This is a genomic window from Enterobacter quasimori (assembly GCF_018597345.1).
In the GTDB taxonomy this organism is placed as follows: domain Bacteria; phylum Pseudomonadota; class Gammaproteobacteria; order Enterobacterales; family Enterobacteriaceae; genus Enterobacter; species Enterobacter mori.
This window is the reverse complement of record NZ_JAHEVU010000004.1, coordinates 286,477-342,815: the sequence shown is the minus strand read 5'-3', so window position 1 is coordinate 342,815 and position 56,339 is coordinate 286,477. Positions and strand designations below refer to the sequence as shown.

The following is a 56,339-nucleotide window of genomic DNA, read 5'->3' as shown; positions in this document are numbered from 1 at the left end:
AAGAGATTAAGCAGGGCGATATCATGGTGGTGATCGGCGGCGGTCCGTCCGGCACCGGCATGGAAGAGACCTATCAGCTTACCTCCGCGCTGAAGCATATCTCGTGGGGCAAGACGGTGTCGTTAATCACCGATGCGCGCTTCTCGGGCGTGTCGACGGGTGCCTGCTTCGGCCACGTGTCGCCAGAGGCGCTGGCGGGCGGGCCGATTGGCAAGCTGCGCGATAACGACATCATCGAGATAGCCGTGGACCGACTGACGTTAACGGGCAGCGTGAACTTTATCGGCACGGTGGACAACCCGCTGACGCCGGAGGAGGGCGCGCGCGAGCTGGCTCGGCGGCAGACGCACCCGGACCTGCACGCCCACGACTTCTTGCCGGACGACACCCGCCTGTGGGCAGCACTGCAGTCGGTCAGCGGCGGCACCTGGAAAGGCTGTATTTATGACACCGATAAAATTATCGAGGTAATTAACGCCGGTAAAAAAGCGCTCGGTATTTAATTATTTTCTGCGTTAAAAAACGTCTGCGGGAAATATTCCGCGGACGGTTTTCGTGTGTCTGCAATTTATTAATTTAAACAATAAGTTGCGATATATCGTTGGCGTCACAAAAGCAAAATAACGTAATTCAGAAATAAGATATGACCATTGCTGGTTAATTGAACAGCTCATTACACTCCATTAACACGATGTTGTAATTCAGCACACTACATAAGGGTGTAATTCTGATGACGCAATTAACCATGAAAGACAAAATTGGCTACGGGCTGGGTGACACCGCCTGCGGCTTCGTCTGGCAGGCCACGATGTTCCTGCTGGCCTACTTCTACACCGACGTCTTCGGCCTGTCGGCGGGCATTATGGGGACGCTGTTTTTAATCTCCCGCGTGCTCGACGCCGTTACCGACCCCCTGATGGGACTGCTGGTCGACCGCACCCGCACGCGGCACGGCCAGTTCCGCCCGTTCCTGCTGTGGGGCGCCATCCCCTTTGGCATTGTCTGCGTGCTGACCTTCTACACGCCGGACTTTTCCGCGCAGGGCAAAATCATCTACGCCTGCGTGACCTACATTCTCCTTACCCTGGTCTACACCTTCGTTAACGTGCCGTACTGCGCCATGCCCGGCGTCATCACCGCCGACCCGAAAGAGCGTCACGCCCTGCAGTCCTGGCGCTTCTTCCTGGCGGCGGCGGGATCGCTCGCCATCAGCGGCATTGCCCTGCCGCTGGTCAGCATCATCGGCAAGGGGGACGAGCAGGTGGGCTATTTCGGCGCCATGTGCGTGCTGGGCCTGACCGGCGTGGTGCTGCTCTACGTCTGCTTCTTCACCACCAAAGAGCGCTACACCTTTGAGGTGCAGCCGGGCTCGTCGGTGGCGAAAGATCTCAAGCTGCTGCTCGGCAACGGCCAGTGGCGGATCATGTGCGCGTTCAAGATGATGGCGACCTGTTCCAACGTGGTGCGCGGCGGGGCGACGCTCTACTTCGTCAAATACGTGATGGATCACCCGGAGATGGCGACCCAGTTTTTACTCTACGGCAGCCTTGCCACCATGTTTGGCTCGCTCTGCTCCTCCCGACTGCTGGGGCGCTTCGACCGCGTCACCGCCTTCAAGTGGATCATCGTCGCCTACTCGCTCATCAGCCTGCTGATTTTCGTCACCCCGGCCGAGCATATCGCCCTGATCTTCGCCCTCAACATCCTGTTCCTGTTCGTCTTTAACACCACCACGCCGCTGCAGTGGCTGATGGCCTCTGACGTGGTGGATTACGAGGAGAGCCGCAGCGGGCGCCGCCTCGACGGGCTGGTGTTCTCCACCTACCTGTTCAGCCTAAAGATTGGCCTGGCGATTGGCGGGGCGGTGGTGGGCTGGATCCTGGCGTACGTGAACTACTCCGCCAGCAGCAGCGTGCAGCCGGTGGAAGTGCTGACCACCATCAAAATTCTGTTCTGCGTAGTGCCGGTGGTGCTCTACGCGGGCATGTTCATCATGCTGTCGTTCTACAAGCTTACTGACGCCCGCGTGGAGGCCATCAGCCAGCAGCTGATCAAGCACCGCGCGGCGCAGGGCGAGGCCGTTCCTGACGCTGCGACAGCCGCATCCCATTAACCGGAGGCACTATGCAAATCACTAACCCTATTCTGACCGGCTTCAACCCGGATCCGTCCTTGTGCCGTCAGGGCGAGGACTACTACATCGCCACCTCGACCTTCGAGTGGTTCCCCGGCGTACGCATCTACCACTCCCGCGACCTGAAAAACTGGTCGCTGGTCAGTACCCCACTGGACCGCGTGTCGATGCTGGACATGAAGGGCAACCCGGACTCCGGCGGCATCTGGGCGCCGTGCCTGAGCTACGCCGACGGCAGGTTCTGGCTGCTTTACACCGACGTGAAAATTGTCGACTCGCCGTGGAAAAACGGCCGCAACTTCCTCGTCACCGCGCCGTCCATTGAGGGGCCGTGGAGCGAGCCGATCCCGATGGGCAACGGCGGGTTCGATCCGTCCCTGTTCCACGACGACGATGGCCGCAAATATTACCTCTACCGCCCGTGGGGGCCGCGCCACCACAGCAACCCGCACAACACCATCGTGATGCAGGCGTTTGACCCGCAGACGGGGACGCTCTCGCCCGAGCGCAAAACCCTTTTTACCGGCACGCCGCTCTGCTACACCGAGGGGGCGCACCTGTATCGCCACGCGGGATGGTACTACCTGATGGTGGCCGAAGGCGGCACCAGCTACGAGCACGCCGTCGTGGTGCTGCGTTCAAAAAACATCGACGGGCCGTACGAGCTGCACCCGGACGTGACGATGATGACCAGCTGGCACCTGCCGGAGAACCCACTGCAGAAGAGCGGCCACGGTTCGCTGCTGCAGACCCACACGGGGGAGTGGTACATGGCCTACCTCATCAGCCGCCCGCTGCGCCTGCCCGGCGTGCCGCTGCTGGCCTCCGGCGGACGCGGCTACTGCCCGCTGGGGCGCGAGACCGGCATCGCCCGCATTGAATGGCGCGACGGCTGGCCGTACGTGGAAGGCGGCAAGCACGCGCAGCTGACCGTGAAAGGCCCACAGGTGGCCGAGCAGCCTGCAGCCGTTCAGAACGGCTGGCGGGACGATTTCGACGCCAGTTCGCTCGACCCGGAACTGCAGACCCTGCGCATTCCGTTCGACGATACCCTCGGCTCGCTCACCGCGCGCCCGGGCTACTTACGTCTCTACGGCAACGACTCGCTCAACTCGACCTTTACCCAGTCGACCGTGGCGCGCCGCTGGCAGCACTTCGCTTTCCGGGCCGAGACGCGGATGCAGTTCTCGCCGGTCCACTTCCAGCAGAGCGCGGGGCTGACCTGCTACTACAACAGCAAAAACTGGAGCTACTGCTTTGTGGACTTCGAGGAGGGGCAGGGCAGAACGATTAAGGTGATCCAGCTCGACCACAACGTGCCGTCGTGGCCGCTGCACGAGCAGCCGATTCCGGTGCCGGAACATGCGGAGAGCGTCTGGCTGCGCGTGGACGTGGATACGCTGGTCTACCGCTACAGCTACTCGTTCGACGGCGAGACGTGGCACGACGTGCCGGTGACGTATGAGGCGTGGAAGCTGTCGGACGACTACATCGGCGGGCGCGGCTTCTTTACCGGCGCGTTTGTGGGTCTGCACTGCGAGGACATCAGCGGCGACGGCTGCCACGCGGACTTCGATTACTTCACCTACGAGCCGGTTTAACGGCTCAGGCCGGGTAGCCCAGCGCGCGTGAAAGCTGGAGCCCGGCCTGCTGAAGCTGCTCACGGAAATTAGCCAGCTCTGCGTCGTCCACGCGGGAGGTCAGCGTCGACAGGCTCAGGGCGGCGATGACGCGGGATTCGTGGTTCCACACCGGCACCGCCACGCAGCGCACGCCCTGCTCGTTCTCTTCGCTATCCAGGGCATAGCCCTGCTCGCGGGTCTGCGTCAGGGCGGTCATTAACGCTTCGCGGGAGGCGAGGGTAGCGGGCGTAAAGGTGGTGTACTGATAGCCCTCAAGCAGGGCGTTCAGCTCGGCCTCGCCCAGCCAGGCAATCAACACCTTGCCGATGGCGGTGGCGTGAACCGGCAGGCGGCGGCCAATGCGCGAATAGGCGATGGCGGCCAGCTTGCCTTCAATCTTCTCGATATAGACCCCTTCACGCCCGTCCAGGATCCCCAGATGGGTGGTCTGCCCGGTCCGCTGTGACAGCTCCGTCAGCCAGCCTTTCGCCTTCTGACGAATATCGATGGAGCCCACGACAAAATGGCCGCGCTCGACCAGCTTCATGCCGAGGCGATATTTGCCGTTCTCCGGGTTCTGATCGATATAGCCGTGAAGCTGCAGGGTTTTCAGCAGCGAGTGGAGGGTACTCTTGCTCAGCCCCATCAGTTTGCTGATGTCGGTGATCTTAAGCTCGGTGGCCTGCTCGTTGAACAGGTCGAGGATCTGCAACGCACGTTCAACAGACTGAATAATCGGCATAATGCTGGTATGTCCACGCTGGAATTAAGGCGAAAACGTACCTTTTTCGGGGTGAAAAATCAATTGAGTAGAGCGGGTTGTGGGAGAAAGGACATCAGGCCGTATCGTCGCCTGATTCGCCCGGCGGCGCTTCGCTTGCACGGGCCTACGGGCTGGGTGTTCTCCCTCTCCCTGTGGGAGAGGGCCGGGGTGAGGGCACCAGCGCGCAGAGGAGTCAATTACTCCCCAAGCGTCGCCACCATCACCGCCTTAATCGTATGCATCCGGTTTTCCGCCTGGTCAAACACGATGCTCGCCGCCGACTCAAACACCTCGTCCGTCACTTCCATCCCACCGTGCAGGTCGAACTCCTTCGCCATCTGCTTGCCGAGCGTGGTCTGGTCGTCATGGAACGCCGGCAGACAGTGCAGGAACTTCACGTCCGGATTTCCGGTCAGCGCCATCATCTGCGCGTTCACCTGATACCCGCGCAGCAGCGCAATCCGCTCCGCCCACTTCTCTTTGGCTTCGCCCATCGACACCCACACGTCGGTATAGATAAAGTCCGCGCCCTTCACGCCCGCCGCCACGTCTTCCGTCAGCGTGATTTTCCCGCCGTGCTTCTCCGCCAGCGCGCTGCACTCCGCCACCAGGCTCTCTTCCGGCCAGCAGGCCTTCGGGGCCACCAGGCGCAGATCCAGCCCGGTCAGTGCCGCCGCTTCCAGCATCGAGTTGCCCATGTTGTTGCGCGCGTCGCCCGCGTAAACCAGCGTCATCTCGTTAAACGCCTTGCCCGGCAGGTGCTCCTGCATGGTCAGCAGGTCCGCCAGCAGCTGCGTCGGGTGGAACTCGTTGGTCAGCCCGTTCCACACCGGTACGCCCGCGTACTGCGCCAGCGTTTCGACGACTTCCTGGCCGTGGCCGCGATACTGAATGCCGTCGTACATCCGCCCGAGCACGCGCGCGGTGTCCTTAATTGACTCTTTATGCCCAATCTGGCTGCCGCTCGGCCCTAAATAGGTAACGCGCGCGCCCTGGTCAAATGCGGCAACTTCGAAAGAGCAACGGGTACGGGTCGAGTCTTTTTCGAAGATGAGCGCGATGTTTTTACCGGTAAGCTTCTGTACTTCCTTGCCCTTTTTTTTATCGGCTTTGAGCTGTGCGGCAAGGGTCAGCAGAGAGGTGAACTGTGCAGGGGTAAAGTCGAGCAATTTCAGAAAGTGTTTCTTGTACAGATCAGACATTTTATCCTCACATGGCGAACGCCACTTATTGAATTAAAATTCACTTTATATGTGTAATTATTCATTTGCAACCCCGTTTCACAAATCTTTCCAACAAAGGTGGAGGCAAACCCGTCCGTGTGTGAAAATAGAAGTATCTGCCGCACTTTAAAGAGGATTGAGCCATGGCAAACCCGGAATTACTGGAAGAGCAACGCGAAGAGACGCGTCTGATTATTGAAGAGCTGCTGGAAGACGGTAGCGATCCGGACGCGCTGTACACCATCGAGCACCATTTCTCTGCGGATGATTTCGACGCGCTGGAAAAAATGGCCGTGGAAGCCTTCAAGCTGGGTTACGAAGTGACCGAGCCGGAAGAGCTGGAAGTGGAAGAGGGCGACACCGTCATCTGCTGCGACATCCTGAGCGAAGGCGCGCTGAAGGCGGAGCTGATCGACGCGCAGGTCGAACAGCTGATGAACCTGGCCGAGAAGTTTGACGTGGAATACGACGGCTGGGGAACCTACTTCGAAGATCCGAACGGTGAAGACGGCGAAGAAGGCGACGACGAAGATTACGTCGACGAAGACGACGACGGCGTGCGTCACTAAGTGATTCAGGCGGTGGCGCGCGCCACCGCTTTTTTCAAGGCAGAACCATGGATTACCCGCAGATACTCGCCCCCGTACTCAACTTCCTCCAGTGCCCGACCCCGCAAGCATGGATTGATAAAGCCCGCGACCCGGCGAACTTGCCGTTGCTGCTCACCGACCATATGGTGTGCGAGCTCAAGGCCGCCCAGACCGCGCTGCTGCTGGTGCGTAAATACGTCGCCGACGAAAGCGGTGCCGATGCGCTGCTCGACTGGCTCAAACCCTACGAACAGTTCACCTTCCGCGACGGCCCGGAGCCGGACTTCATCGCCCTGCACAGGCAGATTGGCAAAAGCGTGATGCCCAAAACCGACGACCCGTGGGGCCAGGCGCTCATCGACAGCATGGTACTGCTGATTAAAGAGGAGCTGCACCACTTCTGGCAGGTGCGCGAGGCGATGCTGGCCCGCGACATCCCGTACGTCAAAATCACCGCCAGCCGCTACGCCAAAGGGATGCTGAAGGAAGTTCGCACCCACGAGCCGCTGACGCTGATCGACAAGCTCATCTGCGGCGCCTACATCGAAGCCCGCTCCTGCGAACGCTTCGCCGCGCTGGCCCCGTTCCTCGACGACGACCTGCAGAAGTTCTATCTCTCGCTGCTGCGCTCGGAAGCGCGCCACTATCAGGACTACCTGACGCTGGCCCAACAGGTGAGCGACGACGATATCTCACCGCGTATAAAGCTTTTTGGCGAAATTGAAGCCACACTTATCTCGACACCGGACAACGAGTTTCGCTTCCACAGCGGCGTGCCGGTGTAAACCGGCATAGCGAAAGGATAAGGATGCGAGATGAATAAAACGTGGACCCGTATTGTGATTGTCGTCTTTGCGGCTGCCGCCGTGGCGTTCTGGGTGTTTTTCGACAGGCAGCGCGCCCCGGAACGGCAGATGGATAACGCCCTCAACGCGATGCCCGCCTGGCAGGTGATTAAGGAGCAGGAGCCCGCGCTGCATCAGCGCATCCTCGACCAGATGGCCGCCCTGCAAAAAGCGGGCGAGCCGGAGCAGCAGATTATCGACACCATCCAGCCGCAGATCCTGCATCTGCAGATGTCGCGCCTGCAAAACGCCCCGGACGCCAACGTGGTGAACTACATGACCATCAACATGGAGCAGACCGCCGCCATCCAGAAGGTGAGCGACGACGCCTGCTTCCGCTTCCTCTACCCGATGGTGAAGGGCGGCATCAACCCGATGCGCATGCTGGATAAAGACCTGATGGCGCGGCGAATGCAGGCCGATGCCGACATGATGCGCGCGGCCTACGGCAAAAACCGCCACACCGTGACCCCCGCCGAACGCGAGGCGGCCGTCGAGGATGTGCGACCGATTATGAAGGCACTTGCCGATAAGTACGGCGAGGACATCCAGCTGCTGCAGATGCCGGATAAGGCGGCGGGCAAAGAGAAGCTCTCCTGCGATATGGTGCAGGAGATGTGGGCGAAGGTGCTGGCGCTGCCGGAGCAGAAGGCGGCAGGGGTGATTCGGCTGGCGGTGTCTGAGCTGGACTGACGAAGGGCGCTGGTTTTTTGGGCACTTAGCGCGGGTTTAGCGCGTCGTCGCTTGCATGGCGGCGCGCGACAGGTATAATCCACAACGTTTCCGCATCCCCTTCAGTGCCGAAGTGGCGAAATCGGTAGACGCAGTTGATTCAAAATCAACCGTAGAAATACGTGCCGGTTCGAGTCCGGCCTTCGGCACCATAAAAAAGCTTTTTCAAGTCAACTATCGACTTTAACCCTGTAAGAGCTTTGGTTCACTGCAGTTTACATATTGCTGACTTTAACTAGTGTTTATCTTATCCAAAATATTACTGCTAACCATATTGATTCGTTTTATAATATATTTTACCTATATTAGGTAAAAAATTTGCGCGAGAGTTAAATCTAGAATTTTAACGTGCCTATTTTATTGCTTTTTCTCACCCTGAAGTAACAATATTTCGTTATTTATAAACTGCCTTCTTTGTTCTTGCGACTTAATTTCTTCTGCTAATGAGTCAAGCTTCGCTTTTGAACTTGATGAATGCTCACATATATTGCTGTGAAAACTTTCTCCACGTTTCTCACATTCTTTAGCCAAATAACCATATTCTGAACTTAATTGAGAATGAGTTAGGTAAAGATTATTTATATTTTTTTGTACTGAAATCAACTCTTGCTTGAGTTGAATGATATTTTCTTTATTAATTTTATATAATTCCAATTTTTCGCTACTATTACATTTGGCAAGTTGGAAATTTAATTTATCGCGTTCGTCACTTAACTCTTTGAGCTTTATATTGTTTTCAGAGATAATTCCATCATACATCGCTTTAATACTGGCGGATCGTTTCTCAATTCTTGAGTCTTCATTATCAATCTGTTTCTCTAATCGTGTTTGAACTATTTCTAATTGATTTGTAAGGTAATTTTTGTCGTAAGTTAATTCATCTATTCGGGAGGTTTTTGCTTTAATTATAATATTATCTATAATTAAATAAGTACATAAAGAAGTTAAGGGTAGTATTGTTAATAAGCTAATTAATATTGGCTTTATATTCTTGCTGTCTTTAAGATAAATAATAAAGGATTCAAATAGGTTCATTTATATTCCCATTAAAATAGAAAATCAGTATAAAATTACTATGTATTCTATAATATTAATGAGGGGGCAGTAAAGGATTTTATCATTATCGTCTGCAAAGCAAGTAAAAAAGGCAACTTGAGGTGCTGTACTTCATTGAGTTAACCTTTTCTTGTGCGACTTAATATTGAATGTGTACTAAATAACTAAATAACTAAATAACTAAATAACTAAATAACTAAATAACTAAATAACTAAATAACTAAATAATTATTATTAGAATTAGGATGCAGAGATTGTTATGTTTATAATATTTTTTATTAACTTTCTGAAAATAGGTATTTTTTATAGACTTGCCTGACATCATTAGTGCTGATCTGAACCATCTTTATTCGATTACGATGGTACAGGATTTATTCTCCTTGCGTTTACTCAAGGAAAACACCTCATACCATGTGCCACTAACAACTCTTTTGAGCCCCTATAGCATGTAAACTTCTTAGGTGCTCACCGGTACAGGCTGCTTAGTGTAATTTGGAAAAGTTATTGTTTTACATATGGATAAGCAACATTACTTTGAGAATCCCCCTCAAATACTAGCACTCTGTCATATATCAATTAAATGGTGTATCCTCTTTTCCATAGGAAGAATCTGGATAAAATTGTTGCTTGTTGTGATTATTACTTTTGGAAGGTAATGGCAATGTGCGAAAGGATGTATAGAAAAGAAATTTATTCTGAATGGGTTATACGCAGTAGCCTGTATTGGATGACTTCTCTTACTCAATGGAAGCTTTGTGAAGATATATCCTCCTGGAAAATCTCTTTTGAAAACGATAGTCCCGAATGCCTCTATGAATTCGAGAGGCTGCTGAATGATTACACTTTGCGAGAAAAACTACAGCATAAAACAGGGGCGTTGAGAGATTCTATTGTCCATAAAGTGCTTCGCAGTGTCGATGAAAGGCTTTCGTAATGGAATTGATGCCATTCAATTTTGACAGATTGCCTAATGGACAGGTGTTTATAAGCAATCTCGCTGGTTTTCATCACTTCATTCATGAGCAAGAGCTGCTTGATCTTTCTGATGAGCAAATCAATGCGGAACAATCAAACGCACTCGAAAGCAAGCTATTTATAACTAACGAAAGCTCATCGGCTATAACTCCCTATGCTTTAAGTTCTGCTTTTGCAAAACGATTGATGAATGAACTGGCGGTCAGGCCAATTTTCATGATTGTGCCCACATTACGTTGCGACCATACCTGCAAGTATTGTCAGGTCAGTAGAGCTTCCGTGAACGCCTCTGGTTATGATCTAGATCCCGCTCTCATCCCTGATATCATTTCAACTATCAAAAAACTATCGACACCACCTTACAAGATAGAGATACAGGGTGGAGAGCCACTCTTGCGGTTCGATTTAATTCAATCTATCTATGAGCAATGTGCTGAAACGCTGGGAAGCACCGATTTTGAGATGGTTGTAGCATCAAGCCTGTCTGTCTTGAATGAGGATATGCTTGAATGGTCGAGAGATAGGAACTTAACGTTCTCTGTTTCGCTTGATGGTGAGGAAGTTGTTCACAACAGTAATCGAATTCTTGGTCATGGGCTTGCTTACAGTAGAACAGTGTCAGGGGTAGAGGCTATCAAACGGTCTTTAGGCGCTGGTCGCGTTGCAACGGTTACTACAGTTACTAAAGATCTCATTAGGCATCCTGAATCAATTGTCCAGGCTCACTTGTCTCTTGGCCTCAAGGACATGTTTATCCGACCTGTTAGTCCCTATGGGTTTGCACAAAAAGCATCGTTCACATTTTCTATGGAGGAATACTTCAGTTTCTATGCCTCGTTGATAGATGAAATCCTTAAGATGAATAATGAAGGGATAAGGTTTGTGGAACATTCGGCCTCCATTCATCTGAAAAGGATCTTCAATCCCGGCTTTAGTGGTTATGCGGATTTAAAGTCGCCAAGCGGGGTCGTGCTTAACAGTATTCTTTTCAATTATGACGGTCGAGTATATGGTAGCGATGAGAGCCGTATGTTGCAGAAGGTGAACCCTGAAACGGAGTTCAGTGCGGGTGAGGTTAAAACGCTATCATTTTCTAAGAGTCCTTACTATAACGCAGTGTTAAGTTCATCGTTCAATTTTGCTCTGCCAGGTTGTGATACATGTGCATATCAACCATTTTGCGGTGCAGATCCATGCCAGAACATAAGTGTACAGGGTGAGCCTGTTGGTGATAGGAGTCGTTCAACGTTTTGTCAGTATCACAAGGGGATGTTCAGGTATCTGATGAACTGCATCTCAGAAGGTGGTCCGAAGGCTGAGATGCTAAAAGGATGGGCATATGTCTGAGGTTATTAGGAACGATATCTTTCATTTTGCTTCAAAAAATAATGTGCCCACGGGGTTCTATCGGTTATGCAAACAAAAACCAATGAACCCTTTATTCTTTTTGCCCAATTTACTGGTAGTTGCTGAAGGCAATAATGATGCCATTCAACCATGCTTTGATTTCTCTGTTATTAGCACTGAATTATATGAGTCAATTGAAGATGGAGATATTGGGATAATCAACAATGGCAATATGATACGCGTAATTCTGTCCCGCAGAGCCAATCATAATACTGTCTTAGTAACGGAACGCTGCAATAACTTGTGTCTGTTTTGTTCGCAGCCACCAAAGAAATCAAATGATGACTGGCTACTTACCCAATCAGCTCTTGCTATAGCTTCATTTGGTTTGGATGGAGTTGTTGGGGTCAGCGGTGGAGAACCTTTGCTGTATGGAGATGATTTCCTTCACTTCATTGATTTTATCATCGAGAATTCACCAGATACTGCTTTGCATGTTTTAACAAACGGACGCAAATTTGCTGATATCAACTTTACTCAGGAAATGGCAAAGCGAAGCAAAAAGATCAAAATCACCTTTGGTATCCCGCTCTACTCATCAAGACCACTTGTGCATGATCATCTGGTAGGGAGTGATGGCGCATTTAATGAAACGGTTAAGGGGTTAATCAATGCAGGAAACTCAGGGATTAATATCGAACTTAGAGTTATTCCGACACTGGCTAACTATACAGAATTGGATGATATTGTAGAGTTCGTTGGCCGAGTGTTCTCCAACATTAATCAGATTTCCCTTATGGGGCTGGAATCTATCGGTTGGGCACGAAAGAACTGGTCAACAATCTTCATTGAGCACAGCAGTTATAGTGAGAAAATAACCTCCGCCATAGACGCTGCACACAGGTCAGGCATACCTCTAACAATTTTTAATTATCCTTTGTGTCATCTTCCTGAAAGAGCTTGGGAGCTTGCTGCTCAGTCGATCTCTGATTGGAAAAATTACTATCCGAAAGAATGTGATGAATGTACTCAGAAGTCTTCCTGTGCTGGTTATTTCAGTTCCTCAACAGGCCGTTTTCATCAACCACCGAGACCAATTTTATGAAAAAATTTAATTTTGCTGCACTACTTCCGGGATTTTTGGCACTTAATAATTCTGTATGGGCAAGTGATTCATCTACCGGAGCAAGTGATTTGCCTGGTATGACTCTTAATGAACATGATTTAGTGATAGCACCACTTAACACCGAAGTTCCATTCTACATTGCAGGGCATCGCAGTCATAGCTCCCATCGGAGCCATAGTTCTCACCGATCATCATCAGGCGGCGGGTACTATGGTGGCAGCACTCCTTATTATCCAAAAACATACAGCTCACCAAGCTCATCTGGTTCTTCAAGTTCAGGAACAAGTTCCTCATCGTCCTCTTCTGTGCGTTCGCTTCGTTCTAACGACAATAATTCTACTACTACGAATTCAGTTGGAACTACAGAAGCTAACCGTGCAAGTAATGGGCTGACTTCTGGTACAGAGAAGCGTAAGCGCTTAATCATGCGGGTTCAATTCGCTTTGCTGGACAACGGTTATTACAACGGGAATATTGACGGCATAATGGGGCCCTCCACAAGGCAGTCTATAAAAAATTACCGAATTGCAAAGGGACTACCAACGCCTGTAACTGAAACACTCGATCCTCAATTATTGAACTCATTAAATATTCTGGCTCGGTGATAAGTGCATTTTAAGTTTAAAAAGGAATGGGTATGTGGTCTGATGTTGAATCAAGTGTAGACTATTTGAACTTTGGAGAAGTCTCAAGTTTGGCTGTGGATATTTTAAAGTCAAATAATATGCTTCCGGTGTCTATTGGGATCTTTGGAAACTGGGGGGCAGGCAAGTCATCATTATTAAAAATAATAGAAAAACAGATCAGTGAAGAAGATGGTGAAGATATTTTAGTAGTAAACTTTGATGCTTGGCTTTATCAGGGTTATGATGATGCTAGAGCTGCTTTATTAGAAGTGATTGCAATAAAATTGAATGAAGCAGCTCAAGGTGATGAAAATATTGTTAAAAGGACATTCAATCTCTTTAATCGCGTAGATAAGGTCAGAGCTTTAGGGCTAACAATTGAAGGCATTGCACTGGCACATGGGATTCCAACTGGTGGGATAGTTTCACGGGGATTAAACGCAATTAAAGATGTCTTTAATAATGGCATCAATGAAGGTAATTATAAAGAGTCTATTGATTCAGGTAAGGAAATAGCAAAGATTGGATTAATTAGAGAAAAGGAGATAGCTACTCCTCCCCAGCAAATAAATTTATTTAGAGAAGAATATAGTAGTATACTTAAAGACTTAAATAAAAATCTGATTGTATTTATAGACAATTTAGACCGCTGTTTACCTCAAAATGCCATTCAAACTCTTGAAGCTATAAGGCTATTTTTATTCCTTCCAAAAACGGCTTTCGTGATTGCTGCTGATGAAGATATGATACGAACTTCGGTTTCTGAATACTTTAAAGGTACATCTGCAAGACACCATATTGATTATTTGGATAAACTTATTCAGGTACCTATAAGAGTGCCGAGAACAGGTCTTCTGGAGATTAGATCATATCTTTTTTTACTCCATGCAGTAAATGCAGGAATAGAGGAAGATTTAATTGAAGATCTACGACTGGCTTTAGAGAAATCTTTACAAGAGTCATGGCATGAAGATCCGATGAAGAAAGAAGATGCTCTTAAGGTTCTAAAATGTGAAGGAAACATAGAGTTAGCTATTGCTTTTGACCAAGTAGATCGCATCGCACCTATTTTCGCAACATCTCCTATAATCCATGGAAATCCACGTATTGTAAAAAGATTACTCAACATAGTTAAGATGAGATCAAATATTGCTAAGAGAAGAAAGATTTCGCTTGATGAAAATGTTATAACAAAACTTGTTATATTTGAACGTTGTGCTGGCGAGGAAGCCGCAAATGCACTCTATTCCATGATCGATACAAATAAAAATTTCAAAAAGATAATTAGTGAATTAGAAAGTAAAAAATTAGATGAACTTCCTGATTCAGTGCCTTCGGTATGGAGGAAAGATGATACAACAAGTGATTTTATTCTTAAATGGCTTGAGCTTGAACCAAAGTTAAGTGATAAGGATTTACGTGCGGCCGTATATCTTTCTCGTGAGACTATGCCTGCGGGACATTATGTTCTTGGTCTTTCGCCAAAAGCAAGGGAGGCATTGAATATTTTGGTAGCAACCAAAAGAAAAAGTTCACAAGCGGCTTCGAGAGCTTTGAAAGATATTTCTAATGAAGAATTCATTCCGGTAATGGAAGGGATAATTGAACATCTTAGAAATATAACAGAATGGAGCAGCCAGCCAGATGGTTTTGCTGGAGCCATATTAATCGCTGACAATAATATAGATGCAGCTAAAATACTTAAAAGATTCATCGCTGGTATCAATGAACAACCTCATTGGATGAATATGCTTATAAAAGACAAAACATGGAATAAATAAAGGGGGCAGAAATGGGTACATCTCAGTCAAGTAAAGGTCCTAAAAATGGAAACGAACTTGTACCACCTTGGGCTGATCAAACAAAAAATGGGACAAACCAAAACCTAAGTGGATTTAGAACTTTATTTGGTAGATTTGCTCGTAATAGAGATTCCGTCGCATTGAAAGGGGCTTTGTCTCGTTATGCAAGACAAGTAACGGGCGGTTCTGAATCAGCTAATGCTCGTTTAGGAAATATTATAGGCGCTGGTGGGGGGTTATTTGAATTATTGAATGAAGGTATTACCAATGATTCTGGTATGAAGCCACTGGTAGATCTTGACAGTCTTAAAGGACTACCCTGCGAAGATGTGATTGCTAAAATATCACATTCATTGTCTGATGGTAGTGAAGATGCAGACAAAATACAAACCGCCATGAATGATGCGTTAGTTGAAGCATTGAACGGTAAATCCACCTTTGATCCATCCGATATAACAGACGATGTGATTATTGAGACAATGATTTGTTATTTGACTGACAGTATTTTTTTGCAGATTACTATGGATGCCGGTAAAGCATGGAATAATGCTCAAAATGCAAAAGAATTACAGGTGGCTGAAAATTCTTTGCATGAGTTGATTAGTGCGACTGTAGACAATATCATGGAACCAAAATTAAGTAAAAATATAAGATCTTTTTCAAAAGCTGATTTTATAATTATCCAAAAGGATGTTATCACAGAAGTTTGGAATGAATGGAAAGGATATGAATAATGAATATTTATGTTGAATATGATCATGCAAAATTACCATTGGCAGATGAAAAAACTGTTTCTGTGCAGATTTATTCGCGTGATGGTGTAGTTATTAAAAATGGCATTAAGCCTAGAGGTGATATTGCAACTATAGGTAAGCCAATATTTGATGCTATAAAAAGACTGGGAGTAAGTATATCAGATGAAGTTATGGACTTTTTAACTATCTCTCTTGCAGTAACTGCTGCCGATACATTTATTATAAGAGATAATTGTTTTGATGGCTGGACAAGAAAGATAAATCTATTTGTTTCATTAAATAACCCAGTAATTTGGGAAAAAAACAAACCACTTTTAGAAAAAGCTTTACAATTTTTGAGTGGTGATGTATGGAATTTCAATTTTAAAGGTGATGGTCCTAAGCCACCGCAACCATTCAAAGCTGTTAATGGGCGAAAATTGATTAATTTAGAGGGGTTAGATTGTGTGTCATTATTTTCTGGAGGTCTTGACAGTGCTATAGGTGTTATAGATTTTTTATCTTCGGGAAGAAAACCTTTACTAATCAGCCATTCGTATAAAGGGGATAAAACTAAACAAGATCAAATAGCCCATAAAATTCGTGAGAAGGGCACCTTTTCAAGACTTCGTTCAAGTGCTAACCCTATTGGCAGGGGGATGACAAGAGACATTACTATGAGAACGCGAAGTTTAAACTTCTTAGCGTTTGCACTTGTAGGTGCATATGCGGTAAAACAGATTAATAATCATAAGGATCTATCAATATTTGTTCCTGAAAATGGTTTTATCTCTTTGAATGCACCATTAACGCATCGGAGAGTTGGCTCGCTTAGTACCCGGACAACACATCCGTATTTCATTGAAATGATCCAAGAACTTTTTAATAATCTTGGCTTCGGTGTAAGATTGATTAACCCTTATCAATTCATGACTAAGGGACAAATGGTGAGTAATTGTAAAGATTCTAAGATGCTTTCTGAAATTGTGGATCTAACCGTTTCATGTAGTCATTGGAAAAGAAAAAATCAACAGTGTGGATATTGTGTTCCATGTATGATTAGAAGAGCAGCTTTAATGACAGGTAATATAAAAGAATCTATAAGTTATCATCATGCCTCATATTCAACCCTACGTGATTTTGTTAAAAACAAACAAGATGGTCGTGATGATGTTATCGCGGTATCAGTAGCCTTAGATAAATCTAAAAAAATAAATTTGAAATCATGGGTATTAAAGTCGGGAAAGCTTAAATATGAGGATCTTGATAAATATGAACAAGTGTTTTCAGATGGCTTACTTGAAGTTGAAGATTTCTTGAAAAAGGAAAAGGTGATTTGAAGCTTGATATGCACTGTCATTTGGATCTTTATAAAGATCCAAGTGATATTATCCGAAAGTGTACAGAGAAAGGACTTTATGTCCTTTCTATTACAACTACACCTAATGCCTATATTGGCACTCATCGACTGTCTGCTAATAATAGTAGAATCAGAACGGCATTAGGTCTTCATCCTGAACTAGCCCATTTAAGATACCATGAGTTAGATATTTTCGATATTTTACTCCCCCAAGCTAAATATGTTGGAGAAATCGGACTTGATGGTGGGAAAGATTATAAAGAGCATTCGGAAGTACAGCTTAAAGTATTTAAACATATACTAAAAAAAGTACATAATCAAGGTGGTAGGATTATGTCAATACATTCAAGGGGTTGTGCTGAAGAGGTTGTTGAGCAACTTAAAGGAATTGATGGGATTCCTGTTTTTCATTGGTTTACGGGTTCAGAATCTGAATTGAGGAGCGCTATTGATATTGGTGCATGGTTCTCTGTTGGCCCGGCGATGTTAAACTCCATTAAAGGACGACGGATATTACAATTGATACCTAAAGATAGATTATTAACTGAAACTGATGGGCCATTCTCAAAATACGCTGGCAAACAGCTATTTCCTTGGGATGTAGATATAGCTATTGAGGGGATTTCGAAAATATGGGGATGCAACTCAGAGTATGTAGAATATAAAATCGAAGAAAACTTCAGGAAAATTCTTCAGTTATGATGTTTTACATAAAATGTTTTTCATATATCTAAGCATCTATATTTAAATAACCATAAATAGCAATGTGGTTATTTAAATGCAACACATTTTCGAAAATTATTGTTGAGACATCAAAAGGATGTAAGTTTATATTTGAAATAAAATTTAAACCTAATGTAAAAAATAATTGCCGTGTATAAATATATAATCTTTAGGGGTTTTATTTAACAGGGGTAAATATATTTTAGGTAACTTAAATAGAACTTTTGAGAATTTAACTTCTTTGCAAAAACATTAAATAAGTGAGGAGATAAAATATCACACATGATGTAAATTATTTAATTGATTTGATTATTCAGGATTTAATGATATTTCGCTCATTGATTATATTATTTGGTTTTTTATATTCGTCTATCTACACTATATTTCAATTGCATTGACTATGATCGGAATAGATTTTACACCACCAATTCGAAATGACTAATACAGTCTGTTCGATTATCACCAATAGGACTGATGGTATCAATATAGGTATCAGGTACAATGTGATAATTTTTTATCTTTAAAGATCATAAGGATAGTTGCGATGTTCGAGTCCGGCCTTCGCACTCATCCTCTAAACACCTCCCTACGATGCCACTCCACATATCCCTCCTTTGGATAGTTCCCTTTCACCACCGGCAGCGCAATTTGCTTTCCTGCAAAATCCCAGAACAGCCGCCCAACGATCCCATTCCCATTCACCGCCTCTGACACCAGCACCCGCATACTCTCATCCAGCCCAATAGATCCTTTATCAAACGCCTTATGATGAATTGCACACAACGCCAACCCATTCGGGATCTCACACGGCCCGCCAAACTGCTTCCACTTAATATGCGCGGCTTCGAGTCCTACTGAGGCGTTATCATGCCGCATGTTGAATCCGCAGATCGCACACTCGTAGTTGTAAGCACGCAGAACCTGCTGACGGAACAACGGATCGCGAACCTTACGGATCTGCTGGATATCAAAACCCATCTCATCCGCGAGCTCTTCCTGAATGCTTTCAGGAAAGTGCGCTTCAAGGATCTGCTGCGCCAGCGAGCCGATCAGCTTTTTGTTCCTACTCAGCAGCGCAAAGTGGTCTTCATCAAACCCGCCTGCGACGTTATGTTCCACAAGTTCTTTAACAGGCGGTTGCTTACTGCCAGTGGTCGAACAAAACTCAGTATTCTTCAGATCCCAAAAACCGTCTCCTTTGAGCCGCCAGAAGGGCATATTTGGATAATGTGCCTTCCTCTGCGGGCCAAAGCGTTCTAACAGGTTAAGCAGCTGCTCGTGGACCTCAGTTCCGTAATCAAACAGTCGCGCATGCCCCTGCTGATAGTGCGCCAGTACGTACAGAAGCAATAAAGGCTTATGCGGCGCACGCTGTTCGCCTTTGCGCCAGATGGTGATGTCGGCAATTGCCTGTTCGAGAGTTTTGCTGGAAGCCATCGCGTTACGGAAGAAGGTAAATAATTGCGATGATGCTCGCAAAACTCAGGACAGGCAACCTACAATCAACTAAAACATGACCTTACCGCACACTACGCCATTTCCTGAATCCTCCTCGCAAATTCCAAATTTACCCCACACCAAACCGCTGTGTTTATATTCAGCCCTGTATAATGATCACCAGAAATTACGCCGAACGGCGAAAGAAGTATCAAGGAATATTTAAAGAGAGAATTCGCGATATGAAGGTGCTGCAACACCCCCATACCGCTAACCAAAAACAACTAATTAGGAGTTGAAAATGGCTGCGACGAATTTTAAGCCAGAGTTTACCGTTTGCAAAACAGAATCAGACGCTTTTACCGGCGTGATTGAAAACCGCGAGCTGGTACGCAAAAACAGCGCACGCCGACTTCACGGCAACCAGCCCAACGCGGCGCCCCTCCATCCCCGCGCGGAAACGCCTCAGGACAGTGCCGCCTGCTGCGAACTGTATGCACGCATAGACATGAAATATCTTCTGCTGGGCGGCGAGTGGTTAACCCGTGCGGGCTTTATCAACGGCATGCCCGTAAAAATCCGCGTCATGAAAGACTGCATTGTAATTACGCCGCAGCATACAAGAGAATTATGGGGATGCCTGGAAGGGATGAGCGTGGTGAATATTAATAAGCAGAAAGTCGCGCAGTGGTTAAAAACGTTTCCGGGAGCATTAAATGACACCGGCGATATTCCGGTCATTAAGCGTAACGCCTGATAAATATCCCGGCCCTGCGCCGGGATTATTATTTATATCGTTCTCAAAACACCGGCACCCCCAGCCCAACCTTCACCTCCCTCAACGTCGCCTGCGTCACCCCCTGCGCCCGTTCCGTGCCGCGCTTCAACATCGCCATCAACTCTCCCTTGTCCTGCATATACATCGCCCTCCGCTCCCGCATTGGCGCAATCAGCTCCTGCAGGCACGCCTCCAGCTCGTTCTTGCAAACCCGGTCCCCAAGCCCACCCGCCTGATAGTGCGCCTTCATCGCCGCCACTTTGTCCTTCTCCGGATGAAACGCGTCGAGGTACGTAAACACCACGTTCCCCTCAATCTGCCCCGGGTCGCTCACCTTCAGGTGGTTCGGGTCGGTGTACATGGCGCTGACCGCACGGTGAATCGTCTCTTCGCTGGCCGAAAGGTGCAGCGTGTTGCCCAGCGATTTCGACATCTTGGCGCTGCCGTCGATGCCGGGCAGGCGGCTGGTGTCGCTCAGCATCGCCTTGCAGTGGCGCAGCACCGGGGCGGGCAGCAGGCTGTTCATCTTGTGAACAATCTCGTTGGTCTGCTCAATCATCGGCAGCTGATCGTCGCCGACGGGCACGCACTCGGCCTTGAACGCGGTGATGTCCGCCGCCTGGCTGATGGGGTAGGCCATAAACCCGACCGGCAGCGAGCGGGCGAAGCCCTTCTGCGCAATCTCGTTCTTCACCGTCGGGTTACGCTCCACGCGGGCGACGGTGACGATGTTCATGTACAGCATCGTCAGCTCGGCGAGGGCGGGCAGGGCGGACTGCAGGCAGATGGTGGTCAGGTTCGGGTCGATGCCCGCGGCGAGGTAGTCGGCCAGCACTTCGGGGATGTTGTCGCGGATCTTCTGCGGGTTGCTGCCGTTGTCGGTCAGCCCCTGCAGGTCGGCAATCAGCACAAACTGGTTGTGCGTCTGCTGGAGCGCCACGCGCTGGCGCAGCGATCCGACGAAGTGGCCGAGGTGCAGCGGGCCGGTTGGGCGGTCGCCGGTGAGGATAGTTGGTGCGTTCATAAAGACTCCTTAATGGGCAGTTGCCGAAAGGGGTCTTAGATGTGTGAAAGCCGCCTTTCGGCGGCTATCTGAAAATGGGGAAAACTACTCCGTGCCGCCTTTAAGAAGGCAGCCACCAGCGGTTTACGGTGAGGACGGCGTGGTTTATGTTCATGCTTTTACCGTACCACGTCCGGCGCGAAAAACAAAAGGGCACGTCATGCTGCAATCACTCAACCACCTGACTCTCGCGGTCAGCGACCTGCAAAAAAGCGTCACCTTCTGGCACGAGCTGCTGGGGCTGACCCTGTACGCCCGCTGGAATACCGGGGCCTATCTCACCTGCGGCGAACTGTGGGTCTGCCTGTCGTACGATGAGGCGCGCCGTTACGTGCCGCCGCAGGAGAGCGACTACACCCACTACGCGTTTACCGTGGCGGAAGAGGATTTTGAACCGTTCTCGCAAAGGCTTGAGCAGGCGGGCGTCACCGTCTGGAAGCAGAACAAAAGCGAGGGGGCGTCGTTCTATTTTCTCGACCCGGACGGGCACAAGCTGGAGCTGCACGTGGGCAGCCTCGCCGCGCGGCTGGCGGCGTGCCGCGAGAAGCCCTACGCGGGCATGGTGTTTACCTCAGACGAGGCTTGAGGCGCGCACCTTCAGCCTGCCCGCCAGCGTCACGTGCGTGGCGGCATCTTCCTGATTGCACAGGTACTCCACCGCCAGCCGTCCCAGCTCGCTATAGGGCAGCTGAATACTGGTCAGCGGCGGGGTGAGCTGTTCGGAAATCTTCTGGTCGTCGTAGCCCGCCAGCAGCATGTCCTGCGGGATGCGCACGCCGTTCACCGCCAGAGCCTGATAGCAACCAATCGCCAGCCAGTCGCTGGCGCAGAAGATGGCGTCCGGGCGCTCGGCCAGTTCCAGCAGAGAGGTGGTGGCGGTAAAGGACTCGCTGAACTGCCAGTTGGTCTGGCGCACCAGGCCGTCGTCGCACGCGAGTCCGGCCTGCTGTAGCGCCGCCTGGTAGCCCGCCAGACGCTGGCGGGAGGCCTCCATCCAGCTCTCTCCGGTGATGTGGGCGATGCGCGTGGCCCCGCAGGCGATGAGGTGTTTAGTCACCTGGAAAGCGTTGGCGTAGTCGTCCGGGATAAACGACGGCAGCAGCGGCGAGCCGGGGTCGCGCTGGTTGAGCAGCACCAGCGGGATGCGGGTGCAGTCCTGGAATGCCGTCATGTCCACCAGCGTGGTGACCGGTGAGGCGAGGACAATCCCGATGCAGTTGCGCTTCTCCAGCTGGCGGATGATGTTCAGCGCCAGCTCGATGTCGTCGCCGTAGTCGTAGACGGTGAGCAACGTTTCATTGCGCCACGCGGCTTCCCGCGCCTGGCTGATGGCGTCGATAAACGGGTCAAAGCTCTGCAGCGAGCTGACCAGCAGGGCGATCTCTTCCTGGTTGCGCGGGGCGTGAACGGCGGGGAGGCGGTCGTAGCCGAGCTCGGTGGCGACGCCAATCACCCGCTGGCGGGTGTCGTCGCTGAGCTTGATGTTGCGGGACTGGTTAAGCACCAGCGATACCGTCGCCTGCGACACCCCTGCCGCCCGCGCAATATCGTTCATCGTCACTTTTGTTTTTCGCTTCATCCGTCCTCTCCCTTTCGCGAATTCGCATCATACCCTAACCGCACGCTTACGCGCCGTTGATCACGTTTCTCATTCATCGAAGCGTGAACTTTGTGAGGGGCATCGCTTTTCTTCGTGCGGGAAATTGCGCATTTATCCCGCAGCTAATATTTATTAGCTAAATATTATCAGTAAGAGGACGCGTAATGAAAGAGCAGTGGAGCAGGGAGCAGGCACAGGCTTGGTATCAGCAGAAGGGCTGGCTGTGCGGGTTTAACTATCTGCCGTCGACGGCGGTGAACTGGACCGATATCTGGCAGGCGGAGACCTTCGATGCCGCCACCATCGAGCGCGAGCTGGGCTGGGCGGCGGAGGCGGGCTACAACACCCTGCGCATTAACCTGCCGTTTATCGTCTGGGAGCACGACCGCGACGGGCTGATGGCGCGCATCGACCAGTTTTTGACGATTGCCGACGGCCACGGGTTCAGCACCATGCTGACCCTGATGGATGACTGCGGCTTCTCTGGCGACGAGCCGTATCTCGGCCCGCAAAAGCCGCCAGTGCCGGGCAAGCACAACAGCCAGGCGGCGGCGAGTCCGGGGCGCGACAAGGTGTGCGATCCGGACTGCTGGGCAGACATTGAACGCTATATCCGCGACGTTGTCCGCCAGTTCCGCGAGGATAAGCGCGTGCTGTTGTGGGATCTCTACAACGAGCCGGGCAACCGCGGCATTTTCGCGACGGGCACGCAGGAGGTGCAGTACGACGCGAAGCTGGAGACCTGCGCCCATGAGCTGATGAAGCTGGCGTTCCGGTGGGTGCGTGAGGAGGACCCGACCCAGCCGCTCACCGTCTGCGCGTGGCGCCTGCCGCCGGAAGAGGAGGGCGAGACGTTCTTCCAGCATCCGCTGGACCAGACCGCACTGGCGCTCTCGGACGTGGTGAGCTTCCACGCCTACACCCACACCGGGCGGATGACGGCGATTATCCAGCAGCTGCAACAGCTCGGACGACCGCTGTTCTGTACCGAATGGCTGGCGCGCCACGTGGGCAGCACCATCGAAGAGCAGCTCCCGCTGATGTACGCGGCGAAGGTCGCGCCGTATCAGTGGGGGCTGGTGCGCGGCAAAACCCAGACGTGGCTGCCGTGGCCGGTGGTGATGAAAGAGTCCACGGACTACTGCCGTCTCTGGTTCCACGACGTGTTTGAGGAGAACGGCATTCCGTTCTCGCGCCGTGAAATCGCCCTGATGCAGCAGTTGCGCAAGATCGCCCCGCAGGCGCAGGACTAATAATATCGACCCGGCGGTCCACCGCCGGGCAACCAGGCAGGCATATAACAATGGCAACGACAATGAAAATACCGTCTCGCGAGCTGTGGTCTTATTTTGGTTATGGTTTAGGTCAGTGTTTTAGCTTTGGTTTAGTGGGTTCGTTTATTAACTATTTTTACACCGACGTGCTGGGGATCTCGGCACTGGCGGCGAGCACCATCTTCCTGATTGCCCGCGCGTGGGACGCGGTTCACGATCCGCTGTTTGCCAGCATTATGGATACCATTAACAGCCGGTTCGGCAAGTTTCGCCACTTTTTGCTGATCGCCCCGCTGCTGATCACCGGCGTCACGCTGCTGTCGTTCTATAAAATCGAAGCGGACATGACCACCAAAATCCTCTACGCCGGGGTGACGTATATCCTGTGGGGGACGCTGTACGCCATCTCCGATATCCCGTTCTGGTCGATGTCGTCGGTGATGACCAACGACTCCGGGCAGCGCACCCGCGCGGTGACGGCGGCGATGCTCGGGGTGAACGCCGGGATTGCCTGCGCCAACATCTTCTTCCCGAAGCTGGCGGCCTATTTCGCCCAGTACAGCAACGATAAAGGCTACTTTATGGCGGCGCTGGTGATGATGCTGGTGGGCCTGCCGCTGATGCTTAACGGCTTTATGCAGATCAAAGAGCGCGTGCCGCCGAGCCCGGAGAAGGTGACCATCCGCGACACCTTCCACAACCTGCGTCAGAACAAGCCGCTGTTTATCGTCCTGCTGTCGTTCTTCTTCTGCGTGTTCCACAACGTGGCGGGTGGTCTCTATATCTACTTCTTTATCAACAACCTGGGCGACGGCAGCCTGCAGATGGCGATTGGCGTGATGGGGATAGTCGCGGCGGTGCTGTGCCTGGTCGCCCCGATGCTGACGCGCCGGATGCAGAAGCGGAAGCTGTTTATGATCCTCTGCGGGCTGGACGTGGCGGTGCGCGTGGTGATGTGGTTTGTTGGCTATCAGCAGGTGACGATGCTGTTTATTCTGCTCGGCCTGAGCACGCTGTTCGTGATGATGACCAACATCCTCACCTCGTCGATGATTGCCGACACCATCGAGTACGCGGAGTACCACACCCACAAGCGCTGCGCGGCGATCACCTTCTCCGGGCAGACCTTCACCGGCAAGATGTCGGTGGCGGTGGGCGGCGGGCTCATCGGCGTGTTTTTGACGATGATCGGCTACGTGCCGCAGGCGCAAATCCAGAGCGAGAGCGTGTTGTCGGGGCTGTTCTTCGGGATTTGCCTGCTGCCGGCGATAGGCTCGCTGATCCGCATGGGCTTTATGTCGCGCTTTACCTTTACCGAGGAGAAGCACGCGGAGATTTGTCGGCTGCTGGCGGAGCGCAACGCGTCTGCGAAAGCGCCGGGTGGCGGCTGCGCCTTACCCGGCCTACAGAAAATTACAGCGACTTCACAAACGCCAGCAGATCTTCGTTAAGCTGGTCCTGGTGGGTCAGCGCGAAGCCGTGCGGCGCGTTGTCGTAAACCTTCAGCGTGGCGTTTTTGATCGTCTCTGCCGCCAGCTTGCCGGTGCTTTCAAACGGCACGATCTGGTCGTTGCTGCCATGGATCACCAGCGTCGGCACGTCGATTTTCGCCATATCCGGGCGGAAGTCGGTTTCGCCGAAGGCGGTCACGCAGTCGATGGTGCCCTTCAGGGACGCCAGCAGGGCGATGTTCAGCGTCTGGGTCAGGGCACCGGCGGAAACGGTCTGCCCGGCGTTGGTGCCGTAGAACGGGGTGGCGAAGTCGCTGATGAACTGGGCGCGATCTTTACGAAGTCCGTCGCGAATGCCGTCGAACACGCTCTGATCCACACCCTGCGGGAAGGTCTCAGATTTACCAAAGATTGGCGTGACCGCGCCCAGCAGCGCCAGACCGGCCACGCGCGCGCTGCCGTAGTTGTTGATGTAGCGGGTCACATCGCCGCCGCCCATGGAGAAGCCCACCAGCGTCACGTCCTGGAGGTCCAGGGTGGTGATCAGGTCGTTAATGTCGGACGCAAAGGTGTCGTAGTCGTAGCCGTTCCACGGCTGATCCGAGCGGCCAAAGCCGCGGCGGTCAAAGGCGATGGCGCGGAAGCCGCGCTCGGCCAGGTAGTTCAGCTGGCTGTCCCACATGTCGCCGTCCAGCGGCCAGCCGTGGCTGAAGAGAACCGGTTTGCCCGCGCCGCCTTCTTTGTAGTAAATCTGCGTGCCGTCTTTTGCCTTAAACGTTGCCATAGTGTATTCCTGTGCAGGTGATGGTTATGGTTATACCGGCGCGACCAGATAACGAATTGCCGGTGATGTTGTGCCCTGATGAAAAGCCAGAACGCGGCTCTGCAGCAGGAGGTCATTCATAGTGTGGCGCTCCTGCTGGCGCAGATGCTCAATCCACGAGCCCATCAGGAAGGTCTCGATAAACAGGCCGGGACGCTCAATATCCTCGTACACCGCCCAGCTCATCGCCCCGGCGCGGCGTCGCACCCGGCGCAGCTCGTGGACCGCCTCCAGGAAGGCTTTTGCGTTGTGCGGGTCGATGATGTACTCGTGCGAGACCAGCACCGGGCCACGCTCGTTCGGCAGGTCGATCTCCACGCCGTCCAGCGGCTGGCCGCTCAGGTCGAGGTTTAATTCCGGATCTTTCTCCAGCTTCCAGCGGAATACGGTGGCGCTTGCCAGCACCATCCCCAGCGTGGCGACAACCAGCGCGGTCGGGGTGCCGAACCGGGAGGCAATCTGCCCCCAGATGGCGCTGCCCGTGGTCATCGAGCCGAAGAACACCGTCAGGTAGACCGCCAGCGCGCGGGCCTTCACCCAGCGGGCGGCGCTGCGCTGGGCACCGAGGTTCAGCGTCGAGAGCACCGCAATCCACGCGAAACCGGTGAAGAACTCAAACAGGTTGAGCAGCCAGACGTGGCGCACAAACGCCAGCGCCAGCATGGTGAGGGCAAAGACCAGGCTCGCGGCCACCATCAGGCGGTCGGCGTTCAGCCGCTGGCGCAGGCGCGGCAGCAGGATGGCCCCGGCAATCGCCCCCAGTCCAATGCACGCCAGCATCACGCCGTAGCCCGCCGGGCCCAGGCCCAGCTCGCGGCGCGCCACCAGCGGCAGCAGCGCCCAGCCCGCGCTGCCAAAGACAAAGAACGCCACGGTACGCACCAGCACGTTGCGCAGCACCGGGGCGGCGTGCACGTAGCGGATGCCGGTGCGCACCGCAGAGAAGAAGTGCTCCGGCGGCAGACGCTGAATGGACGGGGCCGGACGCCAGCGCCACAGTACCCACGCCACGCCCACCACGGACAGCGCGTTCAGGGCAAACACCATCCACGGCCCGGCGAGCGACAGCAGGAAACCGCCCAGCGCGGGGCCAATCGCCCGGCTGATGTTCACCCCGAGCGAGTTCAGCGCCACGGCGGCGCCCAGCTCCGGCTTGCTCACCAGATCGGGCACCACGGCCTGGAACGGCGGCGAGCTCATCGCCGCCCCCACGCTCAGCAGAAACGTCGCCACCAGCAGCACGGTCGGGGTGACGTGTCCGGTGAAGGAGAGCGCCGTCAGCCCGGCGGCGGCGATGAACACCCACAACTGGGAGAAGAGCAGGTATTTACGCCGGTCAACGATGTCCGCCATCACCCCGGACGGCAGGGCGAAGAGGAACATCGGCAGGCTGCTGGCCGCCTGCACCAGCGCGATATCCAGCGGGTCGGCGCTCAGGGTCAGCATGCTCCAGTTGATGCCGACGTCGCTCATCCATGAGCCGACGTTAGAGACCACCGTGGCGATCCACAGCATGCGGAACACCGGCTGGCTCAGCGGCTGCCAGGGTGAAACCGTCGATGCGGGCGTCGTCTCGACGTGTGCGTCGCGAACGTCGTTAACCTGGGTCATGCGAACCTCTCCGTTGCCTTACGCTGCAGCCGCCACTGGCCCGGCCCGGTGAGGGCGAGAGTGGTGAAGATAATCAGCAGCAGCCAGCCAAACTGCCCTTCGGCAATCGACCAGTTCGGGTGGACCGCCAGCATCGCCACCAGCAGCACGGCGATAATCGGCAGGCACGCCAGGCGGGTGTAGACGCCCGCAACGATCAACAGCGGGCAGATCACCTCGGCGACAATCGCCGGGATCAGGCTCGCGTAAGGCCCGAAGCCGAACGGATCTTCAATGCGCGTCAGCTCTTCGCTGAAGTGCAGCATCTTCGGCAGGCCGTGCACATAGAGCAGCAGCAGGCTGCCGGTCAGGCGCAGGAAGAACAGCCCCAGGTCGATCCGGGGCGGCATGGTAGTGTTTTTCATCAGAATGCAAAGCAGCTGCAGCCCAGCGCCCCCCAGAAAGCGTTATCGTCGGACACCGGCATCGCTGACGTGCGGGCGAAATCGTGCTGGTGGCTGTGAACCCCGCACGGGCCGCTGCAGTGGTGGACGGCGCTCATGCCCACGCGTGCGGCCTGCGGCGGCGCGCTGCGGTAGTGGCCCGGCACCTTCACCACCGGGGACCACTCGGGCAGGACCGGGATGGCCGGCGGCGCGAGCGGGCCAAAGCTGCCCGTGGCGTAAACGATATCGCCGTTGACCACCGTGAGAACGGACTCGATGCCCTTGATCTCCTCTTCCGGCACGCGGAAGTAGTCTTTGCTCAGCACCGCCAGGTCGGCAAGCTGGCCGACTTTAATCTGCCCCTTCTGGTTCTGCTCGCTGGAGAACCACGCGCTGCCCTGGGTCCAGAGCATCAGGGCCGTATCGCGGTCCAGACGGGCGCTGTGATCGTACATCTGCATCCCGCCGACGGTGCGGCCGGAGACCAGCCAGTAGAGCGCGGTCCACGGGTTGTAGCTCGCCACGCGGGTGGCGTCCGTTCCCAGGCCCACCGGTACGCCGGTCTCGAGCATTTTCGCCACCGGCGGCGTGTGGCGGGTGGCTTCGATGCCGTAACGCTCGGCAAAGTATTCCCCCTGGAAGGCCATGCGGTGCTGCACGGCAATGCCGCCGCCGAGCGCTTTGATGCGGTCGATGTTGGCCTGTGACACGGTTTCCGCATGGTCGAAGAACCAGTGCAGGCCGTTGAACGGAATGTCGCGGTTCACCTTCTCGAACACGTCCAGCATGCGGCTGATGGATTCGTTATAGGTGGCGTGCAGGCGGAACGGCCAGCGGTGCTCCACCAGATGGCGTACCACGCGCTCCAGCTCGTCCTCCATGCCCGGCGCGAGATCCGGGCGCGGCTCGAGGAAATCTTCAAAATCGGCGGCGGAGAAGACCAGCATCTCGCCCGCGCCGTTGTGGCGGAAGAAGTCGCTGCCCTGGCCCGGCGTGAGCATGTCGGTCCATTTTTCAAAGTCTTCCAGCTCGTGGCCCGGGCGCTGGGTAAAGAGGTTGTAGGCGATGCGGATGGTCATCTGCTTTTTCGCGTGCAGCTCGGCGATCACCTCGTAATCTTCCGGGTAGTTCTGGAAGCCGCCGCCCGCGTCGATGGCGCTGGTCAGCCCCAGTCGGTTGAGCTCGCGCATGAACTGGCGGGTGGAGTTAACCTGCTGCTCCAGCGGCAGCTTCGGCCCTTTGGCCAGCGTGGCGTAGAGGATCATGGCGTTCGGACGGGCGATCAGCATCCCGGTCGGGTTGCCGTTGGCGTCGCGCTGGATCTCGCCGCCCGGCGGGTTTGGCGTGTCTTTGGTGTAGCCGACCACCTTCAGCGCGGCGCGGTTGAGCAGGGCGCGGTCATACAGGTGCAGGATGAAGACCGGGGTATCCGGCGCGGCGTCGTTAATTTCGTCCAGGGTCGGCATGCGACGCTCGGCAAACTGGAACTCGGTCCAGCCGCCCACCACGCGCACCCACTGGGGCGACGGGGTGCGCAGCGCCTGCTCTTTCAGCATCCGCAGGGCGTCGGCCAGGGAGGGCACGCCTTCCCAGCGCAGCTCGAGGTTGTAGTTCAGCCCGCCGCGGATCAGGTGCAGGTGCGAGTCGTTCAGGCCGGGGATGGCGGTGTGGCCTTTTAAGTCGACCACTTTGGTGCCGTCGCCGTGGTGCTGCATCACCTCGGCGACGGTACCCACTTCCAGAAATTTTCCGTCGCGCACGGCAACGGCTTCCGCGACAGGATTCTCGCGATCGACGGTGTGAAACTGGCCGTTAACCAGAATGAGATCGGCTTTACCGAGGGTAACCATAACTGCTCCTGACTGAGAGGGGAATGGTCAGGATTATGGGAACCGGTTTCGGCAAAGATCCAGTTATACAATAGGATAGGTATACCAAAGTATAACTATACCTAAGGTTAACTATACGAAGAGATAATTACGCGCGGAGAGGGAAAACCGCAGGATGAGGGTGACTTTATCGTCGCGGCGCTCGCGGCGATTTATACCCTTAACCACTGGAAAATGCTATGACCTCTTCAAAGCTCGAAGTGTTAACCCCTGCGAACTGTCAGATCATCTTTATCGATCATCAGCCACAGATGGCGTTTGGCGTGCAGTCAATTGACCGCCAGGTGCTGAAAAACAACACCGTGGCGCTGGCGAAAGCGGCTAAGGTGTTCAACATCCCGACCATCATCACCACCGTAGAGACCGAAAGCTTCTCCGGTAACACCTATCCTGAGCTGCTGGACGTGTTCCCGGGTCAGGACATTCTGGAGCGTACCTCCATGAACTCCTGGGACGACCAGAAGGTGCGCGACGCGCTGAAGGCCAACGGCAAGAAGAAGGTCGTGGTGGCCGGTCTGTGGACCGAAGTGTGCAACAACAGCTTTGCCCTGTGCGCGATGCTGGAAGGCGACTACGAAATTTATATGGTGGCGGACGCGTCCGGCGGCACCTCCAAAGAAGCCCACGACTACGCGATGCAGCGCATGATCCAGGCGGGCGTGATCCCGGTGACCTGGCAGCAGGTAATGCTGGAGTGGCAGCGCGACTGGGCGCGTAAAGAGACCTACACCGCGGTGATGGACATCGTGCGCGAGCACTCCGGCGCGTACGGCATGGGCGTGGATTACGCCTACACCATGGTGCATAAAGCGCCGTCTCGCCAGAAGAGCGAGCACCGCACCTTAGCGCCGGTCCCGGCTCGCTAAGTCCCGTCGGCGGGCTGGTCCCTCATCCGGCTCGCCGCTGTCTCTTTCTCTGGAGTTCACGATGAGTACTGGGCTGATATCCCTTGCGGCAGGCGTGTTGATTGGCCTGATGTATGCCGTGCTGAAGGTGCGCTCCCCCGCGCCGCCCGCGCTGGCGCTGATTGGCCTGCTCGGGATGCTGGCGGGCGAACAGGCGACGCGCCATCTCTTATCCCGCGACGGCGCCCCACCTCCTCAGGTGACCGTTCCGCAGGCGGCATCGCAGACGGGAGCGTCATCATGAAAGCATGGATAATTTCGCTGGTGTGCGGCGTGGTTGCTGGGGTAATTTACGCTCTGCTCGACGTCCATTCCCCGGCACCGCCGGTTGTCGCCCTGCTTGGCCTGTTCGGCATGCTGGTGGGCGAACAGCTCATCCCGGTGGGACGACGTTTACTGAGTCGCGAACCGCTCACCCTCGCCTGGTTTCGTCACGAATGCGTACCGAAAATCAGCGGCACGGCGCCCCCTGCGCCCGCGAAGGACCCTCGCGACGTTAAATGACTGGTTAGAGGAATAACAGCATGACGCTGCCGTGGCGCATTGCCATCATTGATGACGAACGTTCCGTCCGCAGCGGGTTGAGTAATCTCCTGGAGTCGGAAGGCTATTCAACCGACACGTTTGATTCGGCAGAGGTATTTCTGAGCCATCCGCTTGCCCTGTCCGGCGCGGCGCTGGTGATCACCGATATCAAGCTCCGGGGCATGAGCGGCCTTGAGCTGTTTGACAAGCTGCGGCTGCTGGCCGTACCGCCTCCGCCCGTGCTCTTTATCTCCGGCCATGCTGATGAAAATATGCAGCGGTATGCTCTCGGTCTGGGCGCCGCTGCTTTTTTGCGTAAGCCGATTAACATCGATATTCTGCTGGATCATATTCAGCGGGAGCTGGCCCGCCGACAATAAGGATCGCGGATGAACGAACACGAGCAGCCTGCATTCTGGCCCGCCCAGGGGAATCTTCACCAGGGGCGGGTTTTTGTCCTTAAAGAGGATGTGATTTTTACCGTGCTGGCGCAGGAGGGCGGAATCGCCTGGATGCACGCGCGACATCCTCATTCCGGCGGCTCGTTCATTATCGCCACCGCGGTCAGCGACGAAGAGGAAGAGCGGGCCACCCGGCTGCTGAAAAACGAGTTTGCGCTGCGTGACGCGCTGCAGGACAGCTGGGCCATTCGCGCCGTCGCGTCCACACAGTACCGGGGACGCTTCGCGCTGGTGTACGCCCCGTTTTCGTTTGAGCTGCTGGCGCGGCGCGCGGGCAGGGCGATCTCGGGGATCGCGCGCTTTATCGAGCTGGCGATCCAGATCTGCGTTCCTCTGCGCCAGATGCATCTGCAAAACCTGATCCACGGCGATATCAAGCCCGGCAATATTTTTGTTCATCACGATGCCACCTGCCGTCTGGGCAGCTTTGGCCTTTCATGCAGCCTCTCCGGCGCCTTCGCGCAGACCCGGCTTGCCGTTTCAGGCGGCACGCCGGCGTATATGTCCCCGGAGCACACCTCCCGCACCCAGCGCCCCGTCGATGGCCGCAGCGATCTCTACAGCCTCGGCGTGGTGCTGTATGAACTCCTGACCGGACGCCTGCCGTTTGAACTGGGGGAGGACGATCGGACCAACTGGGCGCACTACCATATTGCCTCGGCGCCGCTGGCCCCGGATGCGATACGCCCTGACGTGCCGGGAATGCTGTCGACCATCATCCTGAAGCTGCTGGAGAAGCACCCCGATAACCGCTACCAGACGGTTGACGGGCTGATTGCCGACCTCCGCCGCTGCCAGGCGACGTTGACCGGTGAGGGCGAGATCGTCGCCTTTACCCCCGGCCAGCAGGACCGCACCCCGGCGATCCTTCTGGCGGACTCGCTGTTCGCGACGCATCCGCAGGCGAATGACGTCATTGCCGCGTTTGAGCGGGTGGGGCAGAACCGCGTGCCGGAGCTGGTGACCATCGGCGGGCCGTCGGGGATCGGCAAATCCTCTATCATTGCGACGGCGTTAAAAACGCTCCAGCAGCGTACGGTGCTGCTGGCGGTGGGCAAAGTGGATCAGTTTTCACCGTCATTGCCCTACGGTGTATTAAGCTCCGCATTCCGCCCCCTGACCCTGCACCTGCTGGGCCTGCCGGCAGACGAGGTGGCGAAATGGAAAATCCGTCTTTCTCGCGCCCTGGAAGGACACGAGGCGCTGGCCGTGAGCCTCGTGCCCGAGCTGGGCCTGCTGCTTGAGCGCAAACCGCGCTTCCCGGCGGATACGTTTTCCATTGATGCCCGGGCGCGCTTCAGCCATATGGTGCTGGCGCTGGTGAAAACCTTTGCCTCGCAGGGCTGCCCGCTGGTGCTGGTACTCGACGATCTCCAGTGGAGCGACGCCGCCAGCCTGCATACGCTCAACTACCTGCTGGTGAACTGCGGCGCGATCCCGCTGCTGGTGGTGGTCGCTCACCGCGATATCGGTTCGCTGTCCGAACCCACGCTGCAACAGCAGCTGGCGAGCCTGCCGGAGGCGGCACAGCACGCGAGCGAAATTGTCCCGCAGGCGCTCTCTGTCAAAGCCGTGTCCCGCTGGCTGGGGACGGTATTTCGTACCCGCAGCACGGCGACGACCGACCTCGCCACGCTGATCCATGAAAAGACCGGGGGCAACCCGCTCTTTGTACACGAATTTTTCCGCCGCATCGTCGATGACGGGCTGGTGGTGCACAACAAATATCAGGACAAGTGGCACTACGATCTGCAGGCGATCCGCGCCCGGCATTACACCGAAAACGTCGTCACCCTGGTGCTGGAGAAGCTGGAAGAGTTGCCCGACGAGACGCGTCGCCTGCTGGGCAGCCTTGCCTGCCTCGGCGGCACGGGCGAAATGGAGATGATCTGCCGCGTGGTTGGTATATCGATGGCGGAAATGCGCTACGCGCTGCATCCGGCGGTCATGGCGCAGCTGATCGTGCTGACGGAGAAAGCGTACTCCTTCACCCACGACCGGGTGCAGGAGGCCGCCTTTGCGCTGCTGGATCGGCATGAGAAAAGCCATCTTCATCTGACTACCGCCAGCCTGCTGGCCGACGCCGCGCGGCAGGCGGCGGGGAACGAGCTGCTGTTTCGCGCCGTACATCACGTCACGGCCGCGCTGGACAGCATCCAGCCCGCCCCGCAGCGCCAGATGTTCCGCGAGCTGAGCCTGCTGGCCGCGCGACGCGCGAAACGCTCGGGGGATTATCTCTCGGCGCTGAGCTATATCCAGACTGCCCGAGCGCTGGGCAACGCCGGGACGGTGTCAGACTTTATGCTCGATATCGAAGAGGCGGGCTGCGAGTTTGCGCTGGGGCACCTGGAGCGCACCCGCGAGCTGTGTGACGCCATTCTCGGCTGCCCCGGTGGGCTGACCGAAAAGGCGCTGGCGGCCAATCTGCTGGTGGAAGTGTACATTCGCCAGTCGGATAGCCGTCTGGCGCTGGAGGCGGCGCTCTGCTGGCTGGGGGTATTCGGTATTCAGATCGGCCGCTATCCGGAAGATGCCGACTGCGACGAGGCCTGGGAACACTTCTGTAATCGCGCGGGCGACGCGCCGCAAACCCTGTTTGCCCCGCTCTCGCGGATGGATAACCCGGAAACCGAAGCGGTGATGAACCTGCTATACAGCGCCAGCATTTGCGCCAGCTTCATCTGTCCGCGCCTGCACTTTTTGCTGCTTTGCCGCATGATGCACCTGACGCTCGACCACGGTATTACCGGCGCCTCCACCACGGCGATGGCCTGGTTTGGCGTGCTGATGGGCCACCGCTACGCCGAGTATCGCCTCGGCTTCCAGTACGGCACCCTGGCCCGCGAGCTGGTGAATCGCCACGGCTACGACGCGTTCGAAGCCAAAACCCTGCTGCCGCTCGACCAGCTCAGCGTCTGGACCCAGCCTTTATCGTTTACCATCGAGTGCGCGAAAGCCTGTTTTACCTCGGCGGTGACCCACGGGGATATGACGATGGCCTGCTTTGCGGCCTGCCACCAGGTCATTAACTTCCTCTCCCGGGGCGATCACCTGGACGGGGTGCTGACCAGCATCGATCGCGGCCTGGCGTTCGTGCGTAAAACCCACTTCCAGGACGTGGAGACCATTTTGATGGTCCAGCGCGGCTACGTTGAGTTCCTGCGCACGCCGGTTATCGGCACCTGGACCGCATCGCAGGTGCTGCCGGAGGCGCTGCTGCCCGCGTCGCCGGAGCAGGCGCCGGAGCAGACCTCCACCATGCTGTTCTGGTACTGGCTCTACCGCGGCATGGCGCACTTTACCTGCGGCGAGTATGCCGACGCGCAGGCGGATCTCGAGATGGCGGGGTGGTACGCGTGGTCTGCGCCTGGGCATATCCATCTGCTGGATTACCATCTTTACAGCGCCCTGGCGCTTTCGCGTCAGCTAACGCCGGAGACCTTCTCGGCGAACCACCGTCGCAGCATTCACGCCCACTATGACAAAATCGCCCTCTGGGCGCGCATTAATCCCGGCACGTTCGCGGATAAAGAGGCGCTGATCTACGCCGAAATCGTGCGTCTTGACGGGATGAACAGCATCGCGCTTGAGCAGTATGAGAAGGCGGTCCGGCTCTCCCGCGAGGGCGGATTTAATCCGATTAATGCCCTGGCCCACGAGCTGGCGGGGCGCTTTGCGATGGCCTGCGGCTACCCGACCGCCTCGGACGCACACTTCCGCGGCGCAATTGCCGCCTGGGGCCGGGCGGGCGCGCAGGCCAAGGTGCGCCAGCTGGAGCAGGATTTCCCGCATCTGCTGGCCTCCGGGCAGGCGAGCGCCTATGACACGGTGGCCTTCGCCCAGAACGAGACCATCCGCGATCTGCAGAGCGTCATCAAAGCCTCCCGCGCGCTGTCGGAAGAGATCAACCTCGAGCGCTTAATCGAAAACCTGATGACGATCCTCCTCGAACGCGCCGGGGCGCAGCGCGGCCTGCTGCTTCGCGTGAGCGATAACCTGATCCCGGAGATCGAGGCCAGCGCCTGGACCAGCACCGAAGGCGTGCGGGTGCGGATCCTGAAAGACGTGCCGACGGCGACCGACATGCCCCTGTCGGTGCTGGCGGCGGTGATCCGCACCGGGCAGGAGATCCGCACCGGTAAGCCGGAGGAGTTTCACCCCTTCAGTCAGGATCCCTATCTGGTGACCTCGGGAGCGGCCGTCATGTGCGTCCCGATGTTCAAACAGGCGCGGCTGGTGGGCGTGCTCTACCTGGAAAACCGCCTGATGCCGGAAGTCTTCACCGCCGAGCATTCTCGCGTGGTGAGCCTGCTGGGGGCGCAGGCCGCGGTCTCCCTGGAGACGGCGCGGCTGTACGCCGAGCTGCTGGGGGAGAACATCCAGCGCCGTCGGGTGGAAAAAGAGCTGCGCGCCAGCCAGACCTCGCTGATGCTGGGCGAGCAGATCAGCCACACCGGCAGCTGGCGCTGGGAGCTGGAGCAGGATCTGATGTTTGTCTCGGAGGAGTACGCCCGCATCCTCGGCCTGCCCGAGCAGCAAAAGATGATCTCCATGGCGGAGTTTTTGACCTTCGTTCATGAAGACGATTACGCCCGCATCAGCACCATCGTCACGCAGAGCGTGCGCGAAGGGCTCTCCATGCGCGCGGAGTTTCGGGTCAAGCGTACCGACGGTTCAACGCGCTATATCCTCGGGATTGGCGATCCGGTGGGCGTGGGCAGCGAGGTGAACGAGTATTACGGCATCATCACCGATATCACCAGCCAGCGCGCCGCGGAGGATGCCATGCGGGTGGCGCAGGCGGATCTGGCGAGGGTGTCCCGCGCCACCACCGTCGGGCAGCTGACCTCCTCCATCGCCCACGAGATCAACCAGCCGCTGATGTCGATCGTCTCTAACGCCGGAGCGAGCCTGCGCTGGCTCAGCCGGGAGCCGGCCCGGCTGGATAAAGTGCGGGAAGGGCTGGAAGAGATCGCCGCGGAAGGCGCGCGGGCGGGGGAGATCATTCGCAGCATCCAGTCCCTGACCCGCAAGCAGGATCCCACCTTCTCGCGCATCGATCTGCACTATCTGATCCACCATATCATCGCGCTCTCCCGCAGCGAGCTGGAGCAGCGACACATTAGCGTTGATTACCTGTTGAAGGCGCAGGACAGCTTTATCACCGGCGATAGCGTGCAGATCCAGCAGGTGCTGCTTAACCTGGTGATGAACGCCGTTGAGGCGATGGCAGAGGTGAAGGATCGCGCCTGCACTATCACCCTCAGCACCAGCAACGCGGACGGGAAAGCGATCGTTGAGATCGCCGATACCGGGAGCGGCATTGAGCCCGAGCGGCTGGAGCAGATCTTTGACTCGTTCTACTCCACCAAAGCGCAGGGGATGGGGATGGGGCTGACCATCAGCGCCAGCATCATCGAGCGCCACTGCGGGAAGCTGAGCGCGCGCCGCCGGGAGCCTTACGGCACGGTGTTTGCCTTTGCGCTGCCGCTGGCGGCGCAGGAAGGGTAAACGTTACTCCGCAGGCTGGCTTTTGGTCAGGCGCTCAACGGCCCTGACCAGCTCTGCCACGGAGCGCACCTGCATTTTCTCCATTACGCGGCGGCGATGCACTTTCACCGTGATCTCGCTGACGCCCAGCTCGGCGGCAATTTGCTTGTTCAGCATGCCGCTTATCGCCAGCGTGAGCACCTCGTGTTCGCGCGGCGTGAGGGAGAGATGGCGCTGCTTCAGGGCGTAGTGCTCTTTATTGCGCTCGGCGTTGTTTTCCGCCAGCTGCAGCGCTGACTCAATGGCGTCGATAAGCGCGGTGGATTCGACGGGTTTGGTAAGAAATTCGTAAGCGCCGCCTTTAATGGCGCGCACCGACATCGGGATGGTGCCGTGGCCGGTGAGAAAAATAATCGGGATCTCGCGCCCGCTGTCCTTGAGGGCATCTGCTACATCAAAACCGGAGATGGTGGGCATCTGCATATCGAGGACCACACACGAAGGGAGCTCTTCAAAGCGGTGCTGAAGAAACGCTTCTGCCGATGAAAAGCCGATGGCGTTTAAGTCAGCGGATTCCAGCAGCCCGATCACGGACTGTCTGACTGCGTCATCGTCATCAACCACATACACAATGTGTTCCATTCACCGCCCCGGTGCTGTTTTACATGTCGAGGATGCAAACAGCCCCAGGAGTGACGTAAGGGACTGTTTATGCTGACTTTCATCTTAACACATTAAATATAATTATCATTTAACAATATGATAATCATATGAAGTATAGCGATCCGGGCGGGGGCGGTGAAGGAACGAAACGCGTGCAACATGGGCAATGTGCACGAGCTCCCTCGTGATTTGCCGGTGAGGACTTTGATCGGTAAAACAGGCTACACTCTGGTTTTGAGCGCTAAATGCTGAGGACATAACAATGCACTACACACTGAAAGAAAGCGACAAGGAAAAAGCGGAAGGGTCAAACGGCGCGGGCGCTCTGCAGCAAAAACTGCTGGAGTCCCGTTCGATTGTGATTTCCGGTGAGATCAACCAGGAGCTGGCGCAGAAAGTGATCACCCAGATGATCCTGCTGCAAAGCGTCAGCAACGATCCGATCAAGCTGTACATCAACAGCCAGGGCGGCCACGTGGAAGCGGGCGACACCATCCACGACTTCATCAAATTCATTCGTCCGGAAGTGCACGTGATCGGCACCGGCTGGGTCGCGAGCGCCGGGATCACCATCTTCCTGGCCGCGAAAAAAGAGCACCGCTACTCGCTGCCCAATACCCGCTTTATGATCCACCAGCCGCTGGGCGGCGTGCGCGGTCAGGCGACGGATATTGAGATCGAAGCGCGCGAGATCATCCGCATGCTGGATCGTGTGAACAAGCTGATCGCCGACGCCACCGGTCAGCCGCTGGAAAAAGTGAAAAAAGACACCGACCGCAACTTCTGGATGTCGCCGGCGGAAGCGCTGGACTACGGTATCGTGGGTAAACTGATTACCCACTATGACGAGCTGAAGCTGGATTAAGTTTTCGCGGCGTGTTTGTGTCGGGTGGCGGCTTCGCCTTACCCGACCTACACGTGCGGGTTTGACCCATGACAAGTTCCCCTTCTGCCTTCTTGCCTATAATCGCGCCTGTTTCCCTTCTCACTGGTGCTACCCATGGCGTATCAACTGAACCTGAACTGGCCGGAATTTCTTGAGAAATACTGGCAAAAACAACCCGTCGTGCTGAAAAATGCCTTCCCGAACTTTGTCGACCCGATTACCCCGGACGAGCTGGCAGGGCTGGCGATGGAGCCGGAGGTCGATAGCCGTCTGGTGAGCCATTTCAACGGCAAATGGCAGGCCAGCAACGGCCCGTTTGAGCACTTTGACGATCTGGGCGAAACCGGCTGGTCGCTGCTGGCGCAGGCGGTGAACCACTGGCATATGCCCGCGGCGGAGCTGGTGCGTCCGTTCCGCGTTCTGCCGGACTGGCGTTTGGATGACCTGATGATCTCCTTCTCCGTGCCGGGCGGCGGCGTGGGTCCGCATATCGATCAGTACGACGTGTTTATCATTCAGGGGATGGGCAGCCGCCGTTGGCGCGTGGGTGACAAGCTGCCGATGCGTCAGTTCTGCCCGCATCCGGCGCTGCTGCACGTGGATCCGTTCGAGCCGATCATCGACGAAGATCTGGCCCCGGGCGATATCCTCTACATCCCGCCTGGATTCCCGCACGACGGCTTTACCCATGAGACGGCGCTCAACTACTCCGTCGGCTTCCGCGGGCCAAACGGTCGCGATCTGATCAGCAGCTTCGCCGATTACGCGCTGGAAAACGATCTGGGCGGCGAGCACTACAGCGATCCGGATCTGACCTGCCGCGAACACCCGGGCCGCGTGGAGCAGTACGAGCTCGATCGCATTCGTCAGATGATGATTGACATGATCGGCAAGCCCGATGATTTCACAAAATGGTTCGGCAGCTTTGTCTCCACGCCGCGCCACGAGCTGGATATCGCCGCCGCCGAGCCGCCGTACGCGCCGGAAGAGGTGCTGGACGCGCTGCAGGGCGGCGAAATGCTGTCTCGCCTGAGCGGCCTGCGCGTGTTGAACATCAACGGCAGCTTCTTCATCAACAGCGAACAGCTGGAGACGGTAGACGCGAAGGCGGCGGATGCGCTGTGCCGCTACACCGAGTTGGGCCAGGCCGAGCTGGGCGATGCGCTGAACAACCCGGCGTTTGTCGAGGAGCTCACCGGGCTGATTAACCAGGGGTACTGGTACTTCGACGAGTAGTGCGGCCTGTTGCCCGGTGGCGCTGCGCTTACCGGGCCTACAACGGCAAGAACGTAGGCCGGGTAAGGCGAAGCCGCCACCCGGCAAAACACTACTCCTCCATCGCAATCACAATCGCTTCACCCAGCTTCTTCAGCGCCTCGCGGTTTTTGTCCGTCGGCGGCAGCGCCACGTTGATCCGCAGACAGTTGCGGTACTTCCCGGAGGCGGAAAACAGCGACCCGGCCGCGGCCTGGATCTTCAGCCGGCACAGCTGCTTGCTGACGCATACCATATCGACCTTCTCCGGCAGCTCAATCCACAGCAGGAAGCTGCCCTGCGGGCGCGTGACGCAAATCTCTGCCGGAAAATACTGCCGCACCCAGCAGGTGTAGGTTTCCATATTCTGCTGATAAATCTGGCGCATACGGCGCACGTGGCGATGGTAATGACCGTCGCGAATAAACGCCGCCACCGCCATCTGCGTGCCCGGCACGTTAAACCCGCCGGCGGCGTATTTCATGTGCATCACCCGGTCGTAGTAGCGCCCCGGCACAATCCAGCCGACGCGCAGGCCCGGCGCCACGGTTTTGGTAAACGAGCTGCAGAGGATCACGCGGCCGTCGATATCCATCGAATGAATGGTGCGCGGGCGCGGGTACTCTGCCGCCAGCTCGCCGTAAATATCATCCTCGACAATCACGATATCGTGCCGCTGGGCGAGGGCCAGCACCTGCTTTTTCCGCGCTTCCGGCATGATAAACCCGAGCGGGTTATTGCAGTTGGGCACCAGGATCACCGCCTTGATTGGCCACTGCTCCATTGCCAGCTCTAGCGCTTCGATGCTGATTCCGGTCTCGGGATCGGTCGGAATTTCAATCGCCTTGATGTCAAACCCGCGCAGCATCTGCATGGTGCCGTGAAACGACGGCGATTCCACCGCCACGATATCCCCCGGTTTGCACACCGAGAGCAGGGCGATAGACAGCGCGCCGTGGCAGCCGTTGGTAATGACAATGTCGCTTGCCGAGACGGTGGAGCCGCCGTCGAGCATCAGGCGGGCAATCTGCTCACGCAGCTCCAGGCGCCCGTCGAGCACGTCATAGCTCAGCATCTCGCCGGGATTATGCTGCGCGATGCGGCTCATCTCGCGCCACAGGGGCTTCAGGCTCGGCTGGTTAATGTCCGGCGAACCGCCGCCAAAGGAGATCATCTCTTTGTCGGCGCGGGCGTCGAGCAGCATCATCACCTCATCCCACTGGGTAACGTCCACGGGGCGCTGCACCGGGCGCGTCATCGCCGGGACGGGCGGCTGGGCTTTGCGCGGCGAGACAAAATAGCCGGAGCGCGGCTGGGGCGTGATCAGTTGGAGGTTTTCGAGGATCTGGTAGGCCTGCTGTATGGTGCTGATGCTCACGCCGTGCTCCTGGCTCAGCGTGCGCACCGACGGCAGACGTTCGCCGCTGCGATACAGCCCTTGTTCAATGCGTTCAGCCAGAAGATTGGCCAGATGTTGGTAGCGTGTCATGCTGTATCCTTTGTTTTCACCATACAGATTATAAAACCAGTACAGATTGCTGCGAAAATTGCCATGCAGATACTGTTTTAGCGGATCTGTATGTTAAACAAAAGTTGTTTTTGCATCTGTATTGCACGGGTGGATTTCCGGGATGATAACCCCACTGACACAGTGAGGAGAGCATCATGGAATTCTACGAGAATCGTTCAAAACGTCCGTTTATTGTGTTCGTCTGGATCGCAAAAACGCTGCGTAACTGGTATCGCATCAACCGCACCCGCCGCATCCTGAGCCAGATGAGCGACGAGCAGCTCAAGGACGTTGGGTTGTCGCGCAATGATATTTAAACCGTAGGCCGGGTAAGGCGAAGCCGCCACCCGGCGATGGTTAGCGCAACAGCGCAAACGTCTGCCGCTTCGGCCTTTCCAGCAGTTCAACCGCCTCTTCATACGAGCGCACGTTGTTATAGCCCATCACCAGCCCGTAGCGCTTCCCGGAACCGCGATACCACTCCGAAAGCGCATTGACCTGCAGCTGCTGTTCCTGCCAGCAGCGCGCCACTTCCCGGTCACGGCTTCCTTTGGTCAGGAACGCCACGATATGCATCCCGCCGTCGTTTTGCTCGGTGAAAAACAGATCGCCATACACCTCGCGCAGGGCGGCAATCATCCAGTCGCGGCGGGTCTGATACAGCGCGCGCATCTTTTTCAGGTGACGGAAAAAGTGCCCTTCGTTGAGAAACGCGGTGAGGATCTTCTGCGTCAGCACCGGCTGGCCGCTGGTGGTGATGTCCGCGCAGTCGGTAAAGGCGCCGACGGTGCTGGCGGGCATCACCACGTAGCCCATGCGCAGCGACGGCATGATGGTTTTGCTGAAGGTGCCCATAAAAATCACCCGGTCGTGATGGTCGAGGCTTTTCAGCGACGGCAGCACCTTGCGGGTGTAGTGAAACTCCCCGTCGTAATCGTCTTCGATAATCCACGCCTCGTTCTGGCTGGCCCAGTCGAGCAGCTGCTGCTTACGCGGCAGGGAGAGCGTGACCGCCAGCGGGCTCTGGTGCGACGGGGTGACGATGGCAAAACGGGCGTCGCGATGGTGACGCAGCAGGTAGTCCGTATCGATACCTGAACGGTCGACCGGCACGGTGTGCAGGCGCGGCACGATCCGCTTCAGCAGCTGCTGGCCCATAAAATAGCCCGGATCTTCAAACACCACCTTGTCGCTGCGGCTGGCGAGGGTGTCGAGGATCAGCCGCAGGCTGCCGCTGTAGCCGCTGGTGATCAGCACCTGTTCGGCGCTGCAGGACAGCCCGCGCGAGATATTGAGGTAGCTGGCAATGGCCTGGCGCAGCGGATACCACCCCAGAACAGGCGGGTTGAGCATCTCCTCCTGACGCATAGCCCGCGTCGCCTGGCCCGCCAGCAGCAGCCACTTTTTATACGGGAAGCTGTCGAGGGCGGGGATGCCGGGGCGCAGAAACCCGGCCCGCTCGCGCTGGCTGATGAGCGATGCCGGAAGCGTACCGGTGGTTTGTTCCGCAGGGGAAGTCTTATCCGGCAACAGTAAGTCCGGGTTAACCCGCGTGCCGCGCGCGCCCTGGCTCACCAGATACCCTTCGCCCGTCAGAATGGCGTACGCCGTTTCGACGGTTTTACGCGCCACCTTCAGCTCTTCCGCCAGCACGCGGATGGCTGGCACCTTATCGCCCGGCTTCAGCACGCCGCGCGTGATGTTGTCGCGATAGCGGGAATAAATCTCGTGATAGCCCGGCTTCATGTCCTACCTCGTTTCACGCTTTTTGTATCTTTTTACTATGTCATGAACGGCGTAGATTTGCCCCATCGCATGACACATGCCGCACAAAAAGAGGAAAGACAATGAGCACTCGCGTTAACCACCATAAAGTTACACCTGCCCTCGCCAACGCGCTGTCTGCCCTGAGCATGGAGGTGGCAAAAACCTCCATCGACCCGGCGCTGAAGCACCTGATCGACATTCGCGTGTCGCAGCTGAACGGCTGCACCTTCTGTCTGGATATGCACTCAAAAGAGGCGAAAATCGCCGGCGAGCGCGAGCTGCGCCTGTACCATCTGGCGGCCTGGCGCGAGTCCCCGCTGTTCAGCGCCCGCGAGAAAGCGGCGCTGGCCTTCACCGAAGCGCTGACCCAGATTGGCGTTCACGGTGTCAGTGATGCGCTCTACCGCAGCGTGGCGGAGCACTTCTCGGACGTGGAGATTTCAGAGCTGAACTTCGCCATCGTGGCGATCAACGCCTGGAACCGTCTGGGGATCACCTCCCGCATGGAACCCGGCGCGCTGGACGCGGCTTACGGGCTGAATAAGGCTAACCTGGAATAATCCCGCGCTCGCGGACCATCGCCACCAGCGCCCGTAGCCCTGGCGGGACGTGGCGATGGCCGGGGTAGTACAGGCGCAGCCCGGCAAACGGCTGCGCCCAGTCGTTTAGGACGCTCATCAGCTCCCCGCTTTTCAGCTCGTCCTGAATATAGAGTTCCGGTAAAAACCCCACCCCTAACCCCGCTTTCACGGCTCGGATCGAGGCAAAAAGATCGGACGTCGCAAAGCGAGGCGGCACGGCAAGGGCGTACGTTTCACCCCGACGGGCCAGCTCCCAGCGGTAGATCCCGCCGTGTGCCATGCGCATGCCGATCCCCTGATGTGAAAGCAGATCGTCCGGCGTCTGCGGAATGCCGTGACGTGCAAAATAGTCCGGCGTGGCGGTGACCAGCTGGCGGATCTCCCCGGTCAGCGGCACGGCGACCATGTCCTGCGGCACGGACTCTTCGAGACGGATCCCCGCGTCATAGCCTTCCGCGACGATGTCGATCATTCGCGCTTCGCTGACGGTCTCCACGCGCATTTTCGGGTAGCGGATCATAAAGTCGATCAGCAGCTGGTCCAGAAACAGGGTGCCGATATGGTTCGGCACGTTCAGACGCAGCGTGCCGGCGGGTTCTCCGGTGTCGCTGTGGATCTCTTCCCCGGCGAGACGGATCTCCTGCAGGGCCGGGCCGATACGCGCCACGTAGCGCTGCCCGGCGTCGGTGAGCGCCACGCTGCGGGTGGTGCGGTTGAAAAGCCGCGTCTCAAGGCGGCTCTCCAGCCCGGCGATGGCGTTGCTGACCGCCGTGGCGGACATCCCCAGCTCCTGCGCTGCGCCGCGAAAGCTGCCGCGCCGCACCACCGCTATCACCACTTCCAGCTCTGTCAGACCTGAACGATGCATAGATTATCCTGAAAATCGAAACAACCCTTGCAGCATAGCGTGGATTATCGCAACGGAGAAGCCGTGCCAGACTGTGCTCACACAGCCTGAGGAGGGTTATATGCACACCATCGAACAGATTTTTATTAACGGCGAGTTTGTTACTCCGCACGGCACCGAGTGGTTTGATTTGTACAACCCGGCGACGGCGCGGGTCATCGGCCAGGTTCGCCTGGCCGATGAGGTTGACGCTGAACGCGCTATCGCGGCGGCAAAAGCGGCGTTTCCGGCGTGGTCGCAGACCACAAAGCAGGAACGCATCGCAGCGCTAAAACGTATGCACGCCGCCGTGGCCGCTCGCCACGACGATCTGCTGGAAGCGGTCATTGAAGAGTACGGCGCGCCCGCCTCGCGCTCCGCGTGGATGGCCAGCTATCCGGCGGAGGTGATTGCGCAGGCCATTGAGGCGCTGGAGGCGTTTGAGTTTGTCACCCCCGCAGGTGCAGCAACGGTGCAGATGACGCCGCTCGGCGTGGCCGGGCTGATTACGCCGTGGAACAGCGATGCCGGGTTTATCTGCGGCAAGCTGGCGGCCGCGCTCGCCGCGGGCTGTACCGCAGTCGTCAAGCCGAGCGAAATGAGCGCCCTGCAAACGCGGATCGTCACCGAAGCGCTGCGCGATGCTGAATTACCGCCAGGGGTATTTAATATCGTCACCGGACGCGGCGAGACGGTGGGCGAAACGATTAGCCGCCATCCGGACGTGGCGAAAATTTCGTTTACCGGTTCCACGAATACCGGCAAGGCGATCCTGCGCAACGCGGCGGAAAGCTTTAAGCGCGTGACGCTGGAGTTGGGCGGTAAATCGCCGACGATCCTGCTGGATGATGTGGATCTGGCGCAGGCTATCCCGCTGGTGATTCAGGCCGGGTTTATGAACAGCGGGCAGGCGTGCGTGGCCGGAACGCGCATTCTGGTGCCGCAGGCGCGTAAGGCGGAGATCGAAGCCGCGCTGGCGCAGGCCGTGGCGGCGGTGAAATCCGGAGACCCGCGCGATAAATCAACGGACGTCGGCCCGATGGTCAGCGAAAGGCAGTGGCTGCGGGTGCAGGGCTATATCCGTAAAGGCCTCGAAGAGGGGGCGCGCCTGCTGGCGGGCGGTGAAGGGCGGCCGGAAGGCACGCAGGACGGCTGGTTTGTGCGTCCGACGCTGTTTGCCGACGTGAACAACCGGATGACGGTTGCCCGCGATGAGATCTTCGGCCCGGTGCTGTGCGTGATCCCCTATCAGGACGAGGCGGAGGCGATCGCCATTGCCAACGACACCGACTATGGCCTGAGCGCGATGGTGCTGGGCGGCGATGTTGACCGCGCGCGACGCGTGGCGCAGCAGATTGTTTCCGGTCGCGTGATGGTGAACACGCTTGCCCATGAACCGAAAGCGCCGTTCGGTGGCTTCAGGCACTCCGGCGTGGGGCGCGAGATGGGCGAGTGGGGGATTCGGGCGTTTATGGAGCCGAGGTCAATTGTGGGCTAAAACCCGCCCGGTGGCGCTGCGCTTACCGGGGCTACATGAGCCGTAGGCCGGATAAGCGCAGCGCCATCCGGCACAACATTTCGCTTCTTGCCGAAGCATTGTGCTTTTTCCTCCTGCATTCTCTCCCCAACATCACAACGGAGAGAAAACCATGATCGCAGTCCTTTTCGAAGCCAAAGCCGAGCCCGCTCATCAGGCGCGCTACCTGCAGCTGGCCGCCGAACTTAAGCCGCTGCTGGCCGACATCGACGGATTTATTGATATCGAACGGTTCCAGAGCCTGACGACCGACGGCAAAATCCTCTCCCTTTCCTGGTGGCGGGATGAAGATGCCGTACGCCGCTGGAAGCAGAACGTCTTTCATCAGGCGGCGCAGGCCGAAGGGCGGGAGTCGATTTTTGCGTACTACCGCATTCGGGTGGCGCAGGTCGTGCGGGAATATACCTCTGAAACCGGAGGGCATGCCGATGTATGACGTTCATGTGATTTTTCGCGATATCCCAGGTGAACTGGCGCGCTTTGGGCAGCTGCTGGGCCGCAACGGCGTGGGGCTGGAGGGCGGTGGCGTATTTGGTACACATGCCCATTTCCTGGTGGAAGACGGGGAAAAAGCGCGACGCGTGCTGCTCGACGCCGGGTTTACCGTGCAGGCGGTGCGAAAGCCGGTGATCAGAAAGCTTAAGCAGGAACGCCCTGGCGAGCTGGGCGAGATCGCAGCGGCGCTGGCGGCACGCGGTGTGTCTATCCTGACCCAGTACAGCGACCATGCGAATCACCTTATTCTGCTGACGGATGATGATAAGCTGGCCGCAGAGATCACCGAACCCTGGGCGGCCCATGCTTAAGACGAGTTTACCCCCTGATAACAGCGCGATGCTGGAAAAGGCGATTGCCGCTGTAGCGGCTGCAATGGCCGATCCGTCGCGCGTGAAGATGCTCTGTGCCCTGATGGACGGGCGGGCGTGGACGGCCACCGAACTGAGCGCGGCGGCTGACGTTGCGCCGTCGACCGCCAGCGGGCACCTCGCCCGGCTGCTTGAAGGGCAACTGATTACCTGCCTGTCGCAAGGACGGCATCGCTATTATCGCCTTGCCGGGCACGACGTGGCGGCGCTGGTGGAGCAGATGATGGGGCTTTCGTGGAGCCGTATTACCCCGCCGAAAACCAGCGCGCCGAAAGCCATGCGCGAGGCGCGGACCTGCTACGACCATCTCGCCGGTACGGTGGCGGTGCAGATCTATGATTTCATGCAGGCGGAAGGCTGGCTGGAGGCTGACGGTTCAGCGCTGACCCTGTACGGCCGGGAGCAGTTCCTGACGCTCGGCATTTCGTTAAGCGCGCATCCGCGCCGGAAGGCCTGCTGCGCCTGCCTGGACTGGAGCGAGCGGCGTTTTCACCTGGGCGGAGAAGCCGGCGCGTTGCTGCTCGACCATCTGGAAAGTAAAGGCTGGATCCAGCGGGTGGCGGGGTATCGGGAGGTGGTGGTAACGGCGTCGGGAAAGGCTGCTGTTAAGAGGCTTTTTAGCCGCTAAAAACGCCCGGTGGCGCCGTGCTTACCGGGCTGGTGAGTGGTTAATCCCAGTTGCCATAGGGGTAGGTTTTGCCTCTGATAAATTCCTGTGTGGCCGGGAGGAAGTTAAAGGTCCCCCCCGGGACGACATAGTCTTTACAGAGCGTCAGGTCCTTGCCGGAGCGGGTCGTCAGTTTCAGCGGTTTGACGGGCAGGCTGGGGCGTCCGGCGACGTCGGAAAACCAGATTTTGACTTTGCCGCCGGGAGAGAGGCCAAACACCATTCTGTTGTACCAGACGGGTGCACCTGATGGACGAGTGTGATCTGCAGGCGTTTTCATGCGCAGCCAGGTTTCCGGTCCGAATACGGCGCTGGTTTCGTAGGTTTGCTGGTCAATATAGGACTCCCAGCAGAAGACAATGTACTGTGGGGGTTTTTTGACTTTGTTAAACTGACCGCCAAAGCCATGTGCATTCTCAGGCCAATTATCGACAGAGCCTGGATCCCTGGAAGTTGAATCAAGCGTGTTAAACGTATACAGATAGCCATCCGTATCAATTACGCGGGCATGAAGCACTTCTGACGGCAGCTTATGGGGGGTGATAAAAGAGAAAAACCACTCACCGTAAGGCAGCGTCCAGTCCCCGTTGGCGGCCTGTGTTGACTGTAACGGATGGGATTTATGTGGGCTGCAGCCAGAGGCGAGCAGCAATAATGTGAGTATCAGCAGCTTGTTCATATTCATCCCTGTTAATCCCAGTTGCCATAGGGGTAGGTTTTGCCTTTGATAAATTCCTGTGTGGCCGGGAGAAAGTTAAAGGTCCCCCCCGGGACGACATAGTCCTTGCAGAGGGTCAGGTCCTTGCCGGAGCGGGTCGTCAGTTTCAGCGGTTTGACGGGCAGGCTGGGGCGTCCGGCGACGTCGGAAAACCAGATTTTGACTTTGCCGCCGGGTGAGAGGCCAAACACCATTCTGTTGTACCAGACAGGGTCCCCATTGCTCCAAATATGATCGGCCGGTGTTTTCATGCGCAGCCAGGTGTCCGGTCCAAAGACGGCGCTGGTTTCATAGGTTTGCTGGTCAATATAGGACTCCCAGCAGAAGACAATGTACTGTGGGGGTTTTTTGACTTTGTTAAACTGACCGCCAAAGCCATGTGCATTCTCAGGCCAATTATCGACAGAGCCTGGATCCCTGGAAGTTGAATCAAGCGTGTTAAACGTATACAGATAGCCATCCGTATCAATTACGCGGGCATGAAGCACTTCTGACGGCAGCTTATGGGGGGTGATAAAAGAGAAAAACCACTCACCGTAAGGCAGCGTCCAGTCCCCGCTGGCGGCCTGTGTTGACTGTAACGGATGGGATTTATGTGGGCAGCAGCCAGAGGCGAGCAGCAATAATGTGAGTATCAGCAGCTTGTTCATATTCATCCCTGTTACTCCCAGTTGCCATAGGGGTAGGTTTTGCCTTTGATAAATTCCTGTGTGGCCGGGAGAAAGTTAAAGGTCCCCCCCGGGACGACATAGTCCTTGCAGAGGGTCAGGTCCTTGCCGGAGCGGGTCGTCAGTTTCAGCGGTTTGACGGGCAGGCTGGGGCGTCCGGCGACGTCGGAAAACCAGATTTTGACTTTGCCGCCGGGTGAGAGGCCAAACACCATTCTGTTGTACCAGACAGTTCTGCCCGTGGGACTGATATGATCGGCCGGTGTTTTCATCCGTAGCCAGGTTTCCGGTCCAAAGACGGCGCTGGTTTCGTAGGTTTGCTGGTCAATATAGGAATCCCAGCAGAAGACAATGTACTGCGGGGGGGTTTTGACTTTGTTGAAGTTCGCGTAAAAACCGTGAGCATTTTCAGGCCATTTATCAACAGAACTAGGATCCATGGAAGTTGGATCGAGGGTATTGAATGTATACAGGTAACCATCCGTGTCGATGACTCTGGCGTGGTTAACCATGGAGGGTAATTTCCTGGGTGTGATGAAGGTAAAGCTCCACTCGCCATAAGGCAGCGTCCAGTCTCCGCTGGCGGCCTGTGTTGACTGTAACGGATGGGATTTATGTGGGCAGCAGCCAGAGGCGAGCAGCAGTAATGTGAGTATCAGCAGCTTGTTCATATTCATCCCTGTTAATCCCAGTTGCCATAGGGGTAGGTTTTGCCTTTGATAAATTCCTGTGTGGCCGGGAGAAAGTTAAAGGTCCCCCCCGGGACGATATAGTCCTTGCAGAGGGTCAGGTCCTTGCCGGAGCGGGTCGTCAGTTTCAGCGGTTTGACGGGCAGGCTGGGGCGTCCGGCGACGTCGGGTAGCCAGATTTTAACTTTACCGCCGGGGGAGAGGCCGAAGGTTATATTGTCGTACCAGACGGTCTCGCCATACCAGGTATGATCGGCCGGGGTTTTCATCCGCAGCCAGGTTTCCGGTCCGAATACGGCGCTGGTTTCGTAGGTTTGCTGGTCAATATAGGACTCCCAGCAGAAGACAATGTACTGTGGGGGTTTTTTGACTTTGTTGAATTGATGTCCAAAACCATGTGCACTTTCAGCCCACTCGTCGACGGAATCAGGGGCGGAAGATGCCTGATTAAATGTATTAAATGTATACAGGTAACCATCGGTATCGATCACCCGAACATGGAGCACAGCTGAAGGTAACTCATAGGGAGTGATAAAAGCGAAGATCCACTCACCGTAAGGCAGCGTCCAGTCCCCGTTGGCGGCCTGTGTTGACTGTAACGGATGGGATTTATGTGGGCAGCAGCCAGAGGCGAGCAGCAGTAATGTGAGTATCAGCAGCTTGTTCATATTCATCCCTGTTAATCCCAGTTGCCATAGGGGTAGGTTTTGCCTTTGATAAATTCCTGTGTGGCCGGGAGAAAGTTAAAGGTCCCCCCCGGGACGATATAGTCCTTGCAGAGGGTCAGGTCCTTGCCGGAGCGGGTCGTCAGTTTCAGCGGTTTGACGGGCAGGCTGGGGCGTCCGGCGACGTCGGAAAACCAGATTTTGACTTTGCCGCCGGGTGAGAGGCCAAACACCATTCTGTTGTACCAGACGGGGGCACCTGATGGACGAGTGTGATCTGCAGGCGTTTTCATGCGCAGCCAGGTGTCAGGTCCAAAGACGGCGCTGGTTTCGTAGGTTTGCTGGTCAATATAGGAATCCCAGCAGAAAACAATGTACTGCGGGGGAGTTTTGACTTTGTTGAAATTTACGCTTCCGCCAAAGGTCACATCAGACCATTTGGTGACAGAATCTGAATCGCGTGCAGTCGGGTCAAGTGTGTTAAAGGTATACAGATAGCCATCGGTGTCAATGACCCGGGCATGCTGTACTCCTGACGGCAACTCACTGGGGGTAATAAAAGAAAAATTCCACTCGCCATAAGGCAGCGTCCAGTCCCCGCTGGCGGCCTGTGTTGACTGTAAGGGGTAGGTTTTCTGCGGGCTGCAGCCTGCAGTCGTCAGCAGCAGGGCAAGTGCCAGTATGTCGCGTTTTTTCATCGTTTTTTTCCATCCATGTTGTAAATCGTTCTTATCCAGTTCTCGTCCGGCCTGTTGACAAAACTGACGGTTTCGGACGCTGATGCGCCACCCTGCAGTTCACCGGACTTTTTGAGTTCAACCGCGTTCCAGTGGGCCGAGCAGTGGATATATTTCCGGGCAATTATGTCCACCTCTTCAGGCGTAAAGCCGGTTACGCTTCTGTGCTGACGGGCTGCTTTTCCCATCAAACGTGCGCGATCGCATAACGGCTTCAGTTCATCAGGTAAGGCGTGGGTTTTGTTGCCATCTACGTCAGCAAATAACGCCCCGGCCTCAACCGCTGCATCAACCATGACCCGCAGCGCCACCTTCGACCAGTCAAAAAAGACCGTCCGGTGGCGCAGCGTCAGGGCGGCAAAGGCGCGTTTCTGCGGCTGACTGTAGCGATCTGGAGGCGCGAAATCGTCTTCCCAGACGTCCGGGGTGATGGCACTGGTGCGAATGACGGGCATGATGGCCGGGGAGCGCTCCAGCACGCGCAGCTGTGCCATTGTCTGCTGATAAACGTGCGACTGTGCTCCAGGCTGATTGTAAGGCACGGTTTCCACCAGCGGGCGGGTGAGAAAGAGGTCTTCCCGCAGCTGGGGCAGATAGCCGCCGCCGATATCGGAATGGGCGCCGGGGAGTGAGAGCTCCGGCCAGCCGGGAGCAACGCTGTTGAGAGCGAAGTTGTAGCGACACTCGTGCTGGGCGGTGATATGGAATACTTTTTCCGCCACGCCGGGACGCAGGCGTATGTCGACACTGCCGGTATCGGCGCTGTGCGGGTCAAGCCCGTTCGCCACCGTGCCGACGGCCGCCACGGTGTCCATAATACCGAGGAAGCGGGTCTTCCCTGCCGGAGCGCCACGATAGCTAATTTTGCCTAAGCCCGCTGAGATGGCGTCAACAATCGCTTGGTCTTCCGCCTGTACGCGGTTGGCGAAATGGCGGGCCGCCGCCGCCCCGCGGCTGAAGCCGAAGATATCAAACAGCAGGGAATCGACAACAAACTTTCCGTTTAGTTGGGTGAGTGCTTTCTTTATCCCGGCTTCGAGTTGCGCTATCGCATCGTCAGTCTTGGCAATAATCCCCGTTTCGGCGGTACCCAGCCCGAGACCTATCGGGTTATCTGGTTCGCCTGCTCTGGTACCAATCCCTTCCACATATAGCCTGTTTTGCACATAACTGCTGTCTGGAGGAAATTGCCATTCATACAACTCATTCAACCAGTGAATATTCGTGTAATACCCCAGATAGCTGCCCGCTCCAATCCCACTCACCCCCATCTTCTCCGACGCATTTCTGGCGAGAATGGTTTCCGCATCGGGGCTGTTGATATCAAAGTGCTGCGCCGTCAGAGCTTCAAGCATGTTCCGGGTATTCACCGCGTTATTCCCCGTACCATCAAAGAAGACGCCCAGCACCAGCGTGACTTTACGCACCGGCGGCTCTTTGAGAGGCGTGGCCTTCTGCACCACCGGGAAAAGACGGGCATAATTTTCCGGCGTCAGCAGATAATCAAATTCGGTACCGGCGATAAGGTGGCGACTCAGAATATAATCGTAATTAACCGAAATATATTCGTAATGTAAATCATCAACCCGGAGTTCCTGCTGAATAGCCTGGATCCGTGCACCACGAAGTTCAATAAAGTAAAATTTCTCCATGCGCCCGTAATGATTGATACGGTAAATAACAAACGTCATTTTAAGCGATTCATTATTATTAATGGCGTTACTGAGTAACGGAGAACTTTTATCCAGGAGTTTGCAAAATCGCAGGCCATGGTGCTTAACGCCGCCCTGTATGCCGCTTTCTGCCTGCGTCAGGCTGAAAACAAAGATTTCATCTTCATGTCCTGACTGATAGCGATTGCCGACGGAAAGTTGAGAGCTGCTGCCAGCGGAAATTTTTCCCTGAATATCACCTTCAAGCGTTAAATAAATAAGGTTGCTCATCTGTATTCTCAATTTCGTGATATATCAAAACCTAGCGTAATGATAAGGTCGCAGGGTTAATTTGCTATTTGTCAATCCAGGTTGATATTTATCGTTGTTATTTTAACGTAACAATTTCCACTACTTCGGCGAATTAAAGAGACAGAGTTAATGAGTCATCTTTCGATGGACGATTTTTCGCAATTCCTGCGCTTTCGCCTCTCGTTTCTTGATACTTACCCTGATAACCATTATCTTGACCGCGTGTGACGAGAGGTTTCCCCATGAGTGAAGAAGAACTGTTCTGCCGCAGGCCGATGGGCATGCGGATGGCGATGATCGTGCGTCAGTGGCGTGCTGTCATTGACGATGCCATTCTTGATACCGGGTTAACCCAGTCGAGCTGGACGGTGATGATGCAGCTTCATCAGCTCGGGGATAACGTCTCGGTGAGTGAGCTGGCGGAGGTGCAGGGCATTGAACTGCCGCCGCTGATGCGCACCCTGACACAGCTGGAAAAGCAGGGTTACCTGCTGCGCGCCGTATCGCCTTATGACAAGCGCATCCGGCTTCTGACGCTGACGCCTGAGGGGGAAGCCGTATTAAAAAGGCTCACTCAGGTGATTGAGACCTATCAGGCGCGCGTATCGCAAAACATCGCGCCGGAACATCTCGACATTTTCAGCGCCACGTTGAATCAAATCGCCTGCAATTTGCGGACAATCCGCGAAGAAGATAACAAGACCGAAAAATAATGACTCCTGAACAAAAGTTTGCCCGCTGGGTAAGGGTGAGTATTGCCTCTTTCCTGCTGATGTTTGTCTACTTTATCGTCGCGGATATCTGGATCCCGCTGACGCCGGACTCCACCGTGATGCGCGTGGTGACGCCGGTGTCTCCGCGCGTCTCCGGCTACGTGGCGGCGGTACATGTTCACAACAACAGCCAGGTGAAGAGAGGCGATCTGCTGTTTGAGCTCGACGACACGCCGTTTCGCAATAAGGTGGAAGCGGCGCAAATCGCGCTTGAGCAGGCTCGCCTGTCTAACGAACAGCTGGACGCGCAGATCGCCGCCGCGCAGGCCAGCCTGAAAACCGCCGTGCTGACCGCGCGTAACGACAAAGTGACCTTCGACCGCTATCAGAAGCTGAGCACGCTGCAGAACGTCTCGCAGGCGGATCTGGATAAGGTTCGCACCACCTGGCAGAGCAGCGAGCAGTCCATCAGCTCAATTCAGGCCAACATCCACAACCTGCGCATTCAGCGCGGCGAGCGGGACGAGCACCGCAACGTGACGCTGCAAAAATACCGCAACGCGCTGGATGAAGCGGAACTCAATCTTGGCTGGACGAAGGTTTACGCCCAGGCGGACGGCACGGTCAGTAACCTGCAGTTAAGCCCGGGCTTTTACGCCTCCTCTGGCTCAGCCGCGCTGGCGCTGGTGAACAACCAGACCGACATCGTGGCCGATTTCCGCGAGAAGAGCCTGCGCCATACCCGTCAGGGCACCGATGCGGCCGTGGTGTTTGACGCCTTCCCGGGGCACGTTTTCCGCGCCCACGTCACCAGCAGCGACGCGGGGATCCTTGCCGGTCAGGAGGCCGTTAACGGCCAGCTCTCCGAACCGGAGACCTCCAACCGCTGGGTGCGCGACGCTCAGCGCATGCGCATTCACGTGACGCTGGACGAGGCGCTGCCGAAGCATCTGCCGACCGGCGCCCGCGCGACCGTGCAGCTCTACAACAGCGAAGGGCCGTTTGCGCGCTTCTTCTCCGGGATGCAGATCCACCTGGTAAGCCTGCTTCACTATGTCTATTAGCACCCTGGCGCGGGTCTTTACCCCGCACGGCAACATCGTCTACACGGCAAACGACTTTCGCCAGACCCTGCGCATCGTCTTTGCCGGGATGATTGCGCTCAGCATTTCCAGCTTTTACAACACCAGCTACGGCGTCTTTTTCGTGGTCTACCCGATCATGCTGCTCTCGCTGGTGCCGGTGTTTAACCGCCACGTGGCGAAGCAGTTTATCTTCAGCGCCGCGCTGAACTGCGTCGAAATGGTGATTATCATCGGCTATCTGTCGCAATGGCCGATCATCATGACGCTGGTGGTGTTTGCCCTGTACGTGATGCGCTTTCGCTTTATGAGTAAAGGCCCGCTGTTTCTGTTCGGTTCGATGGGCGTGGTGTGCCAGAGCGTGATGCTCAACTTTATGAGCTACCCCACCACCAACTGGCACACGCTGCTGTTTTCCAACATCGAAGCGAGCGTCATGGCGGTGTGCCTGAGTGCGCTGATGAACTATCTCCTGCCGGACGTGGAGCCCCGCAAGCCGCCGCCGCTGATTGAGAAAGACGACGCCCGCGTGCGCCACGAATCGCTGCTCTCCGGCACCGTCGCGACGCTGATATTCGTGGTGTTCCAGATTAGCGACTTAAGCGATTCGCTTTCGGCGCTGATGGCGGGGATTTTAATTCTGTTCCCGATGCACTATCGCGGTTCGGTGATGAGCTCTATCTGGCGCGTGGTCGGCGTGGTGCTGGGCTGCCTCTATATTCTGGTGGTGCAGCTGATCCTCTACGATCACAGCAGCCATATGCTGCTGATGATGCCGCTGATCGGCCTCGGGCTGGCGTTTGGCGCGCGTCTGCACGTAATGGAAAAAGTCGGGGCTGGCGTGGGCTTCTCCAGCATCACCACCATCGGGATAATGTTCGGGCAGAACATGCACCCGGACACCGATCTGGTGTTCAGCGATCTGTACCGCATCACCTCCGTCACCTTTTCGCTGGTCGCAACGCTCACGATGGTCTTTCTGGTGCACCTGATCCTCAACCGTTTTGAGGCGACGCGTTACGTCATCGCGCCACCCAAAGCGGATTAATGCCCCAGCACGGCAGGCAGCTGCGAGAGTAAAAACAGGATTAGGCCA

The 56,339-nt window shown here is 55.8% G+C and carries 56 protein-coding genes and 1 tRNA gene (2 of these 57 only partly in view); 35 read left to right on the top strand and 22 right to left on the bottom strand.

The window, feature by feature from the left end; genetic code table 11:
* The 3 genes from yagF to KK102_RS17250 form a co-directional block, all read left to right on the top strand.
* On the top strand, positions 1–503 hold the final stretch of the coding sequence (yagF, locus tag KK102_RS17260) for a xylonate dehydratase YagF (RefSeq protein WP_216358100.1). It extends 1,465 nt beyond the left edge of the window; 503 of the gene's 1,968 nt are visible here — the last part of the coding sequence; its start codon lies beyond the left edge, outside the window; it ends in the stop codon at positions 501–503.
* 227 nt (positions 504–730) lie between these two features.
* Positions 731–2,113, top strand: a complete 1,383-nt coding sequence (locus KK102_RS17255; RefSeq protein ID WP_023293405.1) for an MFS transporter — start codon at positions 731–733, stop codon at positions 2,111–2,113.
* A gap of 11 nt (positions 2,114–2,124) precedes the next feature.
* Positions 2,125–3,735 carry a glycoside hydrolase family 43 protein gene (locus KK102_RS17250; protein ID WP_216358099.1) on the top strand — a complete coding sequence of 537 codons (1,611 nt, stop codon included), beginning with the start codon at positions 2,125–2,127 and terminating at the stop codon, positions 3,733–3,735.
* Between the two features lie 4 nt (positions 3,736–3,739).
* Here the strand turns inward: KK102_RS17250 and xynR are convergent, their stop codons facing one another.
* From xynR to argL, 3 genes are all read right to left on the bottom strand, one after another.
* The gene (xynR, locus tag KK102_RS17245) at positions 3,740–4,498 is read right to left on the bottom strand and encodes a DNA-binding transcriptional repressor XynR (RefSeq protein WP_216358098.1); all 759 of its coding nucleotides are present in this window, start codon (positions 4,496–4,498) and stop codon (positions 3,740–3,742) included.
* A gap of 218 nt (positions 4,499–4,716) precedes the next feature.
* On the bottom strand, positions 4,717–5,721 hold the full coding sequence (argF, locus tag KK102_RS17240) for an ornithine carbamoyltransferase (RefSeq protein ID WP_032675854.1): 1,005 nt from the start codon (positions 5,719–5,721) through the stop codon (positions 4,717–4,719).
* Positions 5,691–5,786, bottom strand: coding sequence for a putative translational regulatory protein ArgL (gene argL / locus KK102_RS17235; protein WP_213014347.1), 96 nt, complete (start codon positions 5,784–5,786; stop codon positions 5,691–5,693). The genes argF and argL overlap by 31 nt, the downstream gene beginning before the upstream one ends.
* 99 nt (positions 5,787–5,885) lie before the next feature.
* Between argL and rraB the strand changes: the two genes are divergently transcribed.
* From rraB to KK102_RS17215, 4 genes are all read left to right on the top strand, one after another.
* On the top strand, positions 5,886–6,311 hold the full coding sequence (rraB, locus tag KK102_RS17230) for a ribonuclease E inhibitor RraB (protein WP_008501374.1): 426 nt from the start codon (positions 5,886–5,888) through the stop codon (positions 6,309–6,311).
* 47 nt (positions 6,312–6,358) lie between these two features.
* On the top strand, positions 6,359–7,117 hold the full coding sequence (miaE, locus tag KK102_RS17225) for a tRNA isopentenyl-2-thiomethyl-A-37 hydroxylase MiaE (protein ID WP_003862942.1): 759 nt from the start codon (positions 6,359–6,361) through the stop codon (positions 7,115–7,117).
* A gap of 30 nt (positions 7,118–7,147) precedes the next feature.
* Positions 7,148–7,870, top strand: a complete 723-nt coding sequence (locus KK102_RS17220) for a topoisomerase II (protein WP_216358097.1) — start codon at positions 7,148–7,150, stop codon at positions 7,868–7,870.
* Positions 7,871–7,976: 106 nt separating this feature from the next.
* Positions 7,977–8,061, top strand: a tRNA-Leu gene (locus KK102_RS17215).
* Between the two features lie 205 nt (positions 8,062–8,266).
* Here the strand turns inward: KK102_RS17215 and KK102_RS17210 are convergent.
* Positions 8,267–8,944 (bottom strand): hypothetical protein, encoded by a 678-nt coding sequence (locus KK102_RS17210; RefSeq protein ID WP_216358096.1) that lies wholly within the window; start codon positions 8,942–8,944, stop codon positions 8,267–8,269.
* A gap of 676 nt (positions 8,945–9,620) precedes the next feature.
* Between KK102_RS17210 and hxsD the strand changes: the two genes are divergently transcribed.
* The 8 genes from hxsD to qatD are packed head-to-tail and all read left to right on the top strand — an operon-like array spanning position 9,621 to position 17,637.
* Entirely contained in the window at positions 9,621–9,899 is a 279-nt protein-coding gene (hxsD, locus tag KK102_RS17205) for a His-Xaa-Ser system protein HxsD (protein ID WP_420842101.1), read from the top strand.
* Positions 9,899–11,287 carry a His-Xaa-Ser system radical SAM maturase HxsB gene (hxsB, locus tag KK102_RS17200; RefSeq protein ID WP_216358095.1) on the top strand — a complete coding sequence of 463 codons (1,389 nt, stop codon included), beginning with the start codon at positions 9,899–9,901 and terminating at the stop codon, positions 11,285–11,287. Before hxsD ends, hxsB begins: the two co-directional genes overlap by 1 nt.
* A complete protein-coding gene (gene hxsC / locus KK102_RS17195; protein WP_216358094.1) occupies positions 11,280–12,392 on the top strand; it encodes a His-Xaa-Ser system radical SAM maturase HxsC in 1,113 nt (370 codons plus the stop codon). The genes hxsB and hxsC overlap by 8 nt, the downstream gene beginning before the upstream one ends.
* Positions 12,389–13,018 carry a His-Xaa-Ser repeat protein HxsA gene (hxsA, locus tag KK102_RS17190; RefSeq protein ID WP_216358093.1) on the top strand — a complete coding sequence of 210 codons (630 nt, stop codon included), beginning with the start codon at positions 12,389–12,391 and terminating at the stop codon, positions 13,016–13,018. The genes hxsC and hxsA overlap by 4 nt, the downstream gene beginning before the upstream one ends.
* A 32-nt stretch (positions 13,019–13,050) precedes the next feature.
* Entirely contained in the window at positions 13,051–14,820 is a 1,770-nt protein-coding gene (locus KK102_RS17185) for a KAP family P-loop NTPase fold protein (RefSeq protein WP_023302419.1), read from the top strand.
* A gap of 11 nt (positions 14,821–14,831) precedes the next feature.
* Entirely contained in the window at positions 14,832–15,575 is a 744-nt protein-coding gene (locus KK102_RS17180) for a hypothetical protein (RefSeq protein ID WP_023302420.1), read from the top strand.
* Complete coding sequence (gene qatC, locus KK102_RS17175) at positions 15,575–16,915, top strand: Qat anti-phage system QueC-like protein QatC (protein WP_216358092.1); 1,341 nt, start codon at positions 15,575–15,577, stop codon at positions 16,913–16,915. Before KK102_RS17180 ends, qatC begins: the two co-directional genes overlap by 1 nt.
* Positions 16,912–17,637, top strand: a complete 726-nt coding sequence (qatD, locus tag KK102_RS17170) for a Qat anti-phage system TatD family nuclease QatD (RefSeq protein WP_216358091.1) — start codon at positions 16,912–16,914, stop codon at positions 17,635–17,637. The genes qatC and qatD overlap by 4 nt, the downstream gene beginning before the upstream one ends.
* 588 nt (positions 17,638–18,225) lie before the next feature.
* Here the strand turns inward: qatD and KK102_RS17165 are convergent.
* Positions 18,226–19,095 (bottom strand): phosphorothioated DNA-binding restriction endonuclease, encoded by an 870-nt coding sequence (locus KK102_RS17165; protein WP_216358090.1) that lies wholly within the window; start codon positions 19,093–19,095, stop codon positions 18,226–18,228.
* A gap of 301 nt (positions 19,096–19,396) precedes the next feature.
* Here KK102_RS17165 and KK102_RS17160 point away from each other — a divergent pair, with 301 nt between their 5' ends.
* On the top strand, positions 19,397–19,852 hold the full coding sequence (locus KK102_RS17160; protein WP_216358089.1) for a SymE family type I addiction module toxin: 456 nt from the start codon (positions 19,397–19,399) through the stop codon (positions 19,850–19,852).
* 43 nt (positions 19,853–19,895) lie between these two features.
* Here the strand turns inward: KK102_RS17160 and trpS are convergent, their stop codons facing one another.
* Positions 19,896–20,897 (bottom strand): tryptophan--tRNA ligase, encoded by a 1,002-nt coding sequence (trpS, locus tag KK102_RS17155; protein WP_216358088.1) that lies wholly within the window; start codon positions 20,895–20,897, stop codon positions 19,896–19,898.
* A 199-nt stretch (positions 20,898–21,096) separates the two neighbouring features.
* On the opposite strand from trpS, the gene fosA reads away from it, so the two are divergent.
* A complete protein-coding gene (gene fosA / locus KK102_RS17150) occupies positions 21,097–21,522 on the top strand; it encodes a FosA/FosA2 family fosfomycin resistance glutathione transferase (RefSeq protein ID WP_216358087.1) in 426 nt (141 codons plus the stop codon).
* Here fosA and KK102_RS17145 read toward each other — a convergent pair.
* Positions 21,508–22,515, bottom strand: coding sequence for a LacI family DNA-binding transcriptional regulator (locus KK102_RS17145; RefSeq protein WP_216358086.1), 1,008 nt, complete (start codon positions 22,513–22,515; stop codon positions 21,508–21,510). The two genes, fosA and KK102_RS17145, sit on opposite strands and share 15 nt — an antisense overlap.
* 185 nt (positions 22,516–22,700) lie before the next feature.
* Between KK102_RS17145 and KK102_RS17140 the strand changes: the two genes are divergently transcribed.
* Positions 22,701–23,789, top strand: coding sequence for a cellulase family glycosylhydrolase (locus KK102_RS17140; RefSeq protein ID WP_216358085.1), 1,089 nt, complete (start codon positions 22,701–22,703; stop codon positions 23,787–23,789).
* A gap of 50 nt (positions 23,790–23,839) precedes the next feature.
* A complete protein-coding gene (locus KK102_RS17135; protein WP_111964152.1) occupies positions 23,840–25,261 on the top strand; it encodes an MFS transporter in 1,422 nt (473 codons plus the stop codon).
* Here the strand turns inward: KK102_RS17135 and KK102_RS17130 are convergent.
* The 4 genes from KK102_RS17130 to KK102_RS17115 are packed head-to-tail and all read right to left on the bottom strand — an operon-like array spanning position 25,224 to position 29,970.
* Complete coding sequence (locus tag KK102_RS17130; RefSeq protein ID WP_216358084.1) at positions 25,224–26,045, bottom strand: alpha/beta fold hydrolase; 822 nt, start codon at positions 26,043–26,045, stop codon at positions 25,224–25,226. The two genes, KK102_RS17135 and KK102_RS17130, sit on opposite strands and share 38 nt — an antisense overlap.
* A gap of 30 nt (positions 26,046–26,075) precedes the next feature.
* Complete coding sequence (locus KK102_RS17125) at positions 26,076–27,695, bottom strand: MFS transporter (RefSeq protein ID WP_216358083.1); 1,620 nt, start codon at positions 27,693–27,695, stop codon at positions 26,076–26,078.
* A complete protein-coding gene (locus KK102_RS17120; RefSeq protein ID WP_216358082.1) occupies positions 27,692–28,099 on the bottom strand; it encodes a DoxX family protein in 408 nt (135 codons plus the stop codon). The genes KK102_RS17125 and KK102_RS17120 overlap by 4 nt, the downstream gene beginning before the upstream one ends.
* Positions 28,099–29,970 (bottom strand): amidohydrolase, encoded by a 1,872-nt coding sequence (locus KK102_RS17115; RefSeq protein ID WP_216358081.1) that lies wholly within the window; start codon positions 29,968–29,970, stop codon positions 28,099–28,101. Before KK102_RS17115 ends, KK102_RS17120 begins: the two co-directional genes overlap by 1 nt.
* Before the next feature lie 218 nt (positions 29,971–30,188).
* On the opposite strand from KK102_RS17115, the gene KK102_RS17110 reads away from it, so the two are divergent.
* The 5 genes from KK102_RS17110 (at position 30,189) to KK102_RS17090 (ending at position 37,411) form a co-directional block, all read left to right on the top strand.
* Entirely contained in the window at positions 30,189–30,875 is a 687-nt protein-coding gene (locus tag KK102_RS17110; protein WP_008501349.1) for a hydrolase, read from the top strand.
* A gap of 61 nt (positions 30,876–30,936) precedes the next feature.
* Positions 30,937–31,158, top strand: coding sequence for a DUF1427 family protein (locus tag KK102_RS17105; protein ID WP_024909508.1), 222 nt, complete (start codon positions 30,937–30,939; stop codon positions 31,156–31,158).
* On the top strand, positions 31,155–31,418 hold the full coding sequence (locus KK102_RS17100) for a XapX domain-containing protein (RefSeq protein ID WP_024909507.1): 264 nt from the start codon (positions 31,155–31,157) through the stop codon (positions 31,416–31,418). The genes KK102_RS17105 and KK102_RS17100 overlap by 4 nt, the downstream gene beginning before the upstream one ends.
* Before the next feature lie 20 nt (positions 31,419–31,438).
* Positions 31,439–31,819: a response regulator transcription factor gene (locus KK102_RS17095; RefSeq protein WP_008501346.1), complete on the top strand. Its 381-nt coding sequence runs from the start codon at positions 31,439–31,441 to the stop codon at positions 31,817–31,819.
* 9 nt (positions 31,820–31,828) lie between these two features.
* Entirely contained in the window at positions 31,829–37,411 is a 5,583-nt protein-coding gene (locus KK102_RS17090; RefSeq protein ID WP_216358080.1) for a trifunctional serine/threonine-protein kinase/ATP-binding protein/sensor histidine kinase, read from the top strand.
* 3 nt (positions 37,412–37,414) lie between these two features.
* Here the strand turns inward: KK102_RS17090 and KK102_RS17085 are convergent, their stop codons facing one another.
* Positions 37,415–38,032 carry a response regulator transcription factor gene (locus tag KK102_RS17085; protein WP_032649964.1) on the bottom strand — a complete coding sequence of 206 codons (618 nt, stop codon included), beginning with the start codon at positions 38,030–38,032 and terminating at the stop codon, positions 37,415–37,417.
* A 283-nt stretch (positions 38,033–38,315) separates the two neighbouring features.
* Between KK102_RS17085 and KK102_RS17080 the strand changes: the two genes are divergently transcribed.
* Both KK102_RS17080 and KK102_RS17075 read left to right on the top strand, forming a co-directional pair.
* Complete coding sequence (locus KK102_RS17080; RefSeq protein WP_024909504.1) at positions 38,316–38,918, top strand: ATP-dependent Clp protease proteolytic subunit; 603 nt, start codon at positions 38,316–38,318, stop codon at positions 38,916–38,918.
* Between the two features lie 135 nt (positions 38,919–39,053).
* Positions 39,054–40,175 (top strand): ribosomal protein uL16 3-hydroxylase, encoded by a 1,122-nt coding sequence (locus tag KK102_RS17075; RefSeq protein ID WP_216358079.1) that lies wholly within the window; start codon positions 39,054–39,056, stop codon positions 40,173–40,175.
* A 91-nt stretch (positions 40,176–40,266) separates the two neighbouring features.
* Here KK102_RS17075 and KK102_RS17070 read toward each other — a convergent pair whose 3' ends face one another.
* Entirely contained in the window at positions 40,267–41,682 is a 1,416-nt protein-coding gene (locus tag KK102_RS17070; RefSeq protein ID WP_216358078.1) for an aminotransferase-like domain-containing protein, read from the bottom strand.
* 176 nt (positions 41,683–41,858) lie between these two features.
* Here KK102_RS17070 and KK102_RS17065 point away from each other — a divergent pair, with 176 nt between their 5' ends.
* Positions 41,859–42,020 (top strand): DUF1127 domain-containing protein, encoded by a 162-nt coding sequence (locus tag KK102_RS17065; RefSeq protein ID WP_063154866.1) that lies wholly within the window; start codon positions 41,859–41,861, stop codon positions 42,018–42,020.
* Positions 42,021–42,060: 40 nt separating this feature from the next.
* On the opposite strand, the gene pdxR is transcribed toward KK102_RS17065, so the two are convergent.
* Positions 42,061–43,449 (bottom strand): MocR-like pyridoxine biosynthesis transcription factor PdxR, encoded by a 1,389-nt coding sequence (gene pdxR / locus KK102_RS17060; protein WP_216358077.1) that lies wholly within the window; start codon positions 43,447–43,449, stop codon positions 42,061–42,063.
* Positions 43,450–43,550: 101 nt separating this feature from the next.
* Between pdxR and KK102_RS17055 the strand changes: the two genes are divergently transcribed.
* Positions 43,551–44,030 carry a carboxymuconolactone decarboxylase family protein gene (locus tag KK102_RS17055; protein WP_024909883.1) on the top strand — a complete coding sequence of 160 codons (480 nt, stop codon included), beginning with the start codon at positions 43,551–43,553 and terminating at the stop codon, positions 44,028–44,030.
* Here KK102_RS17055 and KK102_RS17050 read toward each other — a convergent pair.
* Positions 44,017–44,919, bottom strand: a complete 903-nt coding sequence (locus tag KK102_RS17050) for a LysR family transcriptional regulator (protein ID WP_216358076.1) — start codon at positions 44,917–44,919, stop codon at positions 44,017–44,019. The two genes, KK102_RS17055 and KK102_RS17050, sit on opposite strands and share 14 nt — an antisense overlap.
* 100 nt (positions 44,920–45,019) lie before the next feature.
* Between KK102_RS17050 and KK102_RS17045 the strand changes: the two genes are divergently transcribed.
* The 4 genes from KK102_RS17045 to KK102_RS17030 all read left to right on the top strand — a co-directional run bounded on the left by KK102_RS17045 (position 45,020) and on the right by KK102_RS17030 (position 47,968).
* Positions 45,020–46,435 carry an aldehyde dehydrogenase family protein gene (locus KK102_RS17045; protein ID WP_216358075.1) on the top strand — a complete coding sequence of 472 codons (1,416 nt, stop codon included), beginning with the start codon at positions 45,020–45,022 and terminating at the stop codon, positions 46,433–46,435.
* Between the two features lie 151 nt (positions 46,436–46,586).
* On the top strand, positions 46,587–46,910 hold the full coding sequence (locus KK102_RS17040) for an antibiotic biosynthesis monooxygenase family protein (protein ID WP_216358074.1): 324 nt from the start codon (positions 46,587–46,589) through the stop codon (positions 46,908–46,910).
* Positions 46,903–47,280: an amino acid-binding protein gene (locus tag KK102_RS17035; protein ID WP_048028657.1), complete on the top strand. Its 378-nt coding sequence runs from the start codon at positions 46,903–46,905 to the stop codon at positions 47,278–47,280. The genes KK102_RS17040 and KK102_RS17035 overlap by 8 nt, the downstream gene beginning before the upstream one ends.
* The gene (locus KK102_RS17030) at positions 47,273–47,968 is read left to right on the top strand and encodes an ArsR/SmtB family transcription factor (protein ID WP_216358073.1); all 696 of its coding nucleotides are present in this window, start codon (positions 47,273–47,275) and stop codon (positions 47,966–47,968) included. Before KK102_RS17035 ends, KK102_RS17030 begins: the two co-directional genes overlap by 8 nt.
* Before the next feature lie 40 nt (positions 47,969–48,008).
* Here the strand turns inward: KK102_RS17030 and KK102_RS17025 are convergent, their stop codons facing one another.
* The 6 genes from KK102_RS17025 to tssD are packed head-to-tail and all read right to left on the bottom strand — an operon-like array spanning position 48,009 to position 53,427.
* Entirely contained in the window at positions 48,009–48,692 is a 684-nt protein-coding gene (locus tag KK102_RS17025; RefSeq protein WP_216358072.1) for a DUF2931 family protein, read from the bottom strand.
* Positions 48,693–48,697: 5 nt separating this feature from the next.
* The gene (locus tag KK102_RS17020) at positions 48,698–49,381 is read right to left on the bottom strand and encodes a DUF2931 family protein (RefSeq protein WP_216358071.1); all 684 of its coding nucleotides are present in this window, start codon (positions 49,379–49,381) and stop codon (positions 48,698–48,700) included.
* Between the two features lie 5 nt (positions 49,382–49,386).
* Positions 49,387–50,070: a DUF2931 family protein gene (locus KK102_RS17015; RefSeq protein WP_216358070.1), complete on the bottom strand. Its 684-nt coding sequence runs from the start codon at positions 50,068–50,070 to the stop codon at positions 49,387–49,389.
* Between the two features lie 5 nt (positions 50,071–50,075).
* On the bottom strand, positions 50,076–50,756 hold the full coding sequence (locus KK102_RS17010; protein ID WP_216358069.1) for a DUF2931 family protein: 681 nt from the start codon (positions 50,754–50,756) through the stop codon (positions 50,076–50,078).
* 5 nt (positions 50,757–50,761) lie between these two features.
* Positions 50,762–51,445: a DUF2931 family protein gene (locus KK102_RS17005; RefSeq protein WP_216358068.1), complete on the bottom strand. Its 684-nt coding sequence runs from the start codon at positions 51,443–51,445 to the stop codon at positions 50,762–50,764.
* Entirely contained in the window at positions 51,442–53,427 is a 1,986-nt protein-coding gene (gene tssD / locus KK102_RS17000; RefSeq protein ID WP_216358067.1) for a type VI secretion system tube protein TssD, read from the bottom strand. The genes KK102_RS17005 and tssD overlap by 4 nt, the downstream gene beginning before the upstream one ends.
* Before the next feature lie 263 nt (positions 53,428–53,690).
* Between tssD and KK102_RS16995 the strand changes: the two genes are divergently transcribed.
* The 3 genes from KK102_RS16995 to KK102_RS16985 are packed head-to-tail and all read left to right on the top strand — an operon-like array spanning position 53,691 to position 56,291.
* Complete coding sequence (locus KK102_RS16995) at positions 53,691–54,161, top strand: MarR family winged helix-turn-helix transcriptional regulator (protein WP_126545204.1); 471 nt, start codon at positions 53,691–53,693, stop codon at positions 54,159–54,161.
* Complete coding sequence (locus tag KK102_RS16990) at positions 54,158–55,225, top strand: HlyD family secretion protein (RefSeq protein WP_126545203.1); 1,068 nt, start codon at positions 54,158–54,160, stop codon at positions 55,223–55,225. The genes KK102_RS16995 and KK102_RS16990 overlap by 4 nt, the downstream gene beginning before the upstream one ends.
* Complete coding sequence (locus KK102_RS16985; protein ID WP_126545202.1) at positions 55,215–56,291, top strand: DUF2955 domain-containing protein; 1,077 nt, start codon at positions 55,215–55,217, stop codon at positions 56,289–56,291. The genes KK102_RS16990 and KK102_RS16985 overlap by 11 nt, the downstream gene beginning before the upstream one ends.
* Here KK102_RS16985 and KK102_RS16980 read toward each other — a convergent pair.
* Positions 56,288–56,339: the end of a DUF445 domain-containing protein gene (locus tag KK102_RS16980; protein WP_216358066.1), read on the bottom strand. The gene runs 1,220 nt beyond the window's last position; the window shows 52 of its 1,272 coding nt (coding positions 1,221–1,272); the start codon falls outside the window, past its right edge; the stop codon is at positions 56,288–56,290. The genes KK102_RS16985 and KK102_RS16980 overlap by 4 nt on opposite strands.

Excerpts from the sequence above, each read along its gene's own strand:
- KK102_RS17080 (WP_024909504.1), top strand. The coding sequence starts at position 38,316 with ATGCACTACACACTGAAAGAAAGCGACAAGGAAAAAGCGGAAGGGTCA.
- KK102_RS17025 (WP_216358072.1), bottom strand. The coding sequence starts at position 48,692 with ATGAATATGAACAAGCTGCTGATACTCACATTATTGCTGCTCGCCTCT.
- KK102_RS17255 (WP_023293405.1), top strand. The coding sequence starts at position 731 with ATGACGCAATTAACCATGAAAGACAAAATTGGCTACGGGCTGGGTGAC.
- KK102_RS17070 (WP_216358078.1), bottom strand. The coding sequence starts at position 41,682 with ATGACACGCTACCAACATCTGGCCAATCTTCTGGCTGAACGCATTGAA.
- KK102_RS17010 (WP_216358069.1), bottom strand. The coding sequence starts at position 50,756 with ATGAATATGAACAAGCTGCTGATACTCACATTACTGCTGCTCGCCTCT.
- KK102_RS17125 (WP_216358083.1), bottom strand. The coding sequence starts at position 27,695 with ATGACCCAGGTTAACGACGTTCGCGACGCACACGTCGAGACGACGCCC.
- KK102_RS17160 (WP_216358089.1), top strand. The coding sequence starts at position 19,397 with ATGGCTGCGACGAATTTTAAGCCAGAGTTTACCGTTTGCAAAACAGAA.
- trpS (WP_216358088.1), bottom strand. The coding sequence starts at position 20,897 with ATGAACGCACCAACTATCCTCACCGGCGACCGCCCAACCGGCCCGCTG.
- KK102_RS17115 (WP_216358081.1), bottom strand. The coding sequence starts at position 29,970 with ATGGTTACCCTCGGTAAAGCCGATCTCATTCTGGTTAACGGCCAGTTT.
- KK102_RS17130 (WP_216358084.1), bottom strand. The coding sequence starts at position 26,045 with ATGGCAACGTTTAAGGCAAAAGACGGCACGCAGATTTACTACAAAGAA.
- KK102_RS17045 (WP_216358075.1), top strand. The coding sequence starts at position 45,020 with ATGCACACCATCGAACAGATTTTTATTAACGGCGAGTTTGTTACTCCG.
- KK102_RS17120 (WP_216358082.1), bottom strand. The coding sequence starts at position 28,099 with ATGAAAAACACTACCATGCCGCCCCGGATCGACCTGGGGCTGTTCTTC.
- KK102_RS17145 (WP_216358086.1), bottom strand. The coding sequence starts at position 22,515 with ATGAAGCGAAAAACAAAAGTGACGATGAACGATATTGCGCGGGCGGCA.
- xynR (WP_216358098.1), bottom strand. The coding sequence starts at position 4,498 with ATGCCGATTATTCAGTCTGTTGAACGTGCGTTGCAGATCCTCGACCTG.
- KK102_RS17180 (WP_023302420.1), top strand. The coding sequence starts at position 14,832 with ATGGGTACATCTCAGTCAAGTAAAGGTCCTAAAAATGGAAACGAACTT.
- rraB (WP_008501374.1), top strand. The coding sequence starts at position 5,886 with ATGGCAAACCCGGAATTACTGGAAGAGCAACGCGAAGAGACGCGTCTG.
- KK102_RS17100 (WP_024909507.1), top strand. The coding sequence starts at position 31,155 with ATGAAAGCATGGATAATTTCGCTGGTGTGCGGCGTGGTTGCTGGGGTA.
- KK102_RS17065 (WP_063154866.1), top strand. The coding sequence starts at position 41,859 with ATGGAATTCTACGAGAATCGTTCAAAACGTCCGTTTATTGTGTTCGTC.
- KK102_RS17135 (WP_111964152.1), top strand. The coding sequence starts at position 23,840 with ATGGCAACGACAATGAAAATACCGTCTCGCGAGCTGTGGTCTTATTTT.
- KK102_RS17085 (WP_032649964.1), bottom strand. The coding sequence starts at position 38,032 with ATGGAACACATTGTGTATGTGGTTGATGACGATGACGCAGTCAGACAG.
- fosA (WP_216358087.1), top strand. The coding sequence starts at position 21,097 with ATGCTGCAATCACTCAACCACCTGACTCTCGCGGTCAGCGACCTGCAA.
- KK102_RS17020 (WP_216358071.1), bottom strand. The coding sequence starts at position 49,381 with ATGAATATGAACAAGCTGCTGATACTCACATTATTGCTGCTCGCCTCT.
- tssD (WP_216358067.1), bottom strand. The coding sequence starts at position 53,427 with ATGAGCAACCTTATTTATTTAACGCTTGAAGGTGATATTCAGGGAAAA.
- hxsA (WP_216358093.1), top strand. The coding sequence starts at position 12,389 with ATGAAAAAATTTAATTTTGCTGCACTACTTCCGGGATTTTTGGCACTT.
- miaE (WP_003862942.1), top strand. The coding sequence starts at position 6,359 with ATGGATTACCCGCAGATACTCGCCCCCGTACTCAACTTCCTCCAGTGC.
- KK102_RS17030 (WP_216358073.1), top strand. The coding sequence starts at position 47,273 with ATGCTTAAGACGAGTTTACCCCCTGATAACAGCGCGATGCTGGAAAAG.
- KK102_RS17035 (WP_048028657.1), top strand. The coding sequence starts at position 46,903 with ATGTATGACGTTCATGTGATTTTTCGCGATATCCCAGGTGAACTGGCG.
- qatC (WP_216358092.1), top strand. The coding sequence starts at position 15,575 with ATGAATATTTATGTTGAATATGATCATGCAAAATTACCATTGGCAGAT.
- KK102_RS17165 (WP_216358090.1), bottom strand. The coding sequence starts at position 19,095 with ATGGCTTCCAGCAAAACTCTCGAACAGGCAATTGCCGACATCACCATC.
- KK102_RS17050 (WP_216358076.1), bottom strand. The coding sequence starts at position 44,919 with ATGCATCGTTCAGGTCTGACAGAGCTGGAAGTGGTGATAGCGGTGGTG.
- hxsB (WP_216358095.1), top strand. The coding sequence starts at position 9,899 with ATGGAATTGATGCCATTCAATTTTGACAGATTGCCTAATGGACAGGTG.
- KK102_RS17185 (WP_023302419.1), top strand. The coding sequence starts at position 13,051 with ATGTGGTCTGATGTTGAATCAAGTGTAGACTATTTGAACTTTGGAGAA.
- KK102_RS17250 (WP_216358099.1), top strand. The coding sequence starts at position 2,125 with ATGCAAATCACTAACCCTATTCTGACCGGCTTCAACCCGGATCCGTCC.
- KK102_RS17140 (WP_216358085.1), top strand. The coding sequence starts at position 22,701 with ATGAAAGAGCAGTGGAGCAGGGAGCAGGCACAGGCTTGGTATCAGCAG.
- KK102_RS17055 (WP_024909883.1), top strand. The coding sequence starts at position 43,551 with ATGAGCACTCGCGTTAACCACCATAAAGTTACACCTGCCCTCGCCAAC.
- KK102_RS17220 (WP_216358097.1), top strand. The coding sequence starts at position 7,148 with ATGAATAAAACGTGGACCCGTATTGTGATTGTCGTCTTTGCGGCTGCC.
- argL (WP_213014347.1), bottom strand. The coding sequence starts at position 5,786 with ATGAATAATTACACATATAAAGTGAATTTTAATTCAATAAGTGGCGTT.
- KK102_RS17005 (WP_216358068.1), bottom strand. The coding sequence starts at position 51,445 with ATGAAAAAACGCGACATACTGGCACTTGCCCTGCTGCTGACGACTGCA.
- KK102_RS17105 (WP_024909508.1), top strand. The coding sequence starts at position 30,937 with ATGAGTACTGGGCTGATATCCCTTGCGGCAGGCGTGTTGATTGGCCTG.
- hxsC (WP_216358094.1), top strand. The coding sequence starts at position 11,280 with ATGTCTGAGGTTATTAGGAACGATATCTTTCATTTTGCTTCAAAAAAT.
- KK102_RS17015 (WP_216358070.1), bottom strand. The coding sequence starts at position 50,070 with ATGAATATGAACAAGCTGCTGATACTCACATTACTGCTGCTCGCCTCT.
- KK102_RS16985 (WP_126545202.1), top strand. The coding sequence starts at position 55,215 with ATGTCTATTAGCACCCTGGCGCGGGTCTTTACCCCGCACGGCAACATC.
- KK102_RS17210 (WP_216358096.1), bottom strand. The coding sequence starts at position 8,944 with ATGAACCTATTTGAATCCTTTATTATTTATCTTAAAGACAGCAAGAAT.
- KK102_RS17040 (WP_216358074.1), top strand. The coding sequence starts at position 46,587 with ATGATCGCAGTCCTTTTCGAAGCCAAAGCCGAGCCCGCTCATCAGGCG.
- KK102_RS17090 (WP_216358080.1), top strand. The coding sequence starts at position 31,829 with ATGAACGAACACGAGCAGCCTGCATTCTGGCCCGCCCAGGGGAATCTT.
- hxsD (WP_420842101.1), top strand. The coding sequence starts at position 9,621 with ATGGCAATGTGCGAAAGGATGTATAGAAAAGAAATTTATTCTGAATGG.
- KK102_RS17095 (WP_008501346.1), top strand. The coding sequence starts at position 31,439 with ATGACGCTGCCGTGGCGCATTGCCATCATTGATGACGAACGTTCCGTC.
- KK102_RS16995 (WP_126545204.1), top strand. The coding sequence starts at position 53,691 with ATGAGTGAAGAAGAACTGTTCTGCCGCAGGCCGATGGGCATGCGGATG.
- KK102_RS17075 (WP_216358079.1), top strand. The coding sequence starts at position 39,054 with ATGGCGTATCAACTGAACCTGAACTGGCCGGAATTTCTTGAGAAATAC.
- argF (WP_032675854.1), bottom strand. The coding sequence starts at position 5,721 with ATGTCTGATCTGTACAAGAAACACTTTCTGAAATTGCTCGACTTTACC.
- pdxR (WP_216358077.1), bottom strand. The coding sequence starts at position 43,449 with ATGAAGCCGGGCTATCACGAGATTTATTCCCGCTATCGCGACAACATC.
- KK102_RS17110 (WP_008501349.1), top strand. The coding sequence starts at position 30,189 with ATGACCTCTTCAAAGCTCGAAGTGTTAACCCCTGCGAACTGTCAGATC.